The 57,671-nt window shown below is 69.8% G+C and carries 45 protein-coding genes and 1 tRNA gene (1 of these 46 only partly in view); 24 read left to right on the top strand and 22 right to left on the bottom strand.

Annotated elements, in window-relative coordinates; translation table 11 throughout:
* From QJS31_RS23325 to QJS31_RS23340, 4 genes are all read left to right on the top strand, one after another.
* Positions 1-771 carry the 3' portion of an alpha/beta hydrolase gene (locus QJS31_RS23325; protein WP_306357673.1) on the top strand. The gene continues 144 nt to the left of window position 1, outside the view, so the window shows 771 of its 915 coding nt (coding positions 145-915); its start codon lies off the left edge, out of view; it ends in the stop codon at positions 769-771.
* Positions 772-896: 125 nt separating this feature from the next.
* Positions 897-2,687 (top strand): long-chain fatty acid--CoA ligase, encoded by a 1,791-nt coding sequence (locus QJS31_RS23330; protein ID WP_306357674.1) that lies wholly within the window; start codon positions 897-899, stop codon positions 2,685-2,687.
* A gap of 94 nt (positions 2,688-2,781) precedes the next feature.
* The gene (locus tag QJS31_RS23335) at positions 2,782-3,201 is read left to right on the top strand and encodes a VOC family protein (protein WP_282784346.1); all 420 of its coding nucleotides are present in this window, start codon (positions 2,782-2,784) and stop codon (positions 3,199-3,201) included.
* A 198-nt stretch (positions 3,202-3,399) separates the two neighbouring features.
* Entirely contained in the window at positions 3,400-4,365 is a 966-nt protein-coding gene (locus QJS31_RS23340) for an alpha/beta hydrolase (protein WP_306357675.1), read from the top strand.
* 75 nt (positions 4,366-4,440) lie between these two features.
* Here QJS31_RS23340 and QJS31_RS23345 read toward each other — a convergent pair whose 3' ends face one another.
* The 3 genes from QJS31_RS23345 to QJS31_RS23355 form a co-directional block, all read right to left on the bottom strand.
* Complete coding sequence (locus QJS31_RS23345) at positions 4,441-4,758, bottom strand: hypothetical protein (RefSeq protein WP_282785624.1); 318 nt, start codon at positions 4,756-4,758, stop codon at positions 4,441-4,443.
* Positions 4,759-4,845: 87 nt separating this feature from the next.
* The gene (locus QJS31_RS23350; RefSeq protein WP_306357676.1) at positions 4,846-5,412 is read right to left on the bottom strand and encodes an ATP-grasp domain-containing protein; all 567 of its coding nucleotides are present in this window, start codon (positions 5,410-5,412) and stop codon (positions 4,846-4,848) included.
* Between the two features lie 439 nt (positions 5,413-5,851).
* Positions 5,852-6,688, bottom strand: a complete 837-nt coding sequence (locus tag QJS31_RS23355; protein WP_306357677.1) for a DMT family transporter — start codon at positions 6,686-6,688, stop codon at positions 5,852-5,854.
* A gap of 148 nt (positions 6,689-6,836) precedes the next feature.
* On the opposite strand from QJS31_RS23355, the gene QJS31_RS23360 reads away from it, so the two are divergent.
* On the top strand, positions 6,837-7,307 hold the full coding sequence (locus tag QJS31_RS23360; RefSeq protein ID WP_282785627.1) for a MarR family winged helix-turn-helix transcriptional regulator: 471 nt from the start codon (positions 6,837-6,839) through the stop codon (positions 7,305-7,307).
* 126 nt (positions 7,308-7,433) lie between these two features.
* Here the strand turns inward: QJS31_RS23360 and QJS31_RS23365 are convergent, their stop codons facing one another.
* Complete coding sequence (locus QJS31_RS23365; protein ID WP_306357678.1) at positions 7,434-8,318, bottom strand: alpha/beta fold hydrolase; 885 nt, start codon at positions 8,316-8,318, stop codon at positions 7,434-7,436.
* A gap of 91 nt (positions 8,319-8,409) precedes the next feature.
* Here QJS31_RS23365 and QJS31_RS23370 point away from each other — a divergent pair, with 91 nt between their 5' ends.
* The 4 genes from QJS31_RS23370 (at position 8,410) to QJS31_RS23385 (ending at position 12,552) form a co-directional block, all read left to right on the top strand.
* Positions 8,410-8,970: an ABATE domain-containing protein gene (locus tag QJS31_RS23370; RefSeq protein ID WP_282785630.1), complete on the top strand. Its 561-nt coding sequence runs from the start codon at positions 8,410-8,412 to the stop codon at positions 8,968-8,970.
* Positions 8,971-8,994: 24 nt separating this feature from the next.
* On the top strand, positions 8,995-9,498 hold the full coding sequence (locus tag QJS31_RS23375; protein ID WP_282785629.1) for a DUF4442 domain-containing protein: 504 nt from the start codon (positions 8,995-8,997) through the stop codon (positions 9,496-9,498).
* 333 nt (positions 9,499-9,831) lie between these two features.
* Complete coding sequence (locus QJS31_RS23380) at positions 9,832-11,751, top strand: molybdopterin-dependent oxidoreductase (protein ID WP_306357679.1); 1,920 nt, start codon at positions 9,832-9,834, stop codon at positions 11,749-11,751.
* A 180-nt stretch (positions 11,752-11,931) separates the two neighbouring features.
* Positions 11,932-12,552 carry a Uma2 family endonuclease gene (locus QJS31_RS23385; RefSeq protein ID WP_282786059.1) on the top strand — a complete coding sequence of 207 codons (621 nt, stop codon included), beginning with the start codon at positions 11,932-11,934 and terminating at the stop codon, positions 12,550-12,552.
* Positions 12,553-12,621: 69 nt separating this feature from the next.
* Here QJS31_RS23385 and QJS31_RS23390 read toward each other — a convergent pair whose 3' ends face one another.
* The 3 genes from QJS31_RS23390 to QJS31_RS23400 form a co-directional block, all read right to left on the bottom strand.
* Positions 12,622-14,097, bottom strand: a complete 1,476-nt coding sequence (locus QJS31_RS23390) for a DHA2 family efflux MFS transporter permease subunit (RefSeq protein WP_282786060.1) — start codon at positions 14,095-14,097, stop codon at positions 12,622-12,624.
* A 38-nt stretch (positions 14,098-14,135) separates the two neighbouring features.
* Positions 14,136-14,840 (bottom strand): PadR family transcriptional regulator, encoded by a 705-nt coding sequence (locus QJS31_RS23395; RefSeq protein WP_306357680.1) that lies wholly within the window; start codon positions 14,838-14,840, stop codon positions 14,136-14,138.
* Positions 14,841-14,988: 148 nt separating this feature from the next.
* Positions 14,989-15,945, bottom strand: a complete 957-nt coding sequence (locus QJS31_RS23400) for a YafY family protein (protein ID WP_282786437.1) — start codon at positions 15,943-15,945, stop codon at positions 14,989-14,991.
* 116 nt (positions 15,946-16,061) lie between these two features.
* On the opposite strand from QJS31_RS23400, the gene QJS31_RS23405 reads away from it, so the two are divergent.
* The 3 genes from QJS31_RS23405 (at position 16,062) to QJS31_RS23415 (ending at position 19,555) form a co-directional block, all read left to right on the top strand.
* Complete coding sequence (locus QJS31_RS23405; protein WP_306357681.1) at positions 16,062-17,186, top strand: epoxide hydrolase family protein; 1,125 nt, start codon at positions 16,062-16,064, stop codon at positions 17,184-17,186.
* Between the two features lie 538 nt (positions 17,187-17,724).
* A complete protein-coding gene (locus tag QJS31_RS23410; RefSeq protein ID WP_306357682.1) occupies positions 17,725-18,870 on the top strand; it encodes a GGDEF domain-containing protein in 1,146 nt (381 codons plus the stop codon).
* A gap of 58 nt (positions 18,871-18,928) precedes the next feature.
* Positions 18,929-19,555, top strand: a complete 627-nt coding sequence (locus QJS31_RS23415) for a Uma2 family endonuclease (RefSeq protein ID WP_282785691.1) — start codon at positions 18,929-18,931, stop codon at positions 19,553-19,555.
* 80 nt (positions 19,556-19,635) lie between these two features.
* On the opposite strand, the gene QJS31_RS23420 is transcribed toward QJS31_RS23415, so the two are convergent.
* The 5 genes from QJS31_RS23420 to QJS31_RS23440 all read right to left on the bottom strand — a co-directional run bounded on the left by QJS31_RS23420 (position 19,636) and on the right by QJS31_RS23440 (position 30,831).
* Positions 19,636-23,403: a multifunctional oxoglutarate decarboxylase/oxoglutarate dehydrogenase thiamine pyrophosphate-binding subunit/dihydrolipoyllysine-residue succinyltransferase subunit gene (locus QJS31_RS23420; RefSeq protein ID WP_306357683.1), complete on the bottom strand. Its 3,768-nt coding sequence runs from the start codon at positions 23,401-23,403 to the stop codon at positions 19,636-19,638.
* Positions 23,404-23,517: 114 nt separating this feature from the next.
* Positions 23,518-27,975, bottom strand: coding sequence for an ABC transporter transmembrane domain-containing protein (locus QJS31_RS23425; protein WP_306357684.1), 4,458 nt, complete (start codon positions 27,973-27,975; stop codon positions 23,518-23,520).
* A 371-nt stretch (positions 27,976-28,346) separates the two neighbouring features.
* The gene (locus QJS31_RS23430; protein ID WP_306357685.1) at positions 28,347-29,138 is read right to left on the bottom strand and encodes an ABC transporter permease; all 792 of its coding nucleotides are present in this window, start codon (positions 29,136-29,138) and stop codon (positions 28,347-28,349) included.
* 41 nt (positions 29,139-29,179) lie between these two features.
* On the bottom strand, positions 29,180-30,121 hold the full coding sequence (locus QJS31_RS23435) for an ATP-binding cassette domain-containing protein (protein ID WP_306357686.1): 942 nt from the start codon (positions 30,119-30,121) through the stop codon (positions 29,180-29,182).
* Positions 30,118-30,831 carry a hypothetical protein gene (locus QJS31_RS23440; protein ID WP_029931518.1) on the bottom strand — a complete coding sequence of 238 codons (714 nt, stop codon included), beginning with the start codon at positions 30,829-30,831 and terminating at the stop codon, positions 30,118-30,120. Before QJS31_RS23440 ends, QJS31_RS23435 begins: the two co-directional genes overlap by 4 nt.
* 665 nt (positions 30,832-31,496) lie before the next feature.
* Between QJS31_RS23440 and QJS31_RS23445 the strand changes: the two genes are divergently transcribed.
* Together QJS31_RS23445 and QJS31_RS23450 are read left to right on the top strand one after the other, a co-directional pair.
* Positions 31,497-32,348: an AraC family transcriptional regulator gene (locus QJS31_RS23445; protein WP_306357687.1), complete on the top strand. Its 852-nt coding sequence runs from the start codon at positions 31,497-31,499 to the stop codon at positions 32,346-32,348.
* 136 nt (positions 32,349-32,484) lie between these two features.
* Positions 32,485-32,865, top strand: a complete 381-nt coding sequence (locus QJS31_RS23450) for a VOC family protein (protein ID WP_306357727.1) — start codon at positions 32,485-32,487, stop codon at positions 32,863-32,865.
* Positions 32,866-33,099: 234 nt separating this feature from the next.
* Here the strand turns inward: QJS31_RS23450 and QJS31_RS23455 are convergent, their stop codons facing one another.
* Positions 33,100-34,131, bottom strand: coding sequence for a glutathione S-transferase family protein (locus QJS31_RS23455; RefSeq protein ID WP_306357688.1), 1,032 nt, complete (start codon positions 34,129-34,131; stop codon positions 33,100-33,102).
* Positions 34,132-34,229: 98 nt separating this feature from the next.
* Between QJS31_RS23455 and QJS31_RS23460 the strand changes: the two genes are divergently transcribed.
* The 3 genes from QJS31_RS23460 to QJS31_RS23470 all read left to right on the top strand — a co-directional run bounded on the left by QJS31_RS23460 (position 34,230) and on the right by QJS31_RS23470 (position 36,828).
* Entirely contained in the window at positions 34,230-35,024 is a 795-nt protein-coding gene (locus QJS31_RS23460; protein WP_306357689.1) for an enoyl-CoA hydratase/isomerase family protein, read from the top strand.
* A gap of 114 nt (positions 35,025-35,138) precedes the next feature.
* Positions 35,139-36,383 (top strand): class I adenylate-forming enzyme family protein, encoded by a 1,245-nt coding sequence (locus QJS31_RS23465; protein ID WP_306357690.1) that lies wholly within the window; start codon positions 35,139-35,141, stop codon positions 36,381-36,383.
* 373 nt (positions 36,384-36,756) lie between these two features.
* Positions 36,757-36,828: transfer RNA gene (locus QJS31_RS23470), tRNA-Gln, on the top strand.
* A gap of 1 nt (position 36,829) precedes the next feature.
* Here the strand turns inward: QJS31_RS23470 and QJS31_RS23475 are convergent.
* Positions 36,830-37,564, bottom strand: a complete 735-nt coding sequence (locus QJS31_RS23475) for a tyrosine-protein phosphatase (RefSeq protein ID WP_282780482.1) — start codon at positions 37,562-37,564, stop codon at positions 36,830-36,832.
* Positions 37,565-38,034: 470 nt separating this feature from the next.
* Between QJS31_RS23475 and QJS31_RS23480 the strand changes: the two genes are divergently transcribed.
* Both QJS31_RS23480 and QJS31_RS23485 read left to right on the top strand, forming a co-directional pair.
* Positions 38,035-38,472, top strand: a complete 438-nt coding sequence (locus QJS31_RS23480; protein ID WP_282780484.1) for a TetR family transcriptional regulator — start codon at positions 38,035-38,037, stop codon at positions 38,470-38,472.
* Between the two features lie 116 nt (positions 38,473-38,588).
* A complete protein-coding gene (locus QJS31_RS23485) occupies positions 38,589-39,764 on the top strand; it encodes an amino acid deaminase/aldolase (RefSeq protein ID WP_372341754.1) in 1,176 nt (391 codons plus the stop codon).
* On the opposite strand, the gene QJS31_RS23490 is transcribed toward QJS31_RS23485, so the two are convergent.
* Positions 39,761-43,903 carry a bifunctional RecB family nuclease/DEAD/DEAH box helicase gene (locus QJS31_RS23490; RefSeq protein WP_306357692.1) on the bottom strand — a complete coding sequence of 1,381 codons (4,143 nt, stop codon included), beginning with the start codon at positions 43,901-43,903 and terminating at the stop codon, positions 39,761-39,763. The genes QJS31_RS23485 and QJS31_RS23490 overlap by 4 nt on opposite strands.
* A 634-nt stretch (positions 43,904-44,537) precedes the next feature.
* Between QJS31_RS23490 and QJS31_RS23495 the strand changes: the two genes are divergently transcribed.
* Entirely contained in the window at positions 44,538-45,071 is a 534-nt protein-coding gene (locus tag QJS31_RS23495) for a gamma carbonic anhydrase family protein (protein ID WP_282779428.1), read from the top strand.
* 42 nt (positions 45,072-45,113) lie between these two features.
* Here the strand turns inward: QJS31_RS23495 and QJS31_RS23500 are convergent, their stop codons facing one another.
* Both QJS31_RS23500 and QJS31_RS23505 read right to left on the bottom strand, forming a co-directional pair.
* Positions 45,114-45,755, bottom strand: a complete 642-nt coding sequence (locus QJS31_RS23500; RefSeq protein ID WP_282779430.1) for a phosphoribosyltransferase — start codon at positions 45,753-45,755, stop codon at positions 45,114-45,116.
* A gap of 496 nt (positions 45,756-46,251) precedes the next feature.
* Positions 46,252-47,124: a carbon-nitrogen hydrolase family protein gene (locus QJS31_RS23505; RefSeq protein ID WP_306357693.1), complete on the bottom strand. Its 873-nt coding sequence runs from the start codon at positions 47,122-47,124 to the stop codon at positions 46,252-46,254.
* A 441-nt stretch (positions 47,125-47,565) separates the two neighbouring features.
* Here QJS31_RS23505 and QJS31_RS23510 point away from each other — a divergent pair, with 441 nt between their 5' ends.
* A complete protein-coding gene (locus tag QJS31_RS23510; RefSeq protein WP_282779433.1) occupies positions 47,566-49,341 on the top strand; it encodes a DEAD/DEAH box helicase in 1,776 nt (591 codons plus the stop codon).
* A 672-nt stretch (positions 49,342-50,013) separates the two neighbouring features.
* Here QJS31_RS23510 and QJS31_RS23515 read toward each other — a convergent pair.
* Positions 50,014-50,760 (bottom strand): hypothetical protein, encoded by a 747-nt coding sequence (locus QJS31_RS23515; RefSeq protein WP_306357694.1) that lies wholly within the window; start codon positions 50,758-50,760, stop codon positions 50,014-50,016.
* A gap of 232 nt (positions 50,761-50,992) precedes the next feature.
* Between QJS31_RS23515 and QJS31_RS23520 the strand changes: the two genes are divergently transcribed.
* Together QJS31_RS23520 and QJS31_RS23525 are read left to right on the top strand one after the other, a co-directional pair.
* Positions 50,993-52,162 carry an acyl-CoA dehydrogenase family protein gene (locus QJS31_RS23520; protein WP_143979591.1) on the top strand — a complete coding sequence of 390 codons (1,170 nt, stop codon included), beginning with the start codon at positions 50,993-50,995 and terminating at the stop codon, positions 52,160-52,162.
* Positions 52,163-52,171: 9 nt separating this feature from the next.
* Positions 52,172-53,293 (top strand): acyl-CoA dehydrogenase family protein, encoded by a 1,122-nt coding sequence (locus tag QJS31_RS23525; RefSeq protein ID WP_306357695.1) that lies wholly within the window; start codon positions 52,172-52,174, stop codon positions 53,291-53,293.
* 251 nt (positions 53,294-53,544) lie between these two features.
* Here the strand turns inward: QJS31_RS23525 and QJS31_RS23530 are convergent, their stop codons facing one another.
* The gene (locus QJS31_RS23530; RefSeq protein WP_306357696.1) at positions 53,545-54,075 is read right to left on the bottom strand and encodes a hypothetical protein; all 531 of its coding nucleotides are present in this window, start codon (positions 54,073-54,075) and stop codon (positions 53,545-53,547) included.
* A 314-nt stretch (positions 54,076-54,389) separates the two neighbouring features.
* On the opposite strand from QJS31_RS23530, the gene QJS31_RS23535 reads away from it, so the two are divergent.
* Positions 54,390-54,650 (top strand): hypothetical protein, encoded by a 261-nt coding sequence (locus QJS31_RS23535; RefSeq protein WP_282779440.1) that lies wholly within the window; start codon positions 54,390-54,392, stop codon positions 54,648-54,650.
* Here the strand turns inward: QJS31_RS23535 and QJS31_RS23540 are convergent.
* From QJS31_RS23540 to QJS31_RS23550, 3 genes are all read right to left on the bottom strand, one after another.
* Positions 54,637-55,569 carry a hydroxymethylglutaryl-CoA lyase gene (locus tag QJS31_RS23540; protein ID WP_306357697.1) on the bottom strand — a complete coding sequence of 311 codons (933 nt, stop codon included), beginning with the start codon at positions 55,567-55,569 and terminating at the stop codon, positions 54,637-54,639. The two genes, QJS31_RS23535 and QJS31_RS23540, sit on opposite strands and share 14 nt — an antisense overlap.
* A complete protein-coding gene (locus QJS31_RS23545) occupies positions 55,566-56,777 on the bottom strand; it encodes a CaiB/BaiF CoA-transferase family protein (RefSeq protein ID WP_306357728.1) in 1,212 nt (403 codons plus the stop codon). Before QJS31_RS23545 ends, QJS31_RS23540 begins: the two co-directional genes overlap by 4 nt.
* Before the next feature lie 122 nt (positions 56,778-56,899).
* Entirely contained in the window at positions 56,900-57,670 is a 771-nt protein-coding gene (locus tag QJS31_RS23550) for a deoxyribonuclease IV (RefSeq protein WP_282779444.1), read from the bottom strand.
* Position 57,671 lies beyond the last annotated feature (1 nt).

Raw genomic sequence — 57,671 nt, forward strand, 5'->3', positions numbered from 1 at the left:
ACCCGGGTGGAACGCATCCGCCTGGGTGAGCGGCCCGCCGAAAGGCTCACCGCCGGACCGGTTTCCGATGCCATCACGGTGCTGTACCTGCACGGCGGCGGTTACACGGTCGGTTCACCGGTGACGCACCGCTCCCTGGCCGCGGTGCTGGCCCGGGAGATCGGCTGCCGGGTGCACGTGCCGGACTACCGGCTCGCGCCCGAACATCCCTTCCCGGCCGCGCTCGACGACGCCGAGGCCGCCTTCCTGGATCTGGTCGCCACCGGCTACCGGCCGGAACGCATTGCGGTGGCCGGTGATTCGGCCGGTGGCGGACTGTCGCTGGCCTTGGCGCTGCGGCTGCGGGACCGGCACGGGTTCACCCCGGCCGCGCTCGGGCTGATCGCGCCGTGGTCCGATCCCAACGAGATCCCCGAGCGCGCCAGCGATCTCGTGCTCACCACGCCGTGGTCGCGGTCCTGCGCCGACGCGTACCTGGGCGGCGCGGACGGGCTCGACCCCGGCTACGCGCCGCTGCTCGCCGACCTGCACGGCCTGCCGCCCACCTATGTGCAGGCCGATGTGGACGAACTGCTGCACGGTCAGTGCCTGCGGCTGGTCACGAAACTGGAATCTTCCGGTGTTTCCGTCGACTTCAGCGAGAGCCGTGGGCTCTGGCACGTCTCCCAAGCGCAGGCAACTCTGGTAGAAGCGGCCGCGCGAGTGACCCGCGAGCTCGCGGAATTCCTGCGGCAGGCACTACGACCTGCGCAAACGCGGTTCATCGGTTAATGTCCGAGCACCTGTGACCCCAGCCCGGCGGCCTGCTTCGGAACCTGTTCCGCAGGTCCCGCCGGGCACTGCGCCGGAGCGTGGCGTAAATTACTGGCGAGTTAACCCACTGTGGAAGGGCAGCGATGCGAGAGTTCGAAGTCCCGGCTACCTACACCATTCCGGAGAACGCGAACATGTCGGACGGCGCGTTCCGGCATGCGAAGGAGACGCCGAACCTGGTCGTCTTCAACACTCCGGATGGTAACGGCGGCTGGAACGACGTCACGGCCACGGAGTTCGCCAAGACCGTGACCGATGTCGCCAAGGGGTTCGTGGCCTCCGGCATCGAGCTCGGCGACCGCGTCGCCATCATGGCCGCGACGAGCTACGAGTGGGTGGTGCTCGACTTCGCCATCTGGGCCGCCGGCGGCTGCACCGTCGCCATCTTCGACAGCTCCTCGGCCGAGCAGTGCCGCTGGATCCTGTCCGATTCGGCCACCAAGCTGATCATCGTCCAGAACGAGCAGCACCGCGCCACCATCGGCGAGATCGAGGGCGGCCTCGGCGAACTGGGCGAGGTGCTGCAGATCGAGGGCGGTGCGGTCGCCGAACTGATCAAGCGCGGCGCGGATCTCGACGACAGTGTGGTGCACGAGCGCCGCGCCCAGGTGAAGGCGGCCTCCCCGGCCACCCTCATCTACACCTCCGGCACCACCGGCCGCCCCAAGGGCGTCATGCTCTCGCATGCCAACCTGTACGCCGAATCGGCCGCCGACCGCTCCGCCATGAGCGAATTCCTGCGGCCCGACCGCAAGTCGCTGCTGTTCCTGCCGCTGGCGCACGTCTTCGCCCGCGCCGTGGCGCTGGCCGCCTTCGACGCCGGTGTCACCGTGGCGCACACCGCCGACTGGACCACGCTGGTCGAGCAGTTCGGCAAGTACAAGCCGGACTTCATCCTCTCGGTGCCGCGCGTATTCGAGAAGGTGTTCAACGGCGCCAAGCAGAAGGCGCACGACGGCGGCAAGGGCAAGATCTTCGACGCCGCCGCCGATGTGGCCGTGCAGTACTCCGAGGCGCTGCAGAACGGCGGCCCCGGTTTCGTGCTCAAGCTCAAGCACACCGTCTTCGACAAGCTGGTGTACGGCAAGCTGCGCGAGGCCATGGGCGGCCGCTGCGCCTCCGCCGTCTCCGGCGGCGGACCCCTGGGCGCGCGCCTGGGGCATTTCTTCCGCGGCGCGGGCGTCACCATCTACGAGGGCTACGGTCTGACCGAGTCCACCGCCGCCGTCAGCGTGAACACCCCGGAGCACATCAAGGTCGGCACCGTGGGTCGTCCGCTGCCGGGTCACGGCGCGAAGGTCGCCGAGGACGGCGAACTGCTCATCAAGGGCCCGGTCGTCTTCGCCGGCTACTGGAACAACCCGGAGGCCACCGCCGACGCGTTCGCCGACGGCTGGTTCAAGACCGGTGATCTGGGCGCCATCGACGAGCAGGGCTTCATCTCCATCGTCGGCCGCAAGAAGGAGATCATCGTCACCGCGGGCGGCAAGAACGTCTCCCCGGCCATGCTCGAGGACTCCCTGCGCCAGCATCCGCTGATCAGCCAGGTCATGGTGGTCGGCGACGGCCAGCCGTTCGTGGGCGCGCTCATCACCCTCGACCAGGAGGCGCTGCCGGGCTGGAAGGAGCGCAACGGCGTTGCGGCCGACACCGCGATGGAGCAGATCATCGAGAACCCGAAGCTGGTCGCGGAGATCAACGAGGCGGTGGCCGCCACCAACAAGCTGGTGTCGCACGCCGAGGCCATCAAGAAGATCCGCATCCTGCCGGTCGACTGGACCCAGGAGGGCGGCGAGCTGACCCCGAAGATGTCGCTCAAGCGCGCGGTGGTCATGAAGCAGTACGCCACCGACGTGGACGCGATCTACAACTGAACGCCGATGAGTTTCGGCCGCGGCCGTCGTCTCCATTGCGGGGGCGGCGGCCGCTGCCGTTTCCCCGACCCGTCAGCGCGTGAGGAGGCATACCGTGAACCTGAATCCGTACCTGATCTTCAACGGCAACGCCGAGGAGGCGTTCACCTTCTACCAGAGCGTCTTCGGCGGTGAACTCGACATCACCCGCTTCGGTGAGATGGGCGGCGGTGACGAACTCTCCGACGAAGCCAAGAACCTCATCGCCCACGTGGCCCTCCCGCTGCGCGGCACCGCCCACCTGCTCATGGCCTCCGACTGCCCGCCCGGCGAGACGGTGAACACCGCCAACCCGCCCTACGCGGTCTCGGTCGACCTCGACCTCCGCGAGGAAGCCGAACGCATCTTCACCGAACTCGGGGCGGGCGGCGAAGTCACCATGCCCTTCGGCAAGACCGAATGGTCGGAGGGATTCGGGATGGTGACCGATAGGTTCGGGGTGCCGTGGATGGTGGGCTTCAGCCCGGTCGAATAGCCGGACCGGTCGAAGCGTATTGCGATACGGGCGGTCACGTGTGGCGGGGGTTACATTGTCGCTCCGGTGAGCTAGGGCGCGAGCTGTCCTAGCTGATTTCTACGGTGGGTTCACACAGATGATCACCAGCAGTTGGCTGACGCGCTGGCGTGCAGCCGTTCGACTGCCGGTCCGTTCACCAGGGGAGGATCGACGATCATGGGCATTTCCGAAGCCGCGGACCGCGCGGATACCTTCGTCGCGCACAGGTTCGACGAGCACACCGTGGATCTCGGCGAGATTCGCATGAACTACGTCGCCGCGGGCGATCCCGCCGCTCCGCCGCTGCTGCTCATTCCCGCCCAGGGGGAATCTTGGTGGGGTTACGAGGACGCCATTCCGTTGCTGACCGACCGGTTCCGGGTGTTCGCCATCGACCTGCGCGGGCAGGGGCGCTCCACGTGGACTCCGGGGCGCTACAACCTCAACATCTGGGGCAGCGATGTCGAACGGTTCATCGACTTGGTGATCGGGCGGCCCACCCTGGTCGCGGGCAACTCCTCCGGCGGCGTCGTCGCCGCCTGGCTGGCCGCCTACGCCAAGCCCGGTCTGCTCCGGGGCGCGATCCTCGAGGATCCGCCGCTGTTCGCCTCCCAGGCGACCCCGCCCTACGGTCCCGGCATGGCACAGACCCTGGGTCCGATCTTCACCCTGTGGGCCAAGTGGCTCGGCCCGCAATGGTCGATCGGAGACTGGGACGGCATGGTCGCCGCCGCGCCGCGTGAACTACCCGAATTCCTGCATCCCGGTATCGCGTTCATGATGGGTGACGGCACCGGCGACGGTGCCGCCGCCACCCCGCCGCAACATCTGAAGGAGTACGACCCGGAGTGGGGTCGGGCATGGGCCACCGACACCGCGAACGCCGGTTGCGACCACGCCGCCATGCTGTCGCGGAACAGAGTCCCCGTGCTGCTCACCCACCACTTCCACCTGACCGATCCCGACACCGGTCAACTCATGGGCGCGATGACCGACATCCAGGCCCGGCAGGCCCGCCGCCTGCTGGAGTCCGCCGGGCAGCCGGTCACCTACACCGCCCTCGATGCCCCGCACACCATGCACGAGCCGCAACCGGAGCGGTACGTCCAGGTCGTCACCGACTGGATCGCGACCATGCCGTGACGGCCCTGATGCCGCGCCGACCGGTTCGGTCGGCGCGGCATCCGCACACCATCCGAGTAGGCCACGGTGCGTGACCTACGCCTGGATGACCTCGATCCCCACCAGTGCGTTCAGCGAATCGCAGCTGGCCCAGGACTGGTTCTGCCCGTAGTGTGCCGGGCCGTACTTCCAGTAGATGAACGGTACCGGCCACGCGACGCAGGTGAGCTTCACCTGGTGCCAGGTCGGCAGCTCGCAGGTGGACATTCCACCGGTGTTGAAGATGTTGTACACGTGACAGTTGGCCTGCCATACCGGCACGTCAGCCTGTGCCATACCACCACCGGCGAGCACGGTGGCCGCGGTCGCGGTGGCCACGACGGCACCGGCGGCGAGTCGCTTCGCAGAAAACATCCCGAACCTCCTGAATGGGTGATGCCAGACACATCGGAACGGGGTAGCTGTCGTGTTACTGGGCGACCCTTCGCCGGGACCTACTCGTCACACATCGGCGCGAGCCAGGGCCTCGGCTTCCATCGCGGCGACGAAGTCGGCGACGTTCGAGCCATAGATGCCCCAGCTGTTCACGCCGCCGAGTTCGACCAGGCGGAGTGCGCCGTCGCAGCCCACGCCGACATCGACGGTGACCATGGTGGAACCATGGGCTAGCAGTCGTGTCGCCGCGGTCTCCGCGAAGCGGCGGACATCATCAGGGACGGGAAGGTACGGCTCGATGGGGTAGGAGCTGCCGCAGACGAAGCGGCCGTTACGGCAGAAGCAGCGGTACTCGCGCTCGAAGCTCACGACCTCGGATACGACGACGAGCTCGTCGCGGTATTGGTCATATGTCCGGACCCAATACTCCAACTCCGCGATCGCATGCACATCAGCGGGGAACAGCTTGTAGTTCGTATCGCTGCGGACGAAGACCCGGTCGGCCTCGAACATCCGCTGGAGCGGTACGTGCGTGACCGCCGAGAACGGCAGGAGGACGGCGGTCCGTCCGAGGAGGTCGTACACGTGCCGGTAGTAGAACGAGCAACGCAGCGTCGCGTAGTCGTCGAACACGGCTTCTCCGAGCCGTGGCACGGGGCCGGAAGGAACCCGGGTCGAAATGGAGGTCCTAGCGGCTCCTCTTCGTGAGGTCGGAGCGTCCGTTCAGATCCGGTCGTCCGGCACTCTGTGAGGTACTCGGTCATCGGTATGTGATGTTGATGGCGCGGCAGGTCTCCGGGCTGGGCTCGTCGATTATGGAGCTGCTCCTGATGATCGCCCTGCCGGTCGTGGTGCTGGCGGGGTGTTGGTGGGCGTTTCGGGTTGTGCGGGGTAGGCAGCGGCGGGGTGCGCTGTCCAATGTGCCTCCGCGGACGTATGGGGATCTGATGCTTCCCGGATATGAGCCGACCGAGAGCAGGGCTGCCGAGACCTACATCGAACGCGTCGACGACGACCGGCCGCCGGAGTTTCGGTTCGGCGACACATGGGGAGCGTCGCGCGCACGGCGGTGTCAGCCCGCGGAGATGGCCAGCACGCCCAGCAGTGCGGTCGCGACCCCGGCGCGTTGGGTGCGGGCGAGCCGTTCGCCGAGGAACAGGCGTGCCAGGGCCATGGTGACCAGGGTGTGCAGCGCGCCGAGTACCGATACGACCCCTACCAGGCCCAGCGTCGAGGCGGTGGCGTACAGCGCGTCCGCGGCCACGATCAGTGCGCCGACCAGGGCGATGCCGGGTATCTCCTTGGTGGGCACCGCGATTCGATGACGGGTCGCCAGTACGACCGCGCCGATGGCGAGCACGGCGGTCAGGCGAGCCGTGAACAATGACCAGCCGATGTCGTGGGCGCTGGCGGTGTCCATGGCCAGGAAGAACAAGCCGAATCCGACCGCCGCCAGCGCGCTGTAGCCGACGCTGGGTAGGACCCGCCCGGCCGAGCCGCCGCGGCCCTGTGCGGAGGCGACGACCAGGCCGAGCACCGCGAAGACGAGTCCTGCCAACTGGATTCGCCCCGGCACCTCACCCAGGACCAGTCCGGTCAGCAGCGGCACCATGGGCGCGGTGGCCGCGACGGCCGCGACGATGCTGATGGTGCCGACGGCCAACCCGCGGTAGAGCGCGGCCACCGCCAGGGTCTCGGCCAGTCCGGCCGCGGCCGCCCAGCCCAGTGCGGCGGGTTCGGGCACGCCCGCGCCACGGGCCGCGGTCACCACCGCGAGCAGGCCCAGCGCGGTGGCCTGGGAGATCATCAGCACCGACAGCAGCGGCACCCTGCGCGATTTCATTCCGCCGATGAAATCCGAAGCACCCCAGCCGAATGCGGCGCCCAGGGCGAGCACGATCGCGATCATGCCGCACCCCCGGCGCGCTGCGCGAACGGGTGGGTGCACAGGAGTGATGGGCTGAGGATCACGACTACCGCCTTCATATTCGTTACGTGTAACGAAGAATGTAGCGGCATCTTCGTTACATGTAAATAAGATTGGTAGACTGGTCGGCATGAGCCCGTCCACCTCCCCGCCCCGGACCGCCGACGCCACCGCGGCCGGTGCCTGGGCTGCTTATCGCCGGATGCGCGAACTGGTCGACGCCGCCATCGCGCGCGACATCGAACATGGCACCGGCCTCTCACTGCCGGATTTCGAGGTGCTCGCCGCCACCGCCGAGCTGGCCGCGCGGCTGGACTGCGTGCGGGTGGGCGGTCTGGCCGCGCACCTGGGCTGGGCGCACAGTCGGCTCTCGCGTCAGCTCGGGCGGATGGAGAAGCGCGGCCTGATCGCCCGCGAACCCTGCGAGCGCGACGGACGCGGCGACGACGTCGTGCTCGTGGAGGCGGGGCGGACGGCACTGCGGGACGCGACACCGGTGCACGAGGCCGCGGTCACGCGTCATCTGACCGGATTGCTCAGCGGCGACCAGCTCGCCGCGCTGGTCGGCATCGAGGCCGTCGTGGCCCGGGTGCGGGACTGACCGGCGCGGCTGGGATTCGATGGCGATGCCGACCAGGCGGTCGGCGGCGCGGGCCTCCTGGTCGGGGCTGTGCGCGGGTGGGCGTGCCGCTTCGGAGGTGTCGCGCGGCTGGTTCGCATGGTGCCCTCATCCCCGAACGGCCGGGGTGTGGACGCGGTCGAGGAAGTCGGCGATGAGCGGGGCGATCTCGGTCAGGTGGGTTTCCAAAGCGAAGTGGCCGGTGTCGAAGAGGTGTAGTTCGGCCTCGGGGAGGTCGGTGCGGTAGGCGTGGGCGCCGGGGGCGGGGAAGAAGGGGTCGTTCGCGCCCCAGGTGATGAGGGTGGGGGGTGTGTGGGTGCGGAGCCAGGACTGCCATTCGGGGTAGCGGGCCACATTGGAGTGGTAGTCGAAGGCCAGGGCGAGTTGGGCTTCCTTGCGGCCGGGGAGGTCGAGGTAGTGCTGGTCCAAAGTCCAGCTGTCGGGGGACAGCAGGGTGGGGTCGGGGACGCCGTGTTCGTACTGGCCTCGGGTGCCTTCCAGGGTGAGCAGTTGGCGGATGGTGGCCTCCGCGCCGTCCTGGTCGGGGCGTAGGGCGATGAAATCCTTTGCACCGTCGGAGAGTCCGGCCTCGTAGGCGTTGCCGTTCTGCACCACGAGGGCGGAGATCCATTCGGGGTGGCGGGTGGCGAGGCGGAAGCCCACGGGTGCGCCGAAATCGAAGACGTACATGGCGAAACGGGTCAGGCCGAGACTCGTGATGAAGCCCTCGGTGATGTCGGCCAGACGGTCGAAGGTGTAGTCGAAATCGGCTGGGGCGACGGTGTTCCCGAAACCGGGGTAGTCGGGGGCGATGAGGCGGTAGCGGTCGCCGAGCAGGTCGATGAGGCGACGGAACTGGTGTGAGCCGGAGGGGAAGCCGTGCAGGAGCAGCAGGGCGGGGGCGTCGGTGCGGGTGGGGGCCGATTCGCGGTAGTGGACCTCGACGTTGTCGACGGTGAGAGCGCGGTACTGGACCAAGGGGTGGGTGTTCACGTTGTTCACATGCTTTCTCGCGGTGATGATGCATTAGTTCTAACCCTTGGCCTGCTAATGCGTCAACAGCTTGAGTTAGCATTAGGGAGTGATGGAGCTCGAACCGCTGATCGGCGAACCACTGGCCCTGGATCTGGTGAACACCCGGCCGGTCGGCGGTGACCTGCTGAAAACCCCGGAGCAGCTGGGGAACTGGTTGCGGCTGGAGGGCGACCGGCTGCCGGAGGCGGTGAACGCGCATCCCGGACCTGCCGAACTGGCGGCGGTGCGGGCCGTCCGCGAGCACACCGCCGTCATACTCGACGCCCTGCTGCGCGAACGCCGTCCCCCGGCGGCGGCGCTGCGCGGACTGTACGAAGCGCAATCCGCCGCACCCGCCGTCCGCCGGCTGGACTGGAACGGTGCGACCCTCACCGCCGCCCCGCGCCGCACCGGCGACCCGACCGCCCACCTGGCCGCGACCTTGGCCGACGCCGCCGTGGATCTTCTCACCGACTCCGCTCTCGCACGGGTGAAGCGTTGCGCCGCAGACGATTGCGTCATGCTCTTCCTGCCCGCTCATCCGCGCCGCCAGTGGTGTTCCCCCGACCGCTGCGGCAACCGGGCCCGCGTTGCCCGCTACTACCAGCGGCACAAAGGCGACGCGCGCTGACCGGTCTCGACCTAGACTGCCGAAATGGGCTCGAGCACGGTCGGTTTCGGGGAGCGCGGGATATCGGCACGGCTGCTGACTCCGCGTCGGCTCGCGAAGGTCATGAATCTCGCTCCGCCCCTGCTGTTTCTGGGCGTCCACGTGGAGCCGTTCGCCGACGACTGGACCTCGGTCACCGTGCGCCTGCGGGTGCGGCGCTGGAACTCCAACCACAATGGCGCGGCACCCGGCTGGTCGCTGTTCGCCATGACCGATCCCTTCTTCGGCATGATGGCGCAGGGGCAGCTCGGCGGCGCGTACCGGGTGTGGAACACCACCGCCGAGATCGACTTCGTGCGGCCCGGCCGTGGCACGGTGTACGCGACCATGGAGATGCCGCGCGTGCTGGTGGACGTAATCCGCGAGCGGACCGCCGACGGCTCCAAATCCGAGACCGAACACGAAGCGCGCATCGTCGACGCCGACGGCGAGTTGGTCGCGCGGGCCAGCCAGCGACTGTACGTGCGGCGGGCGCGGGAGAGCGGTTAGACCGGTATCGCCCTGACCTGACGTATCGCCCGGCACAGATTCGCGCCGCGCGTGCTGGATCCGACCCGAGCGCGCTACCGCGCCCGAGCGCACCTACACGCCCAACTCTGAGCGCGCCTGCATTGCCGAGTTCGAGCGGACCTACACGCCCGAGTCCCAGCTCATACCTACACGCCCGGGGTCGAGCGTGCTCTGCCCCGGAGCGCACGTTCATGCTCGATCCCGACCCCATCTTCGCGCCAGAATCCGGCACTCCACCCCCGGCCGCGACGTCACCGGAATGTCATAGCTTGCCGCAGCTCAGCGGCTCGTACCGGCAGTAGGGTCGGAGGCGTGGCCGAACGGGAACTGCGGGTAGCGAGTGGCATCGTGGCGGCCGGGGCGATCCTCGGCGCGGCCGAACTGCTCGCCGCGATCGTCGCGGTGCAGAGCGCGCCGCTGGCCGCCGTCGGGGCCGGGGTGGTCGACCACACGCCGGACGCGGTGCGCGAGTGGGCGATCGACACCTTTGGCACCAGCGACAAACTCGTGCTGTACCTCATCATGGGCGCGGTCGCGGTGACCGTGGCCGCCGGTGCGGGATTGCTGGAACGGGTGCGCCGACCGCTCGGATCCATCCTGTTCGGGGCCTTCGGCGTGCTGGCGACGGTGGCGGCACTGGACCGTCCGCAGGCGGTCTGGACGTGGGCACTCCCCACGCTCGTCGGCGTACTCACCGGAATCGCATTGCTGCGCACACTGATCCGCCGGATCGAAGACCTCGCGGCGCGGACGAACGCCCCCGAGTCACATCGCACGCCCGGAAGCGGCGGCACGAGAGCCGGTGCGCCCGGCCGTCCGCAGGAGGCTGACTTCGCCGGGGAGAGCCACTCGTCGCCACCGCGCCGCACGGCGGAGCCGACCGGCGGTGACCACAACGCGCGGGCGGGAGACTCCGACCAGGCCAGACCTATCGCGGAGCCACATCCCGGCGGTCGTCCGGAGCCGAGCCGTGGAAGTGACGAAGGCGGTACCGGGTCCGGCCGCGAGACCGTCTTCCCCGAACCGCTCGGCCCGCCGCGGGCGAGTGACCCCGCTCGGGCGGGCGGCACCGCGGCATCGGGCGGCAGCATGAGCACGGGCGGCGGTCCGGTTGAGCGTGACCGCGGCACCGCGGCCGCGTCCACCGTTGCGGATTCGGCCCGCATGGACCGGCGGGCGGCGGTGCGCGCGGTCGCCGTCGCGGGTGTGGCCGCGGTGGCGACCGGGGCGGTCGGCCGGTGGCTGGGGGCGCGGGCCAGGGATGTGTCGGGGGAGCGCGCGGCGGTGACCCTGCCGCCGCCGAGTGACCCGGTGACGGTGCTCGAGGGGGAGGCGGATCTGCGGCTGCCGGGGTTGACGCCGTACGTCACCTCGAATGCCGACTTCTACCGGATCGACACCGCGCTCATCCTGCCGAAGGTGAGCAAGGACGACTGGGCACTGCGCATCCACGGCATGGTGGACCGGGAGATCCGGCTGACCTACGCCGATCTCGCGACCAGGCCCGCCGTCGAGCGGTTGGTGACGCTCGCCTGCGTCTCCAACCCCATCGGCGGCGATCTCATCGGCAATGCCAGCTGGCTGGGGTACCGCCTCGACGAACTGCTCGCCGAGGCCGGGCCGCATCCGGACGCCGATATGGTGCTCTCCCGCAGCGCCGACGGCTGGACCGCGGGCAGCCCGCTGTCGGTGCTCACCGACGGCCGCGACGCCCTGCTCGCCGTCGGCATGAACGGCGAACCACTGCCCGTCGCGCACGGCTATCCGGCCCGACTGGTGGTCCCGGGCCTGTACGGCTACGTCTCCGCCACCAAATGGGTCACCGAACTGGAGGTCACCAGATTCGATCGCGCCCAGGCGTATTGGACCCGGCGCGGCTGGTCGGCGCGCGGTCCGGTCAAGACCGGCACCCGCATCGACACCCCGCGCTCCCGCTCCCGCCTGAGCCCGGGGCGGGTGGTCGTCGCGGGTGTCGCCTGGGCACAGCATCGCGGCATCCGCGCCGTGGAGGTGCGCATCGACGACGGCGACTGGCAGCCCGCCCGGCTGGCCGCCGAACCTTCCGTGGACACCTGGCGGCAGTGGGTCTTCGAATGGGACGCCACGCCCGGCGACCACACCGTCACCGCCCGCGCCACCGACGGCACCGGCGCGGTGCAGACCGCCGAACGCCGGGACGTGGTGCCCGACGGCGCGACCGGACACCCCTCGGTCACGGTGCGAATCGGCTGAGTTCTACCTCTCGGCCGGACTTTGATGGCAGAGTGTCAGCTGATTCGTGCGGCCCGGGTAGTCACCGGGTACGCCCGCAGTAGTTTGGCCCCCGCAGTAGTTTGGCCACGGTCGGCACGTGTGCATGACCGTTGACGGCACCCGAGCCGTGCGCCGAAGTCACGGAGAGGCGGCACCAGCATGACCCGTGTACTGGAATGGGCTCGGCCGGAGAACCTCCAGCCCGAACCCATCACCCTCGATATCTGGAAGCAGCTGCCGCGCGAGTTCTGCCGACTCGTCGAGGTGGTCAACGGCGATGCCGTGCGGGCCGACAGACCCACCCTCGCGCAGCGCAATGCGGCGCGGCGACTGTCGTCCATGCTGGAGACCGCGGCCGAGAAGCATATGAACCGCTACAACGACGGCTGGCTGTTCGTGGCGACCGATCTCGATGTGCTGCTGTGGGATCTGCCGCGCGTCACCGTGCGCCGCCCGGACGTGGCGCTGTTCTGCGGTGAGCCTTCCGATTTCGGCCCGATGCCCGCCGCCCGCATCAAGATCGCGGTGGAGGTGGTGTCCCCGGCCACCGAGCGCGTGGACACCGCCGACAAGACCGCCGAATACGCGCTGGCGGGCATCCCCTGGTACTGGCTGGTGCGGATGGACGGCGAGCGGGTGGCGTCCATCGACATCCATGTGCTGGTGCTGCGCCAGTACCGCCTGCACAAGCGGCTCAAGGCCGATGTCGATTCGACCCTGGTGGAGATGCCGATCGAGATCCGGGTGGACTGGCATCGCCTGACCGGTCTGCTGCTCTGATCGTCACCGCTCTGATCGTCACGGTGGGGACCGCCCGGAACTCGCGGCCGGGCGGTCCGATGTGCGGTCTCAGCGCACCGAATCCACCGTGGCCGGTTCGGGTTTCGGCCGGTCCGGGCTGGGGCGGCCGACGAACAGCGCGGAGGCGACGACGCCGACCAGCAGCACACCGGCCGGAAGGTACATGGACTGGCTCAATGCCGTGCTGATCTTGTCCAGCACCTCCGGCGGCAGCGCGCCCATCCCCGGCGCGCCCTCACCGATCGGACTGTCCGACGGCAGCCCCTGCGCGGCGATGCGCGCCGAGAGCAGCGCGGCCACCGCGGCCGAACCCAGCACCGAACCCACCTGACGCGTGGTGTTGTAGACGCCCGCCCCCGCCCCGGCCTGCTGCACCGGCAGGTTGTGGGTGGCCGTGGTGGCCAGCGGCGCCCAGATGCAGGCATTGGCGACACCGGCGATGCCGCCGATCACCAGGAACACCGGAATCGGCGTATCCGGCGTCATGAACGCGGCGAAACCGAAGGTGGTGGACGCGAAGAGGGCGAAACCGACGGTCGGGATGAGGCGCGGCGGCGTCCGGTCCGACAGCTTGCCGATGATCGGGGCGCACACTCCGGTGATGATGGCCATGGGGGCCAGCACCAGCGCCGAACGCGTCGGCGACAGCTCCCGCACCTGTTGCAGATAGAAGTAGAACGGCACGAAGATCGCCGTCACCGCCGCGCCCATGGCGGCGATGCCCAGATTGGAGAGCGCGAAATTGCGGTCCCGGAACAGGCTCAGCGGCACCAGCGGTTCCCCGGTATTGCGGGCCTGATTGATCACGAACAACCCGAGCACCACCAGCCCGGCGATGATCATCGCCCAGATGAGGGCGTCCCAATCCCGGCTGTTGCCCTCCTGAATGCCGAAGACCAGCAGGAACATGCCGATCGCGCTGAGCGCCACGCCCACCAGATCGAACTTGTGCGTATGGGTGTCCAGGGTGGGCACCAGCCAGACGGCCAGGCCGAAGGCGATGACGCCCACGGGCACATTGATGTAGAAGATCCACTCCCAGCCGTGCGAATCCACCAGGAAGCCGCCCAGAATCGGGCCGACCAGCGTGGCCAGACCCGCGACGCCGCCCCACAGCCCCATGGCCGCGCCGCGCTTGTCCGGCGGGAAGGTGCGGGTGATGACCGCCATGGTCTGCGGCGTCATCAGCGCCGCGCCGAGACCCTGCACCGCGCGCGCCGCGATCAGCATCTCGATGGAGCCGGACATGGCGCACCACAGCGAGGAGGCGGTGAAGACGGCCAGGCCGAGCAGGTAGACGTTCTTGGGGCCGAAGCGATCTCCGAGCCGCCCGGTGACCAGCAGCGGGACCGCGTAGGTGAGCAGGTAGGCGCTGGTCACCCAGATGACGCTGTTGATGTCGGCGTGCAGGTCGGTCATGATCGCCGGATTGGCCACCGCCACGATGGTCATATCCAGCAGGATCATGAAGAAGCCGACGACCAGCGCGTACAGCGCCAGCCACGGATTGCGTCGAGTGGTCATGGTTGTCGTTCCTCGTCCGAGTGGTCGGGTTGGGCGGTTCATGGTGTGGGAGGGGTGCCACCGCCTTTCCGAAGCTCGTCGAAGATGTCGTCGGTGACGGCGGCGGCCCAGTCGTGTCCGAGCCGCTCGTCGGGGGCGGGCAGGCGTTCGCCGGTCTCCGGATCGAATGTCTCCCAGGGGAGTTCGCCGCTCTCCAGTTCGGCGACGAAATCGCGCAACCAGTCGATCTCGGTGGCCTGCTGGGCGCGCAGATAGTCCAGGACCATCCAGTAGCGGCGGGGCACATTCTTGCGGTGTACCCAGGCGCGCAGGGCGTCGAGTTCGGCGATGTCGCCGTCCAGCCGGGCGATGCGTTCGCGCAGCGCTATGAGCACCTGTTCGCGGGGCAGATTGTGGGATTCGGCCAGCGCCACCGGGAAGATCGGGTACTCGCGCAGCGGCCGCCGGAGCAGTTCGGTGACCTGGCCGCGCAGGGCGGAGCGGCCCGCGTCGGTCATGCGGTAGATGGTGCGCTCCGGGCGGTTCCCGGCGCGGTCGGTGCCCTCGGCGGCCGCGAAACCGTGCCGGGTGAGGCGGTCCACGGTGTGGTACAGCGACCCCGGCCGAATCTTGATCAGGTGGTCTTCGCGCCGGGTCATGAGCAGTTGGTACATCTCGTACGGATGCATCGGCCGCTCCTCCAGCAGGGCGAGCACCGCGATCGCCATCGGCGTCAGCGATGCGCCCGCCGACTTCCTCGTCACCGCCACGCCCCCTCTCCGGGACTATCCCGCGTCGTATATTCCATGCGGAATATACGACGCGGGAGCCGGGGCGACAAGGCGGTGTGAGAGCGCTCATGGCGGGGTGGCCGTGGCAGCGAAGGCCGTGGTAGCGAAGGCCGTGGCGCGCTCAGTCCGGCAGCGCCCGGCGGTAGCGCGCGATCAGGGTGCGCAGCGCATCCGCCAGTTCCGGCGCGTCCACCACCTCGAAATCGGCGTCGAGCATGCCCACGTACAGGGCGAGCTGGAGCGGATGGTCCGAGCCGGGCGTGCAGGCGCACCGGTCCGCACCCAGCGACTCTATCTGCACCGGAATTGGAAGCCGCTCCCGCACATGACTTTCCGGTGCGTGCACGATGATCCGAGCCCGGTACCGCCAGGTGCCCTCGCCGACCCCGCGTTCCACCCGCGCGCTGATCTCGTGATCGGGCGGCAGCGCGCGGGGAGCGAAGCGCGGCCCGGTGGGCGTGCGCGGGCGGATGCGGTCCACGCGGAAGGTGCGCCAGTCGTCGCGGTCGCGATCCCAGCCCAGCAGATACCAGCGCTGCCGATGGCTGACCAGGCGATAGGGCTCCACATCGCGCCGGGTCTCGGCCCCGGAGTGCGCGCTGTAGTCGAAGCGCAGCCGCTCGTGGTCGCGGCAGGCCCCGGCGAGCGTGGTGAGCACCTCCGGATCGACCCGCGGCCCGCGGGCCGGAACCGGCAGGGCGTGCGAGCCGAAGGCGCTCACCCGGTGGCGCAGGCGGGCGGGCAGGATGCGCTCCAGTTTGGTGAGTGCGCGCAACGACGTCTCCTCGATACCCGAGATGGAACCCGTTGCGGCCGTGCGTAATCCGATCGCCACCGCCACGGCTTCCTCGTCGTCGAGCAGCAGCGGCGGCAGCGCGCCACCCGCACCGAGTCGATAGCCGCCGTCCACGCCGGGGCGCGCCTCGACCGGGTAGCCGAGTGCGCGCAGGCGCTCGATGTCCTTGCGGACGGTGCGGGTGGTGACCCGCAAGCGGTCGGACAGTTCGGCGCTTGTCCAGTCGCGGCGGGCCTGGAGCAAGGAGAGTAAACGGAGCAATCGGGCGGAAGTTTCCAACATTCTTCGATTGCACCTCCAATTGCGGAACGAATCCTTCCGCAATTGTTCCTACCGTGGCATTACCAGCGCAAGACAGCACCAGCGCAAGACAGCGCAGCACCGAACGGAGTTACGAGATGCACGCCGACATTCGCCCCTTCCGCCTCGAGATCCCGCAGACCGAACTGGACGACCTGCACGACCGGCTGGCCCGCACCCGTTACGCCCAGCAGGTGCCCGGCACCGGATCCGAGCGCGGCATCCCCGCCGACGAGCTGCGGGAGCTGGCCGAGTACTGGCGGACCGGATTCGACTGGCGCGCCCAGGAAGCGGCGCTCAACGCCTACCCCCAGTACGTCACCGAGATCGACGGACAGCGCATCCACTTCCTGCACGTGACCTCCGACCACCCCGATGCCACACCGCTGCTGATCACCCACGGCTACCCCAGCTCGGTCGCCGAGTTCCTGAGTCTCATCGAGCCACTGGTGAACCCCGAACAGGGCCAGGCATTCCACGTGGTGGCGCCGTCACTGCCCGGCTACACGCTGTCGACGCCGCTGAGCGGCACCGGCTGGAGCATGGCCCGCACCGGCCGCGCCTGGGTGGAACTCATGAGCCGCCTCGGCTACGACCGCTACGCCGTGCACGGCGGCGACGTGGGCGCGGGCGTCTCCGGCATGGTGGCGAGCTTCGACCCCGAGCACGTCATCGGCGTCCACGTGGTCACCGATCCGTACACCGCCGCCGCCACCGCGACCTTCATGCCCGGCATGGCCGACCGGTTGAACGCCGACGATCCGGTCGACAAGGTCATCCTGACGCGCATGGCGGAGTTCCAGCAGGACGGTTCCGGGTACCTCGCCATCCAGAACAGCCGCCCGCAGACCATCGGGTACGGCCTGGTCGACTCCCCGATCCTGCAATTGGCCTGGATCGCCGAGAAATTCGCCGAATGGACCGACCTCCCCGTCGACCGCGACCAGCTCCTCACCACCGTCAGCCTCTACTGGTTCACCGCCTCCGGATCCACCGCCGCCCACACCCTCTACGACCAGGCCCACACCACCGACTGGGGCGGCCCCGCCGCCGTACCCCAGGGCTTCGCCGCCTTCGGCTCCGACGACACCGTGCGCCGCCTCGTCGCCGCGCCCGCCGACGCGCACTGGACCGACTTCCCGCGCGGCCGCCACTTCCCCGCCATGGAGGCCCCCGCCGATCTGGCTGCCGACCTGCGCACCTTCTTCGGCCCCTTGCGCTGACGACACCGGGAAGGTCCGCGGGATCGAACTCGCGGACCTTCCCGGTGCCGTAGGGGTCGCTGTTGTCACGGGCGCGGGGTGATGACGACCGCCGCCGGGCGGAGCGGTCGCACCACCCGGCGCAAGCGCACTGGACCGGGCACCCGGTCGACCTCCGCTTCCCCGTCATGGCCGCCCCGCCGACTTCCGCTTCCCGTCACGGCCGCCCCGCCGACCTCCGCGTTTTCTCGGTCTCCTGCGCTGACAACGCCCGCAGCAGCAGCTCTCGGATGCGGATCCGGGCTGTCGCCGTCGCCTGGGGGCGCGGGGAGGTGAACGCCGCTGACGTGTTCGAGAGCGGTCGCGTCGGTCCTGCGGATCGAATCGGGAGCACACGGCGGTTGTCGCGCCCACCGAGGGCTTCCCATCGCGGACCGGGGTTGCCCGTAGGGGGCGGTATGTGCTGGGGTGTGTGCACCGGGGCGCGGTCGGGGGATCGTCCCATATGGCGGGATTCGATGTTCGGCGGAAGAAGGGGCGTTCTTTGCCGACGGGTGGTATGCGTGACAGGTGCGCGATCGTTCGGGCCTGGTGGAACGACCCGGTGGACTACCGGTGGCTGCTGCGGACCTTGGCGGCGCGCTCGGCGGACTGGCCGGTGCGGATCGTGGTGGGCGCGGGCGGGGCCGTCATGGTGGTGATCGCGGTGCTCACCTGGATCTCACCGGCGGGGCCGCACGGGACTGCCGGGCATATCGTCTTCGCGTTCGTGACCGGCGGGGCGACGCTGTGGGCGCTGCGCTGGTGGTTGGGGCCGTGGCCGGGGGAGAACGAATCGCTGCTGCTGATCGGGGCGGCCGACCTGCTGGTGGTGTCGGCCTGCCTGATGGATCAGGACCGGGTGTACGGGTCGATCGGGGCGCTGCTGCTGGTGGTCACCGGCGGGTACGTGAGCGTCTTCCACAGCCCGCGGGCACTGACCGCGCACGCCGTGTTCTCGCTGGTGTCGGTGCTCGTGCTGGCGGCTCGATTGGCGGGGGAGACCGGTGACGTGGCGCTGGCCGTCGCGATCATCCTGATCATGGCCGTGGCCATCGTGGTGGTGCTGCCCACCGTGCACTTCTGCTATTGGGTGCTGCGCACCGACGCGCTCACCGACGCGCTCACCACCCTGCTGAACCGCCGCGGCCTCGACTACTACCTGTCCGGCCGATTCGGCCTGGACGACGGTCGCGCGGTCTGCGCCATGGTCATCGACCTGGACGACTTCAAGGCGGTCAACGACACCTACGGGCATTCGGCGGGTGACGACATCCTGGTCCGCACCGCGGCCCGACTACGCGCCTGCGCCGACGGCGACACTCTCGTAGCCCGAAGCGGCGGTGAGGAATTCGCCGTCCTCGCGCACCTGGACCCGGCCGCCGCACAGGCCGCGGCCGAACGCGTCTGCCGCGCCATCGCCACCATGACCGGCCCGCACACCCCGGTCACCGCCAGCGTCGGCGTGGCCGCCTTCGAACACGGCGCCACCGCCGACGATCTGCTGCGCTGCGCCGACGCCGCCATGTACAAGGCGAAACAGTTGGGCGGCAACACCGTCGTCCTCGCGGGTCGGGCGGCCGATAGGACTGCTCCCGTCGGCGTGCCCGAGAACGACTCGCACCAGGCACGGATCCCGAGTGGCGGCACGTGGGATCACCCATAGCCGATGTGGCCGGGCTATAGGATCGAATCATCATCGTCGGTCGGGTGAGGAGCGTGTCATGTCCGGGATGCTCGATTGGGCACGGGAGGAGAACCTGCAGCCCGAGCCGATCACCGTTGAGATCTGGAAGAAGCTGCCCGAGGACTTCTGTCGTCTGGTGGAGGTCGAGAACGGGCAGGCGGTGCGGGCCGAGTCACCGACTCGGCCGCACCAGACCGCGCAACGCAGGCTTGCGGACATTCTCGATGGGGCGGTGACCTCCCACCTGAATCGCTACAACGGTGACTGCCTCGATGTGAACACCGACTTCGATGTGCTGCTGTGGGAGATGCCGAGGACGACGATCCGGCGGCCCGACATCGCGGTATTCGATTGCGCGCCAGAGGATCTTCGGCCATTGCCCGCGTCGTTGGTGCGACTCGTCGTCGAGATAATCTCGCCGGGAACCGAGAACGTGGATCTGGTCGTGAAGAAGGCGGAGTACGCGCGGGCGGGCATCGCCTGGTATTGGGTCGTCACCCTGGGTGACAACCGAGTCGAGTCGATCGAGGTGCACGTCCTGGACCACGTACTGGGTCAGTACCGGCTGCAGTGGAAGCTGCAACCGGACGGGCAACCGACGGCGGTCGAACTCCCCATCGGGATCACCATCGACTGGGACCGACTCAGCGGGTTGACGCGCTGAGCCTCGTGCCGAAACCACGACGCCGGGTCGAATCGCTCCGTGGGAGCGGATTCGACCCGGCGCAGCGGTAGGGCTTCGCCTTACGAGGTCGCCGCGAACGCCTCTTCGATGATCTCCTGCTGCTCCACCGCGTGCACCTTCGACGAACCCGAGGATGGGGCCGACATGGCGCGGCGCGAGATGCGGCGCAGCTTGCCGAACCGGGCCGGGAGGATGTCCGGCAGGTTCAGGCCGAAGAACGGCCACGCGCCCTGGTTGGCGGGCTCCTCCTGGATCCACACCAGATCGGTGGCGGCGGCGTAGCCCTCCAGCGCCTCGTTCAGGCGGAACTTCGGAATCGGGTACAGCTGCTCGACGCGCACGATGGCGACATCGTCACGGCCCCGCTTCTGCTTCTCCGCCACCAGCTCGTAGTAGAGCTTGCCGGAGGTGAGCAGCACGCGCTTGACCTTCGACCGGTCGCCGTCGCCGCTCTCGTAGGTCGGCTCCTCCAGGACGGTGCGGAACTTGTTGTCCGTGAAGTCCTCGATATCGGAGATGACGGCCTTGTTGCGCAGCATGGACTTCGGCGTGAAGACCACCAGCGGGCGGCGAATGCCGTCCAGCGCGTGGCGGCGCAGCAGGTGGAAGTAGTTCGACGGGGTGGACGGCACCGCCACCGTCATCGAGCCCTCCGCGCACAGCTGGAGGAACCGCTCGATGCGGCCGGAGGTGTGGTCCGGACCCTGGCCCTCGTGACCGTGCGGCAGCAGCAGCACGACCTCGGAGAGCTGACCCCACTTGGCCTCACCGGAGGAGATGAACTCGTCGATGATGGTCTGCGCGCCGTTGACGAAGTCGCCGAACTGCGCCTCCCACAGCACCAGCGCGTCCGGGTTGCCCAGCGAGTAGCCGTATTCGAAACCGACGGCGGCGAATTCGCTCAGCGCCGAATCGTGCACCGCGAACCAGCCGGCGTTCGTCGACCCGATGTTGTGCAGCGGGGTGTACTCCGCGCCGGTCTTGCGGTCGATGATCACCGAGTGGCGCTGGGTGAAGGTGCCGCGGCGGGAGTCCTGACCGGTCAGGCGCACCGCGTGCCCCTCGTCGATCAGGGTGCCGAAGGCGAGCAGCTCGGCGAACGCCCAGTCCACCTTGCCCTCGTAGGCCATTTCGCGGCGGCGCTCCAGCACCGGCTTGACGCGCGGGTGCACGCTGAAGCCCTCGGGCACGTTCACGAACGCGTCGCCGATGCGCTGCAGCACCGTCTTGTCCACGGCGGTGACCATATTCGGCGGGATCTGCTGGTCGTCCTCGACCGATTCCGACGGTTCCGGCCGGTATTTCTCCAGCTCGCGGACCTCGTTGAAGACGCGCTCCAACTGACCCTGGTAGTCGCGCAGCGCGTCTTCGGCTTCCTTCATGGAGATGTCGCCACGACCGATCAGGCTCTCGGTGTAGATCTTGCGCACCGAGCGCTTGGTGTCGATCACGTCGTACATCTGCGGCTGGGTCATCGACGGGTCGTCGCCCTCGTTGTGCCCGCGGCGGCGGTAGCAGATGAGGTCGATGACGACATCCTTGTTGAACTTCTGCCGGTAGTCGACGGCCAGTTCGGCCACCCACACGCAGGCTTCCGGATCGTCACCGTTCACGTGGAAGATCGGCGCACCGATGAACTTCGCGATATCGGTGGAGTATTCGGTGGAGCGCGAGTACTCCGGTGCGGTGGTGAAGCCGATCTGGTTGTTGACCACGATGTGTACGGTGCCGCCGGTGCGGTAACCGCGCAGACCCGACAGGTTCAGGGTCTCGGCCACCACGCCCTGGCCCGCGAAGGCCGCGTCGCCGTGCAGCATGAGCGGCACGACGGAGAAGTTGCGCTCCTCCTCACCCTTGGTGGACAGGTCCTCCTTGGTGAGCAGGTCCTGCTTGGCACGGACCAGGCCCTCCAGCACCGGGTCCACCGCCTCCAGGTGCGAGGGGTTGGCGGTCAGCGACACCGTGATGTCGTTGTCGCCGAACATCTGGATGTAGGTGCCCTGCGCGCCCAGGTGGTACTTCACGTCGCCGGAGCCGTGTGTGGCCGCCGGGTTCATATTGCCCTCGAACTCGGTGAAGATCTTCGAGTAGGGCTTGCCGACGATATTGGCCAGCACGTTCAGGCGGCCGCGGTGCGGCATGCCGATGACGACCTCGTCGAGGGCGTGCTCGGCGCACTGGTTGATGACCGAGTCCATCATCGGGATGACGGACTCCGCGCCCTCCAGCGAGAAGCGCTTCTGGCCCACGTACTTGGTCTGCAGGAAGGTCTCGAACGCCTCGGCGGCGTTCAGGCGCGACAGAATGTACTTCTGCTCGGCGACCGACGGCTTCTCGTGCTTCTGCTCGACCCGGTCCTGGATCCACTGCAACTGCTCGGGATCGAGGATGTGGGTGTACTCCACGCCGACGTGGCGGCAGTAGGCGTCGCGCAGGATGGACAGCACGTCGCGCAGCTTCATGCGCTCCTGGCCGTGGAAGCCCGCGACGTTGAACTCGCGGTCCAGATCCCACAGGGTCAGGCCGTGCTCGGTGACGTCCAGATCCGGATGCGAGCGGAACTTGTCTTTGACCAGCCGTAGGGGGTCGGTGTCGGCCATCAGGTGGCCGCGGTTGCGGTAGGCGGCGATGAGCTCCTGCACGCGCACGCTCTTGTCGACGCCGCGCTCGGTGACGTCGCGGCGCCAGCGCACCGGCTCGTAGGGCACGCCCATGCCGTGGAAGATCTCGTCGTAGAACTCGTCGGAGATCAGCAACTGGTGGATGGTGCGCAGGAAGTCGCCGGACTCCGCGCCCTGGATGATGCGGTGGTCGTAGGTGGAGGTGAGCGTCATGAGCTTGCCGATGCCGATCTCGGCGAGCTGATCGTCACCCATGCCCTGGAACTCGGCCGGGTACTCCATGGCGCCCGCACCGATGATCGCGCCCTGACCCGGCATCAGCCGCGGCACCGAATGGTTGGTGCCGATGGTGCCCGGGTTGGTCAGCGAGATGGTGACGCCCGAGAAGTCCTCGATGCCCAGCTTGCCGTCGCGGGCGCGGCGCACGATGTCCTCGTAGGCACTGTGGAACTGCGCGAAGGTCATGCCCTCGCAGTTCTTGATGGCCGCCACGACCAGGGAGCGGTTGCCGTCCTTGCCGGGCAGGTCGATGGCCAGACCCAGGTTGGTGTGCGCCGGGGTGACCGCGTTGGGCTTCCCGTCGATCTCGGCGAAGTGCCGGTTCATATTCGGGAAGGACTTGACCGCCTGCACGATGGCGTAGCCGAGCAGGTGGGTGAAGGAGATCTTGCCGCCGCGGGTGCGGGCCAGGTGGTTGTTGATGACCAGCCGGTTGTCGATCATCAGCTTCGCCGGGATGGCGCGCACGGAGGTGGCGGTGGGGATGGTCAGGGACGCCGACATGTTCTTCACGACCGCCGCGGCGGGCCCGCGTAGGACCTTGGCCTCATCGCTCACGTCCGCCTTCGGCGCACCCGCGGTGGGGGCGGCGTTGGAGGCGGGGGCGGGAGTGGTCTGCGGGGAGCGCGCCTGCGCGGGGGCCGGAGCCTTGGCCTTGGCCGGTGCCGGGGCGGGCGCGGCGGCGGGCTTCGGAGCGGCGGGCCGCGGCGGGGCGGGAGCCGGAGCGGGGGTGGCGGCAGCGGCCGGGGTGGCGGCCTGACTGTTGCCGTCGGCGGTGTTCTCCGGTGTGTAGTCGGCGAGGAACTCGTGCCAGCTCTCATCGACAGACGACGGGTCCTGTTTGTACTTCTGGTACATCTCGTCGACGAGCCACTGGTTCTGTCCGAACTGGTCTGTTGAGCTGCTCACAGCAGGTGTTCGCCTCATTTCGTTCTTCGCGCTGCGACGTTTGTGACGTGCCCGGCACGGGTAATCGGCAAGATGCGCGCCGATGCGCCCCCACTGAGGATATGCCCCCGCCCGATCGCCCGTGGGCGTGGACTACCACCGAGTGGACATCTCCCTTGGTGACGACTCGTCCCCGCCCGAGAATATTCCTTTCTCCGCACCCGCCGCAGCCCACAGGCGGGAGTACGTGCCCGCGGCGGCCAGCAGTTCGTCATGGGTGCCGATTTCGGTGATGCGGCCGTGCTCCACGACCGCGATCCGATCGGCCTGGGCGGCGGTGGCCAGGCGATGCGCGACAATGATCGCGGTCCGCCCGCGCGTCACCGATCGGCTCGCGACCAGCACCGATGCCTCGGCCGCCGGGTCGAGCACGGCCGTGGCCTCGTCGAGCAGCAGCAGATCCGGGTGCACCAGCTCGGCCCGCGCCAGGGCGATGAGCTGCCGCTGGCCCGCCGACAGTCCCCGTCCCCGTTCGCCGACCGGCTGCCCGAACCCGCGCGGCAGCGCCGCGATGGTGTCGAGCGCTCCCACTTCATCGGCTGCCCGAGCGATCTGTGAGGTGGTGGCGAAAGGTTTGCCAAATGAGATATTGCTCGCCACGTCGCCGGTGAAGAGGTGAGCTTCCTGCGGCACCACGCCCAATCGGGAGCGGTAGTCGGTGAGCCGGTAGTCCCGGATATCGACGCCGTCGACGAAGACGCCGCCGGAATCCGGATCCCGGGGCAGGTCGTAGAGCCGGGCCAGCAGTTTGACGATCGTCGACTTGCCCGCACCCGTCGCGCCGACGAGCGCGAGGCTGCCACCGGCGGGAATGCGGAAACTCACCCCGTCCAGGGCCGGGGTCGAGGCGGTCGGATACCGGAATCGCACATTCTCGAATACCACCTCACCGCGCAGTTCACCCGCGATCGGGACCGCGTTCTCCGGATCGGGCGCGATGGAGGATTCGGTGCGCAACAGTTCGCCGATGCGCCGCAGGCCCACCCGCGCCTGCTGATAGCCGTCGAAGAGCTGGGACAGCTGGTGGATGGGACCGAACAGCAGGCCCAGGTACAGCACGAACGCCACCAGCGTGCCCGCCGTGGTGGTGCCCCGCGCCACCTGCCAGGCTCCGGCGAACACCACGGCGGCCAGCGCCAGATCCGTCCACGCGCCGACGAAGGAGAAGAACACCGCGATGGCGCGCTGCGCCCGCATCCGGCTGGCCCGGTAGTTGTCGGAGTACCGGGCGAATCGGCGTGCGGCCCGCGGCTCGTGCCGGTACGCCTGCACCACCCGCAGCCCCGACACGTTCTCCTGGAAGTCGGCGTTCACGGTGGCGGCGTGCTCGCGCGCCGCGCTGTAGGCCGAATTCGACACCCGGCGGAACAGCCAGGTGGCCAGGGCCAGCGGCGGTATGGCGGCGATGATCACCAGTGCCAGCTGTGCGTCGATCAGCAGCAGCGCCGCGGCGATGCCCACCACGGTCAGCAGGCTGACCACCACCTCGGGCACGCCGGTCTGCAGGAAGGTCGACAGCGCGTCGATATCGGTGGTCATCCGGGTCATGATCCGACCGGACAGTTCGCGCTCGTAGTAGTCCAGGCCCAGCCGCTGCAAATGCGCGTAACTGCGCACCCGCAGCCCGTACAACACCCGCTCCCCGGCCCGCGACCCCCACAGCAGCGCCGCCGAGGCCACCACCCACCCGACCGCGACCAGCACCGCGCCGCTCCCGGCGGCCCATCCCAGCGCCGCGCCGTTCCCAGCACTCACACCATGGTCGATGGCGAATCGCACGAGAGACGGGAATCCCACGCTCACCAGCGCAGCCAGTCCGAGCAGCAGCACGGTCGCCGCCACCAGCCACCGCACCGGCCGCAGCGCCCGCCGCAACCGGAACCCGGGATCGGGCTCCCGCAACCCCTGCTCGTCCACCCCGGGCAGCTCGGTGGCCGGTGCCAGCTTCCGCAGCGACCGCCGCACCTCCGGCGGCGTATCCGGATCGAGCTCACTGGGACCGGCCGTGCCGTGCCCCACAGGGACGGGGTACGGGTCGTGTCCGCCGTCCGGACCGGCGGTGCTCACGTGATGCTTGCGGCTCGGACTCGCAGGGTCCGTGTGGTATTCGCTGACCGGGCCTGCGGTGTCCAGGTGGTGTTTGCTGTCCGGGCCTGGGAGGTCCGCCTGGTGCCTGCCGTCCGGACCGGCGGCCCCCACGTAGTGCCCGCTGTCCGTCGGGGTGGCCGTTGGCGATTGGCGGCCGGAGTCGACGTTCGCGCGCTCGCCCGGTGGATCCGATGCGGGTGCGGATTCGCCGTACGGGGACCCGCCGTGTGCTCGGCGTTCGGTGGGCGGTTGCTTGGTCGTGGTGACCGGTCGGTGATCGGTCGCGGGTACGGGCTCGTGGTGGGTGACCGCCTCGTCGTTTGTCGGCTGTTCGTTGCTTGCGGCGGGGTCGCAGTGGGGTGGTTCGGTGCTCGCCCGGGCGTCGGTGTCGGGGCCGCTGCCTGTTGATCGGTGGTCCGACCGGGTGTGCTGGCGGGCGGGCGGTGCGGGGAGTACGCCGGAGGTATGGGACGACATCCCCAGCGGACCCCGTTCTACGGGGTGCTCATGCTGCTGTTCGTCATGCTCGCCGGGCTGTGGGTGCGCGACTGGTCGGTCGTGTGGTTGCGGGTGCTCGGGTTCGCGACGCTGTTCGTGGTGGCCGTTGCCGGGTTCCTGATGACGTTCCGCGACTATTCCTGACGGCGCGGTCGTACCGGGCGTGTGCGCGGTGTCGATGGTCGCCGGATCGGGCGGCCGGGTGAGATCGCGCGCGTCGGCGAGAGGCGCGGTGAGGTTGCGTGGGTCGGTGGTCGGCACGGTGAGGTCCGGGCCGGGGAGGCGGATGACGCGGTCGGCGCGGGCCAGGGTGGATTCGCGGTGGGCGAGGATGACGGTGGTGCGGCCCGCGCGGTGGGGGAGGGCGTCGAAGATGGCGGCCTCGGTGACGGCGTCGACGGCGGAGGTGGCGTCGTCGAGAACCAGGATGCGCGGATCGGTGAGCAGGGCGCGGGCCAGGGCGATGCGCTGGCGCTGACCGCCGGAGAGGGTGAGTCCGCGCTCGCCCACCACGGTGTCGTAGCCCTGCGGCAGCGCCTCGATGAATTCGTCGGCAGCGGCCATCGCGGCGGCGGCACGGATCTCGGCGGCGGTGGCGTCGGGCCGGCCGAGGGCGATATTGGCGGTGATGGTGTCGGAGAACAGGAACGGCTCGTCGAACACCACCCCGATGGCCGAACGCAGGTCGGCGGCCCGCAGTTGGGCGAGATCGGCCCGGGAGTCACCGCCGCGCAGCATGATTCGACCGGCGTCGGGCGGGTAGAAGCGGGGCAGCAGCAGCGCGAGGGTGGACTTTCCCGATCCGGCGGGACCGATGATCGCCACCGTCTCACCCGGTTCCACCGTCAGCGTGAAATCGCGCAGGATGGGCTGCTCCCGATCGAATCCGAAGCTCAGCCCGTCGATCTCGATGCCGAGCGGCCCGCTGGGCAGGGCGACCGGATGCTCCGGATCGGTCCGGTGCGGGGCGCTGTCGATCACCTGGTGCACACGCTCGGCGGCGGCGCGGGTCAGCTGCGCCATCACCAGCACCGAGGAGATGGTGCGGGCCGCCGCGGTCATGGTCGCCACATAGGCCGTGAACGCCAGGAAGGTGCCGACCCCGATCGATCCACGCAGCGCCAGCAGCCCGCCGACCGCGATCACGCCGACCAGCCCGGCCTGCGGGATGGCCGCCAGCGTCGGCGCGAATCGGGCATCGAGTCGCGCCGCCCGCATGCGCTCGGCGAACAGCCGCCTGCCGTGCCCCTCGAGCACGCCGACCATGCGGGATTCCTGCCCGAAGCCCTTCACCACCCGGACTCCGGTGACGGTCTCCTCCACATGCTGGGCGAGATCGGCCGCCCGCTGCTGCGCCGACCAGGTGGCCGCGTACAGCCGCGGCCGAATCCGATACACCACCACGGCGATGGCGGGCACCACCAGCAGTGCGGTCAGGGCCAGCGGCGGCGACAGCCACAGCATCACCGCGGCCGCCAGCACGAATTGCAGGGCCGCCATGGTCGACCAGGGCGCCATGGCCAGCAGTCCCTGCACGAGTTGCAGATCGGTGATCGAGCGCGAGACCACCTGCCCGGTCCGCAGCGCGTCCTGCCCCCGCCCGTCCAGCCGCTGCAGTGCCGCCAGCAGATCCAGCCGCAGTTCGTGCTGCACGTCCAGCGCCAACCGCCCCGCCAGCCAGCGCCGGGTGAAGGTGGCCGCGAACCGCCCCACCGCCAGCGCGGCCATGAATCCGGCCATCACCCCGATGATCGCGGTATCGCCCGCCGTCGCCCCGTCCAAGGCGCGTTTGGCCAGCAGCGGCCCGGTCACCTCGACGACGGCCCCCGCGAGCAGGGCCGCGGTGATGCCGAGCAGTACCCACGGATGCTCCCGGCAGCGCGCCCACAAGCGCCGAATCCACCCACCGTGCGCGGCGCCCGCCGCCGGTCGGTTCGTCGGCTCATCGGTCTGGATCGCAGTCATCCGTATCGACGGTATCTACCCGCACCGACGTGATTGTGTTCCCGCCGGATCGGGACGCCCGCTTGTGCGCAGTGCCGGTCGGAGCCGCCCCGCCGATTCAGCGCTTCGATCACGCCGTTCTGTTCGTCCCCGACCGGAGCGCTCAGCCGCGTTCCGCGGAGCGGTGCTCGGCTTCCGGCGGATGGGCGGCTTCCCGGGCCGGGTGTTCCGCCAAGTCCGCTGGCTGGTTTCGGATGCCGCGGTGGAGCGGGAACTGCGCGCGCCGACCCGCCCGCTGGACCTGGCCGCCGAGATCGCCGTGTACGGGACCGACACTCCGGGTGGCCTGCCACGGATCACACCGTGTGGCAGCGGCTTTCGATCGTCGCCGACTAGAGGTCGCGCACCCGGAGGAACCACCAGGCCGCGGTCACCGTGCCGACGGTCCACAGCAGCAGCACCACGATGGCCGCCGGGGTGTGCGCGATGAACGCGGCATCGGCGAACGCGCCCGCGGTGGCGGTGGCGAGGGTGGCCGAGACCGGCAGCACGGTGGCGAAGCCCGGAATGCCCACCCCCTGCGAGACCACCCACACCAGCGGTTCCAGCACCGTCCACCCGGCGATGACCGCGACGGCTCGGACGGGTGAGCGCAGCAGGTACCCCAGTGCCGCACCCAGCAGCGCCCAGCACAGCGCGCTCAGCAGCACGCCGCCGAGCAATCCGAAGAACCAGGCGTGCAATTGCAGCCGCTCGCTGCCGAACAGCAGGAAGGCCCCGAGGCCGAGCACCTCGGTGAGCAGCACCGTGCCGACCGCGAAGGCCGCTGTCACAGCCAATTTGGAGCCGAACAGCAGATTGCGGTCCGGGGTGAGCAGCGCGCTCACCGGCAGCGTGTGGTGCCGGTACTCGGCCCCGGAACCGACCGCGCCGAATATTCCGGCCAGCACGATGGCCGCCGCCAGCGTCGCCCCCACGGCGAGCAGCGCCGACCCGGCCGCCATGGTGTGCGAGATGCCGTCGCTGGCGATGGCGGTCTCCACCGTGAGCCCGGCGACGGTGAACACGATCGCTCCGACCAGCACCAGCGCCCCGGCCATGGTCCGGTTCATACGCAGCGAGGTGACCTTGCGGACCTCGGAGGTACCCGCCTGGAGCACGGCGGGCGGCACGGTGCGGATCATCGACTACCTTCCGGTCGGAAACCTGTGCGGCACGGCGGTTGTCACCGCGGCATCGCGTACAACGCCGGAGACGGGGGAGCGGGCGTGCCCCGGGTGAGGGTGGCGAGCACCTGATCCGGGTGGACGTGTTCGGCACTGACCTCGGTGAGCTGCACCCGCGCCGCCGCGGCGGCCGTCTCCAACTGGGCGAGGGTCACCTCGGCGACGGCGAGCCGACCGTCCGGCCGCATCACCGCGTCCGTGAAGCCGTGGGCGGCGAGTGTGGTGGCCAGCGCGATCTGGCTGGAGGACTTGACCAGCAGCCGATCCGGGTGGCTGCGGCGCAGTCGCGCCGGACTGCCCTGGTAGGCGATGGCCCCACGGTCCAGCACGATCAACTCGTCGGCCATCGGCAGCGCCGCGCTGAGGGTGCGCGCGGTGAGCACGACGGTGCCGCCGCGTCGGGCGTGTGCCCGCAGGAACTCGGTGAGCCATGCCGTCTCCCCAGGGTCCAGGCCCAGGGTCGGCTCGTCGAGCACCAGCAGCGGCGGATCGCCGAGGAGTGCGGCGGCCAGGGCCAGCCGGGTGCTCATACCCGGTGTGTAGGACTGGATGCGCTGACCGCCCACGGTGTCCAGGCGCACCAGGGCGAGCAGTTCGTCCACCCGAGCATCGGAAACCCCTGCGGCACCGGCGAATACCCGCAGCTGATCGCGGGCGGTGCGGGCGGGGTGCAGTCCGCGCGGGGTGAGCGCGGCGCCCACCGCGCGCCGTCCCGGACGTACGCCCGGACCGGGGCCGCCGATGTTCACGGTGCCGGAGGTGGGTGGCAGCAGGCCGAGCAGCATGCGCAGCACGGTGGATTTGCCCGCCCCCGGCGGGCCGACGAGTGCGGCGACGGTTCCGGCCGGCACCACGAAACTCACATCGCGGACCACGGGCGCGGTATCGAAGGTCTTGTGCAGGCCCGCGACGGCGAAGGCGAGCGGCCGCGCCGGGCTCATCGCGCCTGCTTGTCTGCCGCGTCCAGGGCGGGCAGCGGGTCGGCGTCGATGACGTGTGGTTGCGGCCAGGTGCGCGGCGGGGTGCCGAACGCCTGCCGGGAGTTGTCGATGAGCCGATGGCCCAGCGCCCGGTTGCCGAAACCGCCGACGGCGGCGCCGATTCCGGCGGGCAGCACCTTGCCGAACATGAGCGCGCTGCGTTTGGTGATGAACTGCACCAGGAATCGCTTGAGCAGCGAATCGTTCATGCTGCTGATGCCGGGAATCTTGTTGGCCAGCAGGGTACCCCAGTTCTTGGCGGAGTGACCGACGCTCTTCTGCACGATCTCCATACCGCTCTCGCCGAGCACCACGGCGAGCACCAGCGCGCGGCGGCGCTCCTTGTCCTCGGGTGCGACACCGTGCACCGCGGCGACGGCGAGGGTGAACACCGCGGAGGCCTCCAGGAAGAACGCGGTCTCCGCGGAGATGGCCGCCACCGAGGCGACGGTTCCGACGCCGGGCACCGCGGCGGCCGCGCCGACGGCGGTGCCGCTGCCGGTCACCGTGGTCAGGTACAGCTTCTCCAGTCGCGTGATGATCTGCGCCGGGGATTCGTCCGGATGGGCCTTGCGCAGCCGTTCCACGTACTTGGCGACGGCAGGCGCCTGCACCTGTGATCCGTTGTCGAGCAGCGAGACGACCGTCTTCTCCAGTCCGCCCTTGAACATCGACAACACCCCTCTCCTCCGGTCCGCTGACCAGAACTCTATGGCACGAAGACAACGATCCGCGATGTACGGCGGTTCCGGATCGATCACCGGCTGTACCCGGGCGAGCGGCCGCCGCCGTACCGGCGGACACCTGTGCAATACCCAGAATGCGGCCTCCCGCTCGCCCGCGCCGCGTGGCGGACGCGACGCTCCGTGCGAGCCGGGCGGTGACGCACCCCGTGTGGGCCGCGGTGGACTGCGAGGCTTGGTGCCGGTGGCCCGCACGCGCCGGGGCCGTGAGGCTTGGTGTTGGGTGCGCTGGTGACGTCCGCGAGCGGGGTTCGGTGGACCCGAGGCTTGGTGTTGGGTGCGCTGGTGACGTCCGCGAGCGGGGTTCGGTGGACCCGAGGCTTGGTGTTGGGTGCGCTGGCGATGTCCGCGAGCGGGGTTCGGTGGACCCGAGGCTTGGTGTTGGGTGCGCTGGCGATGTCCGCGAGCGGGGTTCGGTGGACCCGAGGCTTCGGGCCTGGCAGCAGGTGCCGCACCGCACGCTGGTGGTGGCGGTGGACCGTGACGCTCGCTGTGGCCGGGAGCGGCTCGCGGATGTTGCGGTAGTGGTGATGGACCCCGGAGCTTCGCGCGGCGGGGTGGTGGCTGTCGGTGCGCGGGCTTACCGTGATCAGATGACCGGAGTGTCCGAGGGCGCTCGGGGCCTGCCCGATCCGCGTCTGCGACCGTATGTCCTCTCCTACGAGGGCTACCTGTTGCGCGGCTTCGCGCCGGGGACGCATGTGGGCATGCCCGCGACCACGCTGACCGTGCTGGTCACCATCGGCGAACCGGTGGACGTGCCGGTGTCCTCGCATCCGGAGCAGGCGGGCGGGCGCTGGGACATGTTGGCCAGCGGATTGACGGTGCGCCCGGCCCTGGTCGCGCACGATGGTTTCCAGCACGGCATCCAGTTGGGTTTGACCCCGCGCGGGGCACGCGCACTGCTGGGTGTTCCCACCGCGGCGCTGGGTTCGTGGGTGGTGGATCTCGGTGACCTGCTGGGCGCGCGGGCGGTGGAGTTGCGGGACCGGGTTTCGGCGACGACCGCCTGGTCGGAGCGGTTCGCCGTGCTGGACGACATCCTGCTGCGCGAGGTGCGCCCGGTGCCCTGGGCCGACGAGCTCACGCGGGCCTGGGGTCTGCTCTCCGGGCCCTGCCCCTGGGTGCGGGTCGGCGACGTGGCCGCCGATATCGGGTGGAGCCGCAGGCATCTGGTCAATCGGTTCACCGCCGAATTCGGCATCTCGCCGAAGGACGCCGCCCGCATCGCCCGCTTCGAGCGCTCGCACCGACTGCTGCGGTTGCCGGACGTGCCCGCGCTCGCGGAGGTCGCCACCCGCGCCGGGTACTACGACCAGGCGCATATGGCCCGGGAATGGCGCGAATTCGCCGGTCTGCCGCCGTCGGTGTGGCGGGAGCGTGAGGTGTTCCCATTCGTCCAAGACCAGCTCCCGTACGCGGCGGGATCCTCGTCCCATGACTGAATCGACCGCCGCTGAATCGACCGCCGCTGAATCGACCGCCGCTGAATCGACCGCCGCTGAATCGACCACCGCAGAATCGACCACCGCTGTACCGACCTCCGTCGCGTCGACGCCCACCGCGCCCACCGGCACGGCGATCTGGCCGTGCCTGACCTACCGTGACGCCCGCGCCGCCATCGACTTCCTGGAGCGGGCCTTCGGATTCGAGACCCGCGCCTGCTACGCCGAGGGAGAGATGGTGCACCACGCCGAGCTGGCGTGGCCCGGCGGTGGCGGGGTCATGCTCGGCTCCTGGCGGGATGATATGGCCGCCAGGGAGCTGCCGCCCGGCGCGGGCTGCGTATACATCGCCCTCGACGACGTGGACGCCCTGCACGACCGCGCCCGCGCGGCCGGGGCGAGGGTCACCCGGGAGCTGCGGGAGGAGGAGGGCTACGAGTCCCGCGGCTTCACCGTCCGCGATCCCGCGGGTGTGTACTGGAGTTTCGGCACCTACCGGGGGCACGGAGAGTCCTGACGGCGCGCCGCCGCACCCGACACCGGTAACGGAACCGCGACCCACCGGTGCTGGGGCGGGCTGTCTTTCGCGCCCGCGAGGTCAGGACCCGCCGGACAGCCGAATGTGACGCATCCCGCGCGCTCGGGAGATGGAGTGCGCCGCTGCCGTCCGGGAGGTGGATTTCCTTCCACTCACGGTGGGCGGAGGTCGCTGCCGTTCACCCCGTGGCGGGTTGCGCCTCCACGCGTCCCGCTACGCTCCGTGCTCGGCCGGTACGCGCTCGGCCTCCACCGGCGGCGGGGGTGGGGTGCCGTCGCCGAACGGATTGCCGCCCAGCGCTTCCCGTCCGTGCGGGGTGAGCCAATTCGACAGTTCCGGCCCCTTGGGCACGATCCCCGTCGGGTTTATGTCCCGGTGGACGATGTAGTAGTGCTGTTTGATCTGCGTGAAGTCGACGGTGTCCCCGAAGCCGGGCGTCTGAAACAGGTCGCGGGCGTAGGCCCACAGCACCGGCAGTTCGGTCAGCTTCTCGCGATTGCATTTGAAGTGCCCGTGGTACACGGCGTCGAATCGCACCAGCGTGGTGAACAGCCGCACATCGGCCTCGGTGATGGTCTCGCCCACCAGGTAGCGCTGCCCGGCGAGCCGTTCGGAGAGCCAGTCCAGCGCCGTGAACAGCCGATCGTAGGCGGCGTCGTAGGCGTCCTGGGAGCCCGCGAATCCGCAGCGGTAGACGCCGTTGTTGACCTCGGTGTAGACCCGCCGGTTCACCGAGTCGATCTCGGCGCGCAGCTCCTCCGGATACAGCCGCGGCGCGCCCGCGCGGTGGTGTTCGGTCCACTCCGTGGCGAAGTCGAGTGTCATCCGGGCGTAGTCGTTGGTGACGACCTGCCCGGTGCGTTCGTCCACGACGGCGGGGACGGTGATGCCGCGCGGGTAGTCGGGGAAGCGCGCGAAGTACGCATCGGCCAGGAAGTGGATGCCCAGTACGGGATCCACGCCGCCCGGGTCGAGATCGAAGGTCCAGCTGCGCTTGTCGTGTGTGGGCCCGCAGAGGCCCAGCGACAGCACCGGTTCCAGGCCGAGCAGTCGCCGCACGATGAGCGTGCGATTGGCCCACGGGCAGGCGCGCGCCGCGACCAGTCGGTAGCGGCCGGGCTCCACCGGGTAGCCGTCGCGCCCGTCGGCGGTGATCCGGGTGGTGATGTAGTTGGTGTCCCGCGTGAACTCGCCGGGTTCGACGTAGCTGCCGCGCTGCGAAGTGTCCGAAGCCGAAGTAGTCACCCGGCCAGTCTGTCAGAAGGCGCGCACTCCCAGTAGGGCGTGACACCGTCGGTGGGCAGGGCTGTCGCCCGGTCGCGCCAGCGCCTAGATTCGCCCTCATGACCGACACCAAGCCGACCCGTCTCGAATACGTCACCACCGAGGGTGGCGCGCGGGCCGCCGTCATCACCATCGCGCATCCGCCGCTGAACCTCTTCGACAAGGCGCTGATGGAGGCTCTGGCGGCCGATATCGCCGAGCTGTCGGCCACCCCGCCGCGGGCGCTTCTGCTACGCGCCGAGGGCAAGCTGGTGTCGGGCGGCGTGGACGTGCACATCTTCGACGGCCTCACCCCCGATCAGGGTGCGGAACTGTGGCGGACCCTGTTCGCGCGCATCATCCACCCGGTGGAGGCGCTGCCCTGCCCGGTCGTATTCGCCGCGCACGGCCTCACCCTGACCGCCGCCTTCGAGGTCGCGCTGGCCTGCGATGTCATTCTGGCCGCGCCCAAGGCCACGTTCGGCTTGGTGGAGACAGTGGTCGGGCTGACCCCGTCCATGGGCGGCCCGCAGCGGCTGGCCGAGCGGGCCGGATCCGGCCGCGCCCGCGAATTCGTCATGACCGGCGACCTCTACGACGCCGCCACCATGACCGACTGGGGTGTGGTCAACGCCGTCCACGACGACGTCGACACCGCCGCCCGCGCGCTGCTGGCCCGCCTCGCCGACGGTCCCACCAAGGCGCACGCCGCCACCAAGCAGATCATCGAGGCGTGGCGCTCCGGCGGTGTCGCCCACGCCGATTCGGTGACCCCGGCCGTCTCCGGCGCGCTGTTCGACACCGCCGATCTGCAGGGCGCGGTGCGCAGCTTCCTCGAGGTCGGCCCAGGTAAGGCCACCTATACCGGTCAGTGAGTCGGTTTCAGCCGGGTGACGGCTGAAAGACGTTTGCCGACAATCCACCCTAGAATGTGACGTGCATCATATAGTCACTGGTGCCTGATGGCTCGGAGGCACTCGGAGGGACGGATGTCGCAGTTACTGGTCGAATATCCCCAGGCGTCGTGCGAATCGCGAAAAGCCCGGAGCGACAACCCCCTTGCGCGCGGTGCCGACGGCGTGCTGCGGTACGGCAACCTGAATCCGGCGCTCACCGAGCTGCTGGACATCCAGGTGCACACCTTCGCGGCACGGGAGGCGGTGGTCGAGATCGGCGGCCCCCGCCTCACCTACCGCGAGCTGTGGTACTCGGCCTCCCGTATCGCGGGCGGATTGCAGGAGCACGGCATCGGCTACGGCGACCGGGTGGCGGTGCGCATGCCGGTCGGGGTGCGCTGGGTGCAGGCGTTCCTGGGGGCGCTGCTCTCCGGTGCGGTGCCGGTGCTGGTGCACGAGGGCCTCCCGGATGCGCTGGCGGAGCGGGTGATCCACGACAGCTGCGCGGACTACATCCTGGACGGCGGCGGCAGTGCGGCCGGATTCCGTGAGGCGCTGCCCGACGGTGCGGCGTTCATCGACGACGGCGCCTCGCTGACCGAGTTGGCCCTGCTCTGCTACACCAGCCCCGCCCACGGCGCGGACCCCAAGGGGGTGGAGCTGACCAACGAGAATCTGCTCTCGGCCATCCGCTCCGTGGTGGGTGCGCTGGATCTGCCCATCGACGGGCTGCGAAATCTGCTGCTGCTGCCGCTGTCCCATGCCAGCGGCTGCGTGGACCAGTTGCTGCCGACCTTCGCGGTGGGCGGCACCGTGGTGTTGGCCCCCGATCCGGAGGCGGTCGCGGCAGCGCTGGTATCCGAACGCATCGACATGGTCTCGGCCACGCCGCGGGTGTTCGCCGGACTGGTGCCCGAACTGGCGGGACTGCGCCTGGACCGGGTCGGGCGGGTGTGCAGCGCCGGCCATCGCGCCGAACTCGCCGCCGCCGAACCCGGGACCGCCGATACGGTCGCCGCCGCCCTGCGCGCTATCTTCCCCGAGGCCCGCCAGTGGTCGGTGTGGGGTGCGACGGAGACCAGCGGCATCGGCTTGGCCCGCGACGACACCGCCACCCGCGACGCGCTCGGATTCGCCTTCGGCGGAACCGAACTCGCGCTTTGGGGTCCGCGCGCCGACACCGGCCACGGCGAACTCCTCTGCCGCGGCCCCAATGTCACCCGGCGCTACTGGAACGACCCGCAGACCACCGAATCCCGTTTCACCGGAACCTGGTTCCACACCGGGAATCAGGTCAGCATCGACGCCGACGGCCTCGTCCGCCGCGCCGACCGGTAGGCGGCGCGTTCCGCTCTCTCATCGCCGGTTGCCGCCGACGCAAACCGCCCGGTGCCGCCGTCTTCCCGGATCGCCGTTGCCCGGGATGGCCGTTGCCCGGTGCCGTCATTCGGGCACCGCGCCGATTCCGGCCGCCGCGGCGTCGGCGGCGGCGCGGTCTCGCCATTCCACCTGGGCTCGCCGTTGCCCGGTGCCGCCGTCACCAGGGAACCCGGGGCTCGAACGGTGGTGGCGCGCACCGGAAACGAGTTCGACGCTCGGCGACGGGGGCGTGGACTCCGCATCCGTGCTCGGCGCTGACGCGCGGTGGTCGCCGATAATCGTTTGTCGGGGACCGTCCGGATCGGCGAGGATCGATCTCCCGCACCAGCTTTCGCCCGTGGTGTAATCGGCAGCACGCGAGATTTTGGTTCTCGCTGTCCAGGTTCGAGTCCTGGCGGGCGAGCTCACTCCAGCAGGCGGGCGCGCAGGGCCTCGCGGTGATCGGGGGTGATGCCGATCTCGACGAGGTAGCCGTCGATGCCGCCGTACATCTCCACCATGGAGGCGGTGCCCGCGGCGAGGTAGTCGGCGCGTACGCCGAGCAGATCGTCGGAGAGTTCCTCGTCGCTGCCGGCGGCGATGATCGCGCGCAGGGTGGGGACGGCGTCATTGCTGCGCAGGTAGTCGGCGAAGACGTCGTCCTCGGTGACGTCGACGGCGCGCAGTACGGTGGCGACGGCCCAGCCGGTTCGGTCCTTGCCCGCCGCGCAGTGCACCAGCGCGGTGCCCGCCAGGATCGAGTCGGCCAGGGCGGCGATGGCGGTGTGCGCTTCGGGCAGGGCGGGGAACCGGCGGTAGACCTCGAGCATGTGCGCGGACGCGGTGCTGTGGCGGCGGGCCTCGTGCGGCGGGGCCTCGCCCATGCGCGGATCGAACGGGGTGACGTTGAGCCGCACGCCCTCGGGTAGCGAGTCGTGACCGATGTAGTCGATCTCGGCGTGGCCGCGCAGGTCGTGCACGTCGGTGACGCCGAGTTCGAGCAGGGTGGCGTGGCCGTCGCCGTCGAGGCGGCTGAGTTCGGCCGACCGCATGAGGATCCCCGAGCGGACCTTCGCGCCGCCTCCGGTGCGCGCGCCCGCGACGTCGCGGTAGTTGAAGGTACCGGGGATGAGGAACTGATCGGAGCCCGCTGAAGTCACCGACCCAGGCTATCGGTACGGCGGTATACCGTGGGTGTCGATGTCGGATCGATGGGACGAATTCGTGCTACGACCAGGGGGCTTTACGGCTTACACCTGTGTCATATGGCACAGTATGTGGCATTGTCCGGAATCGAATCCATAAAATACCGTTCGGTCGCCAAAGTCGGCGTTTCCCAGGTCGCCAGCCTAATTCCGAACATTCCCGTTCGATCGCGTCACTGTTCCGATTAGGTAACAAAACCGTCTTCAGGTACGAAAATGGCTATCAAAGCTGGTCGAGCACCCAGAAAAACCTTTACCATCGGTACCCGTTGAGCGGTTGCATCCGGGGTGGAAGCCTTGGGGGGATCAGTGTCGATCTGGCAACCCGCTGAGCGAGCCGCGCAGTGCGAAGTGCGCGAGTTCTTTCGCTGAGGGAGTCGTCGTTGAGCGCTGGAGAAACAATTCACATCGGAGTGCGGCCCGCCATGACCGAGTCGATCGAGAAGGCCGCCGCCTCGCTCGATTTCACCGGTACCCGGGCGCTGCGCGTACTGCTGCACGCCGGGATCAGCGCGCTGTGGCCGATCATCAAGGCCACGCCGGACCGGCAGATCGAGGCGTACGAATCCACCCTGGCGGTGTTGCGTCGTCGCTGGGAGAACCAGTCGGTCTGCACGCCGGATCCGGTGGCGTCGGCCATGTACCGGCAGATGGACGCCGATGTCGTGTCCTTCCTGCATCTGTGCGCCGAGCGTTCGGGCACCGAATGGCTGGAGCCGGTCGATGCCATCGCCGCCTACCTGGTCGCGGTCATGCAGGGCATCGTGTTGCGCTGGCTGGCCGACTGCGATGACGAAACCGCCCTGGTGGTGCTGGACGACCTGGTCTCGAGCCTGTCGACCAAGGCGCTCGATCGCGGTTGATCCGAAGTGATGCGCCCGGTGGCAGCGGGCGCGTCGGCCGGACAATCCAGGAGTGGGCGGGTTCGGCACGTCCAGAATGCTGGACGGATGACCAGTTTCGTGGTTGAGTGGCCTGTGTGACCGATTCGTCGCTGATCAGCGGGCTGCACGCGGCCACCGCCGATCTGGATCCGCCGCTGGCCGCCGTCGACCTCGCCGCCCTGCGGGCCAATGCGAACGACCTGGTACGCCGGGCCAACGGCGTACCGATCCGGGTGGCGAGCAAGTCGGTGCGGTGCCGGGCCGTGCTGGAGGAAGTGCTCGGCAAGGACCTCACCGCCGACGGCGGCTTCGCCGGCATCATGGGCTACTCCCTGCGCGAGGCCATCTGGCTGGTGCGCGAGGGCGCCCGCGACATCCTGCTCGGCTACCCCACCGCCGACCGCGCCGCCCTGGCCGAACTGGCCGCCGACGACGCGCTGCGCGCGGCCATCACCCTCATGGTCGACGATGTCGATCAGCTGGACTTCATTCGCGCCGCCGTCGGCACCGAGCACGTGCACCCACGCGTCTGCCTCGACGTGGACGCCTCGCTGCGGATCGGCCCGCTGCACCTGGGAGTGCGGCGCTCGCCCATCCGCACCCCGGAGCAGGCCGCCACCCTGGCCGCCGCGGCCGTCCGGCGCGGCTTCGACGTGGTCGGCGTGATGACCTACGAGGCGCAGATCGCGGGCCTGCCCGATACGAATCCCGCTGTGCGCCTGGTGAAGAAGATGTCCGCGGCGGAAATACTGCGGCGTCGCCGCACGGTGCTGGAGGCGGTGCGCGCCGAGGTCGGTGAACTCGAGATCGTCAACAGCGGCGGCACCGGCTCCATCGAAGTGAGCATCGCCGACCCGGACGTCACCGAGGTGACCGCCGGTTCCGGGCTCTACCTGCCCACCCTCTTCGACGGCTACCGCAATCTGGCCCGGCGCCCGGCCATGCACTTCGCCCTGCCCGTGCTGCGCCGCCCGGCCCCGGGCATCGCCACCGTCTTCTCCGGTGGTTACATCGCCTCCGGCCCGGCGGGTGCGTCGCGGGTGCCGAAGCCGGTGTGGCCCTTGGGATTGAAGCTGATCGGCACCGAGGGTGCGGGTGAGGTGCAAACTCCGCTCACCGGCGCGGGTGGACTGCGCATCGGCGACCGCGTCTGGTTCCGCCATGCCAAGGCCGGTGAACTCTGCGAGCGATTCACCGAAGTTCACCTGGTGGAGAACGGCATTCGCACCACCGTGCCCACCTACCGCGGTGAGGGGAAGTGCTTCGGCTAGACCCGATCCAACTGCAGGAACGCCGCCAGATCCGACAGCTCCGCCGTGCCGCTGGGCAGATACTCGGTCAGCAGCGGTGAACGCACGATGACCGCCGCCCACATAGCGCGGGAGATGGCGCTGGTCAGCCAGTGCCGGGAGAGCAGCGGCGCGACCCCGTGCGGGGCGTCCTTGGGGGCCGAGGTGGTCATGGAGACCAGTACCACCGCGGCCTCGCGCCCCTGGAAGTGATCCGGGGTGCCGACGAGTACATCCTCGATTCGGGCGCGGGACAACGAGGTTCGAATCCGGGCCACCTGTGCGTGATACGGCGCGACCACCAGGATGTCGTGCGGATGCAGGCGGCGGGTCACGGCCCCGGTATGCCAGGGCAGACCGAGCAGGGTGCGCACCTGGCGCACGATTTCGCGGGCCTCCTCGGCGGATTCGGCGGCATTGCCGTGATGTTCGACCGTCACGGTGCGGATGCCGGGCGCGACACCGTCGAGTTCCCGTGCCAGCGTGACGGTTTCATTGGCCCGCAGCCGATTGTCGTAGCGCAGCCGCGACACCGGGCCGCACATGCGCGGATGCATGCGCCAGGTGCGGTCCAGGAAGTAGCCGTACTCGGCGGGCAGCGTCCGATGCGGTCCGATCAGCCAGCCCAGCACCGCCTCGTCCACCGGTTCCGGATGCGCGCCGTGCCCGGCGCGCGGCGCGGGATCGCCCACCAGCAGCAGGTTTCGGGCGCTCACCGCCACCGCGACGGTATCGGCCAGGGGGAAACGACCGGCGTCGGCGATCACCAGCAGATCCAGGCTGTCGCGCGGAATCCGTTCGGTATCGGTGAAATCGTCGGGCAGGCCGCCGACCACGCAGCCGTTGACGGCATTGTCGAGGAAGCGGGCATAGCGGTCGGCGTCGATGCCCAACCACTCCGGGGCCACCGTCTGCGCGTCCGCCTTGGCCACCAGTTCCGGCAGCACCCCGACCCGGACCACCGCGTCCAGCAGATGTTCCACCGCCACATGGGAGCGCGCCACCACGCCGACCCGCCACCGGTACCGGGTCACCAGGCGTTCCACCGTGCGGGCGGTGGTGTCGGTCTTGCCGGTGCCGGGCGGACCCTGCACCGCCACATAGGAATCCGCGAGATCCAGGACGGCCGCGGTGATGGCGGCGGCATGGTCGCCGAACACCTCCGGCAGCGCCCCACCCGACAGCAGCCGCGGCGGGCGGCGGCACAGCAGGTCGAAGGTCGCCGTCGGCGGCACCTCCGGCAGGGTCACCAGCAGATCGTGCGCCACATCCTCGATGGCGTCCTCCAGCCGGTCCGCACGCGCGGGCGGGCACGGGGCGATGGCTGCGGGCAGTTCGTCGAAGGGTTCGCAGCCCGCGGGCAGCAGTTCCACCACCCGCACCACATCGTCGAAATTGGCGTCCAGCGCACAGCCCAGCACGGTCGCGCGAGCCAGCGGGCGGCGGCCGGGGCGAGCCGGGATATCCGGTGTCGCACGGTCGTACAGGGTGACGACCGGGGTGCCGGGCGGGGGAGCGTGACCGGTGCCGAGCCGTCCGGTCAGGGTGAGGTAGCGGCGCATGGGATGCTGGCCGGTGCGGTGCCAGTTGGTGTCCACCGTGCCCCAGTCGGCGATGAGCACGCCCGGGGTGTCGGCCCATTCCTCCACCGGATGGTCGAGGCGGTCCGCGTGCGCCCAGCGCAGCGGGCGACGCTCACGGCGGTGGTAGCCCAGGGCGGCGGCGGTCAGCGCGGCCGCCAGCCGGGCGTCCTCCCGCTGCCCGTCCACGTCGTAGGCCGCCCCGCCACCCGACCGCGCCGCATCGCCGCGGGCCGGGCCGGTCGCGAACTCCCGCAACGCGGCCTCCACCGCGGCGGGCACCGGCTCGGCCACCATCTCATCGGGCCGCCCCCGAGGATGAACGGCGTACCCCTCGGCCAACTCCAGCAGCCAGTCACGCAGCCGCGCCACGGCAACCCAGTCACCCGCACCATCCGCCGCGGCCGCGCAATCGGAATCGAGGTGCGCGAGCGCGGCGTGCTCCAGCTCGGTCAGCGCCGCCGCGGGCAGCAGGGACTCGGTGAGCCCCGCACCCGCGAAAGCCGCCTCCGCCCATACCGAGTCGGCCGGTTCGGCGACCGACATGAAGTCGTCGACTACGCGATACGGGCGAGACCCGGTTTCCCCGGATTCGGCGCGCACCGGCTGGGTCCATGCCGCATCGGCCTCGCAGAGTTCCGGCGCCGCGCTCCCCGCCCCCACCGCATCCGCTTGCCCGGTCCCAGCACGGTCGATTCGCCCGGTGCCAGCGACTTCGCTCCCCACCCCATCGACCCGGGACGCATCGACGAGTCCGTCATGGGTGTGCGGGACGTCGGCGTGCACTGCGTCGGCGCGCGCGATGCCGGTCGGCGCGGCCGCGGTCGATGTCGTCGCCGCTCCCGATTCCGATGCGGCGGTACCCGTATCGGTCGGCGCCGTTGCCGTGGCGGCCGTGTCTGCGGTCGTCGCGATTGCCGTGTCGGTCGTAGCCGTGCTCGCCGACGTCGCAACCACCTGCGTCGCGTCCACCGAGTCCACTGTGGTCAGGACGCGTGTGTCGCCGACGTCGGTGAGTACGGTGCGGTCCAGCATGGCCACCGCGGCGTGTGCGCGGTGGTGGCCGTGGGTGATCGGTGGGTGGTGGTCGGGTTCCGGTGGGCCGGGGGTGGTTTCGGGGAGGTCGTCGAAGTCGTTGGGGCCGAAGAGGTTCGGGGGCAGATGGTGCAGGCCGTAGGAGCGTTCGCCGACCAGCAGTGCCGCGCGCACGATGGGGTAGAGGTCGAACAGGAGGGGCAGCAGGGCGGCGACGATGTCCTCGCCGTCCGGGTGCTGGTCGGCCAGTCCGGCCAGCAGCGGTCGCAGGCCGCCGCGGTAGTGGTGGATGCGCAGTCCGGGATGATTCCACTGCCATTCCGCGAGGAAGTCCAGCAGGGCCGCAGCATCGTCGGCCGGGTAGGGGCCGCGGGGCTCGTCGGCGCGGTCGTGGATCACGAAGGTGCGGAAGATGTTCTCCGGTTCCCCGGAACCGATGGTCACCAGCAGATCCGTGGCGGTCCCCGCCTCCGGCGCGGTGACCGAGACGAACAGGTCACCGGCGGTGGGTGCGGGCAGCCCACCCAGCGCGTCGGCATCCAGCACGGTGTGGATCGGATGGCCCGTATGCTCCCGGTGCAACTGGAGTTCGGCCTGGCGGCGCAGCGCCGTGAAGGTGGGCGCGGGCACCCCCGTCACCGCCCCGTCCGACGCGGCCAGCCGATCCACCGTCGTGATGCCCGCATCCCGCAACTGCGCCCGCACCGCCGGTCGCATCCCGGCCACCAGCAGCAGATCCCGCCGCGCCTCCAATTCGGCCGTGCAGGTGGTGCACTGCCCGCAGGCGAGGAACCGCCGATCGCCCCACTGCACCGGCAGCAACTCGTTCAGCTTGGCGTCGAGGATCGACGTCAACCGCGCCCGCCGCGCCCGGTACACGACGGCGATATCGGCCAGGGTGTGCGTGCTCGCCGCCCCGCCGAGCCAGAGCCTGGTATGCGGCGCGGGCCGGAAGCCGGTGCGCTGCAACGCATCCGCACAGGCGGCATGTTCCAGCAGGGTGCCGATTCGCGTTCGGCGGCTGGCGACCCCGGCGGTCAGATAGTCGTGTGCTTCGGGAGCGCCGTCGCGCAGCAGGAAGTCGCACCCGACAGCGAAGTCCCCCTCGAACAGCACCGGATGCGCGACCACCTCGGCATCCGCCCGCAGCGCCGCCACGGTGGCCTCGTGCGCGGCGGCGAGCGCCGCGACAATCCGTCCCGGGTCCGCATGCCCGGCCGCCGGATGGCGAAGCGCCGCCGTCGGCCCACCACCCTCGAACGTCATCCGGTGGTCGTACTCCGTGCGGATGCGCACCAGGCCGCTGCCGTAGCGATCGCGCAGGTCCGCGAGGCGGTGCTCGCGCTCGGCGTCCGCCGGGCGCGGCAGGACGCCCGGTGCGCGGTACTCCACCGGCCCCAGCAGCCCCAGTTCGGCGTCGAGCGCGCGCAGCAGCGCGAACTCGCAGCGCGCCGCCTCCACCAGGTCACCGGTGCTGCACACGACACGATCACCGAACAGAATCAAGCGCGGCCCTCCTGTGCCTTTCTCGCCGACACCCGCACCCGGTCCACGCACCCTTGCGTGCCGAGTCGCGCAACAGCGTAGTAAGTGGAAGCGGACCGGTGTGTTACGAGGTAGCGGCCGTTTCACCCCCCGCCCCGCCCCCTTCCATCCCCCGTCGGCAACCGCTCCCGGGCGACGTTGCGCGACAACACGACTCGTCCCCCCGCCCCGCCTCACCCCCGCGGCCGCCCCGCCCACAACCCCGCAACCCCGCCCACCACGTCGGCGTGTCGCACCTCGCGCGTCCCCGCGCTTGCCGCGAGCGGGAATCCGTGGCGGCATCGTGCGAGCAGGCCCCGCCACCAGTCCCCCCTCGATGGTGAATGCCTCTGGAAGGATTGGCGCCGTGCCGTACTTCGTGGGACCCGGGGGCGATTGCACTACCGGCACCGGGACCCGCGCCCTGCTGGTGTGGCCCGCGCCCTGCTGGTGTGGCCCGCGCCCTGCTGGTGCGGATCGCGCCCCCCTGGTGCGGCCCGCGTTCCGACTGTGCCGCCCGCGCTTCGACTGTGCCGCGCGCTCCGAACACCGCGAACCGCAGGGATTTTCGATCCGGGCGGTCGGCTTACTGGCGATGGGGGTTAGTTTGTACGACGTGCCACTCTTCGAATTCGAGGGAAAGCGGCCGGTGGTCGATCCGACCGCCTTCGTCGCGCCCACGGCGAGCCTCATCGGTGATGTGCGGGTCGAGGCGGGAGCCTCCATTTGGTACGGCGCGGTGCTGCGCGGGGACTGCGGCCCGATCATCGTGCGGGAGCGGGCGAACGTGCAGGACAATGCGGTCGTGCACGCCCCGCCGGAGGTGACCGTGGAGATCGGGGCGGGCGCGACCATCGCGCACAGCGTGGTGTTCCACGGCGCGACGGTGGGAGCGGAATCCATTGTCGGCAACGGCACCACCGTGCTGGATATGGCGACGATCGGCGCGGGGTCCATGATCGCCGCCCACTCGCTGGTCGCTCCGGGGACCGAGATTCCCGACGGTGTGCTCGCCGCCGGGTCGCCCGCGCAGGTCAAGCGGCCCATCGCGGGTACCGCCGCCGAAGGCTGGGTCAAGCTCAATCCGTCCTACTACGCGGAGCTGGCGCAGCGGCACCGCACCGGTGTCACCGAGGTCGCCGCCGACTGAGCGCCGTCACCGTGCGGCCTCCGCCGGGCATCCTGGCCATCCTCACCTCCCCGGCCGCGGCCCGCGCAGCAACTCCACGACCTCCTCGTCGGTGAGCTGATGGAAATCCTCGTAGGCTCCGCCGACCCCGCCGAGGTGGCGTGGCACCAGCGGGCAGACCACGTCGTCGGCGCGGGCACGGATGCGGTGCAGCGCCTCGGCGGACGACACCGGCACGGCCACGATCAGGCGGCGTGGACCGTGCAGTCCGGCGATCTCGCAGGCCACGGCCACCGTGGCGCCGGTCGCCATACCGTCGTCGACGATCACGACCACCCGGTCCCGCAACGGCAGGGGTGGAACGGCGCCGCGCAGCAGTTCACGGCGGCGCTCCAGTTCCGCGCGCTCGGCCCGCTCGACCTCGGCGATCTGCGCGTCGGTGACACCGGTGTGCCGCACCACGTCGTCATTGAGAACCCGCACCCCGTCCTCGCCGATCGCGCCCATGGCCAGCTCGGGCTGCCACGGCACCCCGAGCTTGCGGACCAGCAGCACATCGAGGTCTCCGCCGATCTCGTCGCGCACGGCGGCGGCCACCGGGACCCCGCCCCGGGGCAGCCCCAGCACCAGCGGATTCATCGCGCGCAGGTGCCGAAGCGATCCACCCAGCGCGCGACCGGCGGCGACTCGATCCGGATAGATCATCGCCCCCAGTCTAGGCGTGCTCCCCGCCACCAGCAGGATTCCCGGTGACCGAACGGAATCGGCTCGGGCCGACGCGGGCCCGGCTCACCGGGTAAGCCGAATGCCGCGCAGCGATCGACCGGGTGCCGTGCCGTCAGCGCGGCGGGCGGCGCGGATCGTGAGTAGTCGGCGCGAATCCGCGCGACCCGAAGCCCCCCGTACCACCCGCCATGGTCGCCACCGTTGCCCGCGAAGTGCCGTCATCGGTCGGCGACGGCTCCCAGCGGGTACCCATATCGAGCAGGTTGACGAAGGGAGCCACCCCGGCACGGGTTCGGGAACCGGCGACGCGGACCGCTGGGTTGGTCTGTGGGCTTGACAGGCACGGTTGGCCGGGGCGGTGCGGGGGCAGGTCGGCTGGTTCGGCGGGTGAGTCGTCGGCATGCGGGGGCGGGCGGCTCCGTGTGCCGAGGCGGGACTGGCACGCGGGATTCGGGGGGCGGTGGCGAATGCGGGTTCAGTCGGTGCCGATGGTGAATCTGCGTAGCGACAGGCTCGGGTTGGTGGCGCGCACGCTCTCCAGGTATTCCACGTCGATGCGGGCCGTGGCGATGCCCGCGTGCTCGCCGAGTTCGGCGACCACGCCGCCGGTGGGGTCGACGATCATGGAGGACCCCGCGCCCTTGGGCGCGCACTGGTCGGCGGCGGCCACGTACACGGTGTTCTCGATGGCGCGGGCGCGCAGCAGGGTGGTCCACTGATCGACCTTGCCCGGTCCGGGAATCCACTGCGCGGGCAGCAGCAGCACCTGCGCTCCGGCTTCGGCGATGCGTCGACAGCCCTCGGGGAAACGCAGGTCGAAGCAGGTTTGCATACCGAACACCACACCGTCGACGGTGAAGGTCTGCGGCGGGTCGAGCGGCCCGGGCAGCACCACCTCGGACTCGCGGAACCCGAAGGCGTCATAGAGGTGCACCTTGCGGTAGATCGCGGCGAACCCCGCCGCGGGCGTGGCGGCGACCAGGGTGTTGAAGATGCGGTCGGCAGGCAGGTCACCGCCCGGCGCCTCCGCCACGCCCGCCACCAGGTGCACCCCGAATTCCGCTGCGATACCCCGTAATCCGCTCACGAACGGTCCGGTCAGCGGCTCCGCTATCGCCACCACCCGCTCATCCAGCCGCTTCACCGAGTACATGGAGTACTCGGGCGCGACCACGAGCTTGGCCCCCAGCTCCGCTGCCGCCCGCACCTCCTCCCGCAGCGCCGCGAGATTTGCCTCGACATCGGTGCCGGGTCCGAATTGGATCACCGCGATATCCACGGTGGCCCCGGCGGGGGATTCGTCGGCCGGGTGCACGGCGGTGGCCGGTTCGTGGGCGAAGGCGCTCATGCACACAGAAGTACCCGATTCCGGCGTCCGGCGACACCGGGAACGTACGCGCGACGGCCCGCCGCCCGAGGGTCGCTGCTGCACCACCCGCGGAACCGGTGGAGCGTGTGCGGTGGAACACCGCGGCGTCTACGGACGGCCGGACGTGGTGCTGCGGTGTGTACGGAGGTCGCGGTGTGTACGGAGGTCGGCGATGAGGTGGGCGAGTCCGGTGGCGGCGGTGTCCCGGGTGATGTAGGCGGCGGGGTGGTGGAGGCTGCGGTGTGCTCGGGTGCGGCGGGGCGGCTGGGGTGGGGATTCGGGGTGGTGGTGGAAACGGCTGCCGGGGCTGGGGATTCGGGTGGTACCCGGGTATGCGATGCCGACCGTTCGGTTACCTGGGTCTCACCCGGTCGGCCCGATGGTCGGGGCGACCACTGCCAAGCAGTAAACTTGCGGCCAATGAGCACCTCACCGGCCGACAGCGTTTCGATCGACGACGAGAGGGACGCGACCGGCCCGTCCTTCGCCGATCTGGGCATCGATGACCGCATTCTGCGGGCCATCGCCGATGTCGGCTACGAGTCGCCGTCGCCCATCCAGGCGGCGACCATCCCGCCGCTGCTCGACGGCGCGGACGTGGTGGGGCTCGCGCAGACCGGCACCGGCAAGACCGCCGCGTTCGCGATCCCGATCCTCATGGGCCTGCAAGTCTCCGGCAAATCGCCGCGGGCGCTGGTCCTGGCCCCGACCCGCGAACTGGCCATCCAGGTGGCCGAGGCGTTCGAGCGCTACTCCGCGCACATGCCCGACCTGCATGTGCTGCCCATCTACGGCGGTCAGAACTACGCCGTCCAGCTGTCCGGGCTACGTCGCGGCGCGCAGGTCGTGGTCGGCACGCCCGGTCGCGTGATCGACCATCTGGAACGCGGCACCCTGGACCTGACCCAACTCCAGTACCTCGTGCTCGACGAGGCCGACGAGATGCTGAAGATGGGCTTCCAGGACGACGTGGAGCGCATCCTGCGCGACACGCCCGAGTCCAAGCAGGTGGCGCTGTTCTCGGCGACCATGCCGACCGCCATCCGCAAGATCTCCAAGCAGTACCTGCACGACCCGGTGGAGATCACGGTCAAGGCCAAGACGGCCACCAACACCAACATCTCCCAGCGCTGGGTGCAGGTGTCCTATCAGCGCAAGCTCGACGCGCTGACCCGCATCCTCGAGGTCGAGCCCTTCGAGGCCATGATCATCTTCGTGCGCACCAAGCAGGCCACCGAGGAGCTGGCCGAGAAGCTGCGCGCCCGCGGGTATTCCGCCGCCGCCATCAACGGCGACATCGTGCAGGCGCAGCGTGAGCGCACCATCGGACAGCTGAAGTCCGGCGCGCTCGACATCCTCGTCGCCACCGACGTCGCCGCCCGCGGCCTCGACGTGGAGCGCATCTCGCACGTCGTCAACTACGACATCCCGCACGACACCGAGTCCTACGTGCACCGCATCGGCCGCACCGGCCGCGCCGGGCGCAGCGGTGAGGCGCTGCTGTTCGTCGCGCCGCGCGAACGCCGCCTGCTCGACTCCATCGAACGCGCCACCCGCCAGCCGCTCACCGAGATGCAGCTGCCCAGCGTGGAGGATGTGAACACGCAGCGCGTCGCCAAGTTCGGCGACATGATCACCGAGAACCTGTCCGCGGCGAACCTGGCGCTGTTCCGCAAACTCATCGAGGACTACGAGCGCGAGCACAACATCCCGCTGGTGGATATCGCCGCCGCGCTGGCCGTCGGCTCGCACGACGGCGACAACTTCTTCATGGAACCCGATCCGGAGCCCGAACGCCGCCCCCGCGAACGCGGCTCCCGCTCCTTCGAGGGTGACCGTCCGCGCCGCGAAGGCCCGTCCCGCCACCGCGCGACCGGTGCCGAAATGGCCACCTACCGCATCTCGGTCGGCAAGCGCCACAAGGTGGTGCCCGGCGCCATCGTCGGCGCCATCGCCAACGAGGGCGGCCTGCGCCGCAGCGACTTCGGCCACATCAGCATCCGACCCGACCACAGCCTGGTCGAACTCCCCGCCGACCTGTCCTCGGAGACCCTGGACGCCCTGCGCCGCACCCGCATCAGCGGCCAGCTCATCCAACTCCAGCTCGACTCCGGCCCGCCCGGGCACCGGCCGCTGAGCCGCACCCCCCGCCGCGACGGCGGCAAGCGCTTCGACCGCCGCAAACCCCGCGCCTGAGCTGGGTTCGATTTGCCCTCCGCTGCGCTCCGGGCGGATTCGCTGTGTTCGATTTGCCCTCCGCTGCGCTCCGGGCGGATTCGCGGCGCTGGAGGTCCCGGTTCTTCCCTCCCTCCGCTCCCCCGCTTCGCTCCTCCGCTCCGGTCAGTCCAGAACCGGGACGCGCCGCGAATCGGAAGGTGACTGGTCAACGGCTGGTCGCGAGCACTCGCGCTGGCGGTCAGCGCCCGATACCCGGCAGACCGCACCGCCCGACCATCCACCGCCCTCACTGGGGGCGAGGGGGAATCTGTGGCGGCATGGTGCGAGAGCGGTCCGCCACCAGTTCCGCCTCGGCGAAAGAGTGTGCGCCGCGGGGCGGCCGTAGGCGCGGCTGAGCGGAACGGTCCCGTATGGGATCGCGGGTCGGGCGCGCGGACATGGCGGTCGCACGGGCCGTGGGGATCCACCGGGCCGTGCATCGCGCAACCGGTGGGTGGGCTGGTTCGAGTGCACTCCGTGACGCCGACAGAAACCGCTGGTAGTGGCGGTGGGCGTGGGTGGCGGCGCAGCCCACCGGTACGGCGCGAGTCTGCCGGTTCGGGCGGGCTCGGGTGGTGTGGGGTGATGCCGTAGCGGGCGAACCCGCAGGGTTGTGGCGGGCTCTGATGCCGGGTTCGGCTGGGGCCGTGGTCAGTTCGGCGCGGGGGTGTCGGCCGGGGCTGCGGGGGCGGGTTGTTCGGGGGCGCCTGCTGAGCCGGAGTCGGCGGGGGGCGGGGCGGGAGTGGCCGGGTCGGCAGGGGTTTCCGGGGCCGGGGGCGGGAGGTCGGGGACGGTGAAGAGGCCGACGGTGGGGGTGACCACGCAGCGGGCGCCGGGGTAGTCGATGGTGCCCCAGAGGGAGGCGATGATGTTGCCGGGGCCGGAGTCGACGGTCTTGGAGAGGCTGGGGAGGTTGTACTCGGAGACGTCGTCGAGCATGTTGATCCCGCTGCGGCCGTTGTTCACGTTCAGCCAGACCACGCTGAGTCCGGAGGCCAGCGGCATGCCGGAGTGCTGGGCGACGGCCTGGAAGCGGATGGTGCCGGGGGCGGCGCCGAGGCTGTCGGGGGTGCCACCCGCGATGGCGGAGGCCGCGGTCAGGCTGAGCGGCATAGTGGTGCCGCAGCCGATGGTGGGTGCCATGTAGGCGAACGGCGCGAACGCCACATTGCCCAGCTTAGCGGCGGTGATGAGCTGTGCGGCCTTGGCAGTGGAGCGCACCGCGGCCTCGGCGTCGGCATTGCCGTCGGCGGTGTCGGTGAGCTGCTGGATGGCCGCGTCGACGGGTGAGGGCTGCGGCTCCGCGGGTTCGGCGTGGGCGACTGCGGTCGTGCCTAGCGCCACCGTGGCCGCGATGGCGGTCGCGGACGCGGCGCGGCGGAGGGTCCTGCCGTTCACTCGTATTGCTCCTCGAGATTTCGATGGGCGCGGCCACCGGATGCCTTTCCGGGGCGCGCTGATCCCTCCGCAAATTACCAGCCGGGTGCCCGGCGTGGGGGATGAGCCCGCGCCGCCGGTGTGATGCGAGTGACAGACCGACCATTACCCAGTGGTAGCTTTGAGACACCCACTTGGCCGTGTCTTTTAAGACCGAGACACGGAACACATACGGCGACCGCCTGGAGACGCGATGAAGCTAGCTCTCTCACCCGATGAGGTGACATTCCGGGACGAACTGCGCGAGTTCTACCGGACCAAGATCCCGGCCGAGATCCGCGACCGCGTGAAGTACGGCCGCGAACTCTCCCGCGAGGACATCGTCACCACCCATCGGATCCTCAACGAGCACGGTCTCGCGGTGCCGAAGTGGCCGGTGCAGTGGGGCGGGCAGGACTGGTCGCCCATGCAGCTGCACATCTGGGAGGACGAGATGCAGCTGGCCTCGGTCCCCGAACCGCTCACCTTCAACGCCCAGATGATCGGCCCGGTGATCGCCCAGTTCGGCTCCGAGGAGCTCAAGCAGCGCTTCCTGCCGCCGACCGCCAATCTCGACATCTGGTGGTGCCAGGGCTTCTCCGAGCCCGACGCCGGTTCCGATCTGGCCTCGCTGCGCACCACCGCCGTGCGCGACGGCGACTCCTACATCGTCAACGGCCAGAAGATCTGGACCACGCTGGCGCAGTACGCCGACTGGATCTTCTGCCTGGTGCGCACCGACCCGAACGCCAAGAAGCAGGCGGGTATCTCGATGCTGCTGTTCGATGTGAACACCCCGGGCGTCACCATCCGCCCGATCAAGCTCATCGACGGCCACCACGAGGTGAACGAGGTCTTCTTCGAGAACGTCCGGGTGCCCGCCGATCAGCTGGTCGGCGAGGAGAACATGGGCTGGACCTACGCGAAGTTCCTGCTCGGCAACGAGCGCACCGGCATCACCGGCGTCGGCCGCACCAAGGTGAAGCTGGGTTTGGCGAAAGAGTATGCGGCCCAGACCAAGTCGGGTGGCGGCACGCTCATGGACGATCCGGTCTTCGCCGCCCGGGTCGCCGAACTGGAGAACGAACTGCTGGCGCTGGAGCTGACCCTCATGCGCGTGGTCTCCCAGCCGCTGGACGGCAAGCCGAATCCGGCGTCGTCGGTGCTGAAGCTGCGCGGCACCGAATTGCAGCAGGCCGCCACCGAACTGCTCATGGATATCGCCGGACCCGACGCGCTGCCGGTGCACGCCGCCGACATCGCCTCCCCGGAGTGGGCGCAGATCACCGGACCCACCTACCTCAACTACCGCAAGACCAGCATCTACGGAGGGTCGAACGAGGTGCAGCGCACCATCATCGCCTCCACCATCCTCGGACTGTGAGGCGCCGCCATGGATTTCGAACTCACCGATGAACAGATCATGCTGCGCGACACGGTGCGCGAGGTGCTGGCGCGCACCTACGACCCGGAGTCGCGGCTGAAGATCACCGACACCGATCTCGGCTGGAGCCGCGACGTGTGGGGGCAGCTCGCCGAATTGGGCGTGCTGGGACTGGCTTTCAGTGAAGCGGACGGCGGTATGGACGCGGGCCCCGTCGAGACCATGGTGGTGCTCGAGGAGATCGGCCGCTGCCTCGCGCCCGAACCGCTGCTGGACGCGGTGCTGCTGCCCGGGTCGCTGGTGGCGAGTGTGGGCACCGTCGAACAGCGGCAGCGGGTGCTGCCCGAGGTGGTCGGCGGACAGCGGCTGCTGGCCTTCGCGCACGAGGAGCCCGGGCTGCGGTGGCCGTCCGCGGAGCTGTCCACCACCGCTGTGGCACAGGGGGATTCGTATGTGCTGACCGGTGTGAAGAACCCGGTTCCGCACGGCGATTGCGCCGACACCCTGGTGGTCAGCGCGGCGCTGCCCGACGGCGGCACCGGACTGTTCCTGGTCGCCGCGGATACGGTGGCGCGCAAACCCTTCCGCACCTTCGACGGCCGGCGCGGCGCACAGCTCGAATTCGATTCCACCCCCGCCGAAGTGCTCGGCACCGGCGGTGACGCCCGGCCCGCCATCGACGCGGCGCTGGTTCAGGCGCAGGCCGCCCTGTGTGCGGAATCCCTGGGCGCGATGGCGGAATCGCTGCGACTCACCACCGAATACCTGAAGACGCGCAAGCAGTTCGGGGTCACGCTGTCGAAGTTCCAGACCCTGTCGCAGCGGGCCGCGGATATGTACGTCTCGCTGGAACTGGCCCGCAGCATGAGCTACTACGCCACCGCCGCCCTCGCCGACGGCACCGTGGATCCGGTGATCGCTTCCCGCGCCCGCCTCCAGGTCGCGCGCGGGGCGCGGCACATCGGCCAGGAGGCCGTGCAGATGCACGGCGGCATCGGCATCACCACCGAATACCCGGTCAGCCACTACGTCGCCCGGCTGACCGCCATCGGCCGCACCCTCGGCGGCGACCTGGAACACCTCCGGGTCCTCACCGACCGCGTCGCCGATTACGGTCTGGTCGAAATCTGACCGGATTCCTCGCGAACGCCGGTGGCCCCTCCGAAATCGGAGGGGCCACAGTCATTTCCGCCGGACTTCCGCGCCCGCACCGCCGGCCCGCGACGCGCCCCGTCCCTACCGCCGAGCGGGAACTGGTGGCGGACCGCCCTCCGTCCGATGCCGCCATGGATTCCCGCTCGCCCTGAGCGGATCCCTTCCGGGATCGCGGAGGTCGGTCGCGTGCGCCGCCGCACGCCCGCCGGCCGGGGATGGTCCGGGGGCTACTCCCCGCTCTCTTCGTCCGGGAAGGTCGGAACCACGGTGGTGGGCGGATCCTCGGTGGTGGTCGGCGGCTCTTCGGTGGGAGGTCGGGTGAGCGTCTCGGTGCGCTCGGTGGTGCTGGGGGTGGGGCGGGTCGTGCGCGGGGTGGTCGGGCGGGTGGTGCGGGTGGTGGTCTCGGTGTCGGAGTACTCGCGGTCCTCCTCGCGCTCGACCGCGACGGTGGTGGTCGTGGTCGTGGTGCGGCGCGGGGGGCGGTCGGCGGCGACGCGCCAGGTGGGGGAGGGTGGGATGACGATGACCGGGGTGGTGGTGGTGCTGGAGCGGGCGTAGCCGGTGGGTGCGGCTTGGAGATCGGCGTTGAGGGGAGGGGGCGCGACGTAGGTGTCTTCGCCGTCGAGGCCGCAGGAGCCGATGAGGACGAGGCCGAGGGAGACCGCTCCGGCGGCGGCGACCGCGCCCATCATAGGGGCGGGCAGTCGTCGCGAGCGGTGCTCGTCGTGATCGTCCGCGCGGCTGTTGCTGCCGTCCATCGGTGAGCTCTCCTCATTCATCTCGAGTGGGGCTCACCCTAACGGAGGCCGCCCGCCGAGGCCACGCGGGCGGTCGGTTCGAATCCCGTCCCGCGCGGTGGGTTCCGCTGTCACAAGATAATCTCAAACAGCAGTAATTCACATATCGAATTGGTCAACTCTGCGTGTTGCGCGTCCGTGTCGCCTGGACATTCCGTTGCCTACCCGTAATGTGTGACCAAAGTTACATGTGAGACGCCCGGAATTAGCTGAGGGACGCGCGCAGGTTCACGAAGTCATGAGCGCCGAATTCGGGGGGCGTCATCTAGGAGTAGATGATGGGAGCTTCCTCGACATCCCCGCTGCGCACGGCCGCGCAGCCCGTGGAATCTCCGGATTCCGCGGCGGACCGGCCGCGGCGGATGACCGAGATCCTGGCCCGGGCGCTCGCCTGGTTCATATTCCTCGGCGGCCTGGTGGGCGCCGGATTCGGAATCGCCGGACTACATGTCGAAATCACCGTCGCCGGATTGATTCTGGCGTGCACCGCGGGTTTGGTGCTGTTACGGCTACGCGCGGACTTCAGCCGCGGATAACCCATTCGAACGCCTGCGCTTTCGAGCGCGCACCCTCGACCGTCCGGGACCGATTGGGCTCGCCGAGTTCGGTCAGCAATGCTTCGGACGTCCGCACCAGCTCACCGAGCACCGACGGGGTGAACCAGTCCGGCCGGGTCGCGAACAGCAGATCCTCACTCGAGGTGTTGCCGCTCGCCCCCGGCGCGAACGGGCACCCGCCCAGCCCACCGAGCGACCCGTCCACCACATCGGCCCCGGCCGCGGCCGCCGCCAGGGAGTTCGCCACGCCCAGGCCCCAGGTGTCGTGGCCGTGGAAGACGATGCGCCGCCGTGGATCGCGGGCGCGCACGCCCGCGACCAGGGCGGCCACCTGCTCGGGATGCGCTTGGCCGAGCGTATCGGCGAGCACGATGTCGTCCGCGCCCGCGGTGCGCGGATCCGCGGCGATGGCCAGTACCCGCTCGGGATCCACCGGCCCGCCGAACGGACAGGTGAAAGCCGTGGCGAGACAGAGTTGAATCCGCCCGCCCACCGCGCGCGCCAGTTCGATGGCGGCGGGCATGGCGGCCACACTGTCCTCCGTCGCACGGCCGATATTGGCCCGGTTGTGGGCATCGGAGACCGAGAAGCAGTACTGGAAATTGCGCGCCCCCGCAGCGGCGGCCTTCTCCACATGCCGCGGAGTGGCGACCCAGAGCCAGCACCGCCGCAACTCCTCCGGACGCAGCGCGGCCACCACCTCCAGGCTGTTGGCCATGGGCGGCACCAGGTCCGGCCGGGCAAGGGAGCCGATCTCCAACTCCGGCACACCGAGTGCGAGCAGCCGCCGCACGAGCTCCACCTTGTGTTCGGTGGAAAGGACTTTGCCGGTGAGTTGCAGACCGTCGCGCAGGGTCACATCACGCAGCAGGGGCACCGCGCCGTCGTGCCGGTTCATCGGTCCGCCTCCAGCACCTCGATCTCGTCGTCGGTCATGCCGAGCAGGCCCGACAGCACCTCGCGGGTGTGTTCACCCAGATCGGGGCCGACCGACCGGATGGGCAGCGACGCACCGCCGATCACGGGCACAATGCCGGTGAAGCCGACCTCCTTGGGTTCGGGCTCGCCCACGTCCACGCGGAAGGGTTGGATCATATTGCGCGCCTTCAACTGTTCGTCGGCGACCAGGTCGGCGGCGGTGTAGATGGGCCCGCACGGGATTGCCGCCTCCTCGAGCACCTTCAGCGCCTCGTCGCGAGTGTGTCGGCGCGTCCACTCGGCGATGGCGGCGTCGAGGCGTTCGCGATGCCGCCAGCGTCCCGCATTGTCCTGTAGTTCCGGGTCGGCGGCGAGGTCCGGACGGTCGATGACCCGCATATAGCGCTGGAAGATGGCGTCCCCGTTGCCGCCGATGATGATGCTGGTGCCGTCGGCGCACGGGTAGGCATTGCTCGGCGCGATGCCCTCCATGCGCCCGCCGACACGTTCGCGTGTGATGCCGTAGGCGAGATAGTCCGGCACCAGCGATTCCATCACCGACAGGATCGACTCGTTGAGCGCGACGTCGATGATGCGCTGCTCCATGGGCACCCGATCCACCCGCTCGCGCTGGAACAGCGCCATCACGGTGCCGAAGGCCGCGTAGATGCCCGCGATGGAATCGCCGATGGAGACGCCCACACGCACCGGCGGGCGATCCGGATCACCGACGAGTTCGCGCAGACCGCCCACCGCCTCGGCGACGGCGGCGAAACCCGGGCGCTGCGCGAGCGGACCGGTCTGCCCGTAGGCCGAGATCCGCGTGATCACCAGCTTCGGATTGGCCGCCGACAGCACCTCCGGTCCCAGCCCCCACTTCTCCAGCATGCCGGGCCGGAAGTTCTCCAGCAGCACATCGCACCGCTCGATGAGCTCGAGCACGATCCGCCGCCCCGCCTCGGTGCGCAGATCCAGCGTGATGGACTTCTTGTTCCGGTTGACGGTCCGGTACAGCATCGAGGTATCGCCGCCGTACAGCCGCCAATTCCGCAGCTCGTCTCCGGTTTTGGGGCGCTCGACCTTGATCACCTCGGCCCCGAAGTCCCCGAGGATCCGCCCGGCGGTCGGCGCCGCGACGTAGTTTCCCAATTCCAGCACCCGCACCCCGTCGAGCGGTCGAATCTCCATCGTCACACCGTGAACTCTAGAGCCGCCGACCGCGTGCCCGCCCCGGGTCGGGCCGATGCTGCGATTGTCGGACGCCGGGCACACACTCGAGTGCGGGTTGCCCGCGCGCGGCGGACCGGGGGCTAGCCGACCTGTTCGCGTAGGTAGGCCAGGTCGTCGGCGACGCCTTCGGCCGGGGTTTCCAGCACGATCGGTGCGTCCACGGCCTTGCACACCTCCACCAGGAGTTGCGGGTCGATGGTGCCGTCGGCGAGGTTGGCGTGCCGGTCGGCTCCGGAGTCGAAGGCGTCGCGGGAGGAGTTGAGGTGTACCAGGTCGATGCGGCCGGTGATGGCCTTGATCCGGTCCACGATGCCGAGCAGTTCCTCACCGCCGGCCCAGGCGTGGCAGGTGTCCAGGCAGAAGCCCGCGTCGTAGTCGCCGACGGCCTCCCACAGCCGCGCGATATTGTCGAAATGCCGGGCCATGGCATGATTGCCGCCCGCGGTGTTCTCGATGAGGATCGGCACGGCGAAGCCGCCCTTGTCCTCTTGGCGCTGGAACAGTTTGCGCCAGTTCACGATCCCCTCGGCCATCTCGGCATCGGAGCGCACGTGGCCGCCGTGCACCACCAGCCCGAACGCGCCGAGTTCCGCCGCCGCCTTCGCCTGCTGCGCCACCGCGTTGCGCGACGGCATGCGTAGCCGGTTGTTCACGCTGGCCACATTGATCTGGTACGAGGAGTGCACCACCACCTCGATCGGGCTGGCCTTGATCTCATCGGTGCGCGGATGCGGTGTCGGCTTTTCCCAGCTCTGCGGGTCAACCACGAACATCTGGATGACATCGGCCCCCAGCTTCTCCCCGAAGCCGATGGGGTCGCTGTCCATCCGCACGTGTGCTCCTAGACGCATG

Origin of the sequence: Nocardia sp. CC213A, from assembly GCF_030766805.1 — a bacterium.
In the GTDB taxonomy this organism is placed as follows: domain Bacteria; phylum Actinomycetota; class Actinomycetes; order Mycobacteriales; family Mycobacteriaceae; genus Nocardia; species Nocardia otitidiscaviarum.

Bases quoted from the DNA above. Each gene is read 5' to 3' on its own strand.
- QJS31_RS23520 (WP_143979591.1), top strand. From the start codon at position 50,993: ATGAAGCTAGCTCTCTCACCCGATGAGGTGACATTCCGGGACGAACTG.
- QJS31_RS23440 (WP_029931518.1), bottom strand. From the start codon at position 30,831: ATGTTCAAGGGCGGACTGGAGAAGACGGTCGTCTCGCTGCTCGACAAC.
- QJS31_RS23415 (WP_282785691.1), top strand. From the start codon at position 18,929: ATGTCCGGGATGCTCGATTGGGCACGGGAGGAGAACCTGCAGCCCGAG.
- QJS31_RS23430 (WP_306357685.1), bottom strand. From the start codon at position 29,138: ATGATCCGCACCGTGCCGCCCGCCGTGCTCCAGGCGGGTACCTCCGAG.
- QJS31_RS23390 (WP_282786060.1), bottom strand. From the start codon at position 14,097: ATGACCACTCGACGCAATCCGTGGCTGGCGCTGTACGCGCTGGTCGTC.
- QJS31_RS23400 (WP_282786437.1), bottom strand. From the start codon at position 15,945: ATGTTGGAAACTTCCGCCCGATTGCTCCGTTTACTCTCCTTGCTCCAG.
- QJS31_RS23545 (WP_306357728.1), bottom strand. From the start codon at position 56,777: ATGGAGATTCGACCGCTCGACGGGGTGCGGGTGCTGGAATTGGGAAAC.
- QJS31_RS23550 (WP_282779444.1), bottom strand. From the start codon at position 57,670: ATGCGTCTAGGAGCACACGTGCGGATGGACAGCGACCCCATCGGCTTC.
- QJS31_RS23480 (WP_282780484.1), top strand. From the start codon at position 38,035: ATGACCGAGTCGATCGAGAAGGCCGCCGCCTCGCTCGATTTCACCGGT.
- QJS31_RS23360 (WP_282785627.1), top strand. From the start codon at position 6,837: ATGAGCCCGTCCACCTCCCCGCCCCGGACCGCCGACGCCACCGCGGCC.
- QJS31_RS23385 (WP_282786059.1), top strand. From the start codon at position 11,932: ATGACCCGTGTACTGGAATGGGCTCGGCCGGAGAACCTCCAGCCCGAA.
- QJS31_RS23500 (WP_282779430.1), bottom strand. From the start codon at position 45,755: ATGATCTATCCGGATCGAGTCGCCGCCGGTCGCGCGCTGGGTGGATCG.
- QJS31_RS23370 (WP_282785630.1), top strand. From the start codon at position 8,410: ATGGAGCTCGAACCGCTGATCGGCGAACCACTGGCCCTGGATCTGGTG.
- QJS31_RS23510 (WP_282779433.1), top strand. From the start codon at position 47,566: ATGAGCACCTCACCGGCCGACAGCGTTTCGATCGACGACGAGAGGGAC.
- QJS31_RS23530 (WP_306357696.1), bottom strand. From the start codon at position 54,075: ATGGACGGCAGCAACAGCCGCGCGGACGATCACGACGAGCACCGCTCG.
- QJS31_RS23460 (WP_306357689.1), top strand. From the start codon at position 34,230: ATGACCGACACCAAGCCGACCCGTCTCGAATACGTCACCACCGAGGGT.
- QJS31_RS23445 (WP_306357687.1), top strand. From the start codon at position 31,497: ATGACCGGAGTGTCCGAGGGCGCTCGGGGCCTGCCCGATCCGCGTCTG.
- QJS31_RS23345 (WP_282785624.1), bottom strand. From the start codon at position 4,758: ATGTTTTCTGCGAAGCGACTCGCCGCCGGTGCCGTCGTGGCCACCGCG.
- QJS31_RS23465 (WP_306357690.1), top strand. From the start codon at position 35,139: ATGTCGCAGTTACTGGTCGAATATCCCCAGGCGTCGTGCGAATCGCGA.
- QJS31_RS23340 (WP_306357675.1), top strand. From the start codon at position 3,400: ATGGGCATTTCCGAAGCCGCGGACCGCGCGGATACCTTCGTCGCGCAC.
- QJS31_RS23375 (WP_282785629.1), top strand. From the start codon at position 8,995: ATGGGCTCGAGCACGGTCGGTTTCGGGGAGCGCGGGATATCGGCACGG.
- QJS31_RS23535 (WP_282779440.1), top strand. From the start codon at position 54,390: ATGATGGGAGCTTCCTCGACATCCCCGCTGCGCACGGCCGCGCAGCCC.
- QJS31_RS23435 (WP_306357686.1), bottom strand. From the start codon at position 30,121: ATGAGCCCGGCGCGGCCGCTCGCCTTCGCCGTCGCGGGCCTGCACAAG.
- QJS31_RS23405 (WP_306357681.1), top strand. From the start codon at position 16,062: ATGCACGCCGACATTCGCCCCTTCCGCCTCGAGATCCCGCAGACCGAA.
- QJS31_RS23525 (WP_306357695.1), top strand. From the start codon at position 52,172: ATGGATTTCGAACTCACCGATGAACAGATCATGCTGCGCGACACGGTG.
- QJS31_RS23505 (WP_306357693.1), bottom strand. From the start codon at position 47,124: ATGAGCGCCTTCGCCCACGAACCGGCCACCGCCGTGCACCCGGCCGAC.
- QJS31_RS23540 (WP_306357697.1), bottom strand. From the start codon at position 55,569: ATGAACCGGCACGACGGCGCGGTGCCCCTGCTGCGTGATGTGACCCTG.
- QJS31_RS23330 (WP_306357674.1), top strand. From the start codon at position 897: ATGCGAGAGTTCGAAGTCCCGGCTACCTACACCATTCCGGAGAACGCG.
- QJS31_RS23425 (WP_306357684.1), bottom strand. From the start codon at position 27,975: ATGACTGCGATCCAGACCGATGAGCCGACGAACCGACCGGCGGCGGGC.
- QJS31_RS23355 (WP_306357677.1), bottom strand. From the start codon at position 6,688: ATGATCGCGATCGTGCTCGCCCTGGGCGCCGCATTCGGCTGGGGTGCT.
- QJS31_RS23420 (WP_306357683.1), bottom strand. From the start codon at position 23,403: ATGAGGCGAACACCTGCTGTGAGCAGCTCAACAGACCAGTTCGGACAG.
- QJS31_RS23410 (WP_306357682.1), top strand. From the start codon at position 17,725: ATGCGTGACAGGTGCGCGATCGTTCGGGCCTGGTGGAACGACCCGGTG.